Source organism: Tenacibaculum sp. TB-53 (genome assembly GCF_059716285.2).
Genome location: NZ_CM202790.1, coordinates 1,443,529 through 1,501,199, shown reverse-complemented (window position 1 = coordinate 1,501,199; position 57,671 = coordinate 1,443,529). Strand labels below are relative to the sequence as shown.

52 protein-coding genes (2 of these 52 only partly in view) are annotated in these 57,671 nt (G+C 31.7%); 22 read left to right on the top strand and 30 right to left on the bottom strand.

Going from position 1 to position 57,671, the window contains the following annotated elements; translation table 11 throughout:
* The 7 genes from AC3VJB_RS06790 to AC3VJB_RS06760 all read right to left on the bottom strand — a co-directional run.
* Positions 1 to 756 carry the 5' portion of a hypothetical protein gene (locus AC3VJB_RS06790; RefSeq protein WP_047789228.1) on the bottom strand. The gene continues 339 nt to the left of window position 1, outside the view, so only the first 756 of its 1,095 coding nucleotides appear in the window; its start codon is at positions 754 to 756; its stop codon lies beyond the left edge, outside the window.
* 32 nt (positions 757 to 788) lie between these two features.
* The gene (locus tag AC3VJB_RS06785; protein WP_047789227.1) at positions 789 to 1,004 is read right to left on the bottom strand and encodes a hypothetical protein; all 216 of its coding nucleotides are present in this window, start codon (positions 1,002 to 1,004) and stop codon (positions 789 to 791) included.
* Positions 1,005 to 1,218: 214 nt separating this feature from the next.
* Positions 1,219 to 3,396 carry a PepSY domain-containing protein gene (locus AC3VJB_RS06780; RefSeq protein WP_497666942.1) on the bottom strand — a complete coding sequence of 726 codons (2,178 nt, stop codon included), beginning with the start codon at positions 3,394 to 3,396 and terminating at the stop codon, positions 1,219 to 1,221.
* 27 nt (positions 3,397 to 3,423) lie between these two features.
* Positions 3,424 to 3,855, bottom strand: a complete 432-nt coding sequence (locus tag AC3VJB_RS06775) for a DUF2271 domain-containing protein (protein WP_371875267.1) — start codon at positions 3,853 to 3,855, stop codon at positions 3,424 to 3,426.
* Between the two features lie 109 nt (positions 3,856 to 3,964).
* Positions 3,965 to 5,458 (bottom strand): ankyrin repeat domain-containing protein, encoded by a 1,494-nt coding sequence (locus tag AC3VJB_RS06770; protein ID WP_159616152.1) that lies wholly within the window; start codon positions 5,456 to 5,458, stop codon positions 3,965 to 3,967.
* Positions 5,459 to 5,464: 6 nt separating this feature from the next.
* Entirely contained in the window at positions 5,465 to 7,888 is a 2,424-nt protein-coding gene (locus tag AC3VJB_RS06765) for a TonB-dependent siderophore receptor (protein ID WP_497666941.1), read from the bottom strand.
* Positions 7,889 to 7,968: 80 nt separating this feature from the next.
* Positions 7,969 to 8,871 (bottom strand): DUF6607 family protein, encoded by a 903-nt coding sequence (locus tag AC3VJB_RS06760; protein ID WP_047789223.1) that lies wholly within the window; start codon positions 8,869 to 8,871, stop codon positions 7,969 to 7,971.
* 94 nt (positions 8,872 to 8,965) lie between these two features.
* Between AC3VJB_RS06760 and AC3VJB_RS06755 the strand changes: the two genes are divergently transcribed.
* Complete coding sequence (locus AC3VJB_RS06755) at positions 8,966 to 11,107, top strand: TonB-dependent receptor plug domain-containing protein (protein ID WP_073181189.1); 2,142 nt, start codon at positions 8,966 to 8,968, stop codon at positions 11,105 to 11,107.
* Between the two features lie 11 nt (positions 11,108 to 11,118).
* The gene (locus tag AC3VJB_RS06750; protein ID WP_047789221.1) at positions 11,119 to 12,204 is read left to right on the top strand and encodes an HmuY family protein; all 1,086 of its coding nucleotides are present in this window, start codon (positions 11,119 to 11,121) and stop codon (positions 12,202 to 12,204) included.
* 86 nt (positions 12,205 to 12,290) lie between these two features.
* Here the strand turns inward: AC3VJB_RS06750 and uvrA are convergent, their stop codons facing one another.
* The 3 genes from uvrA to AC3VJB_RS06735 all read right to left on the bottom strand — a co-directional run bounded on the left by uvrA (position 12,291) and on the right by AC3VJB_RS06735 (position 18,316).
* Positions 12,291 to 15,083: an excinuclease ABC subunit UvrA gene (gene uvrA / locus AC3VJB_RS06745; RefSeq protein ID WP_437822704.1), complete on the bottom strand. Its 2,793-nt coding sequence runs from the start codon at positions 15,081 to 15,083 to the stop codon at positions 12,291 to 12,293.
* 192 nt (positions 15,084 to 15,275) lie between these two features.
* Positions 15,276 to 17,006 carry an FAD-binding oxidoreductase gene (locus AC3VJB_RS06740; protein WP_497666940.1) on the bottom strand — a complete coding sequence of 577 codons (1,731 nt, stop codon included), beginning with the start codon at positions 17,004 to 17,006 and terminating at the stop codon, positions 15,276 to 15,278.
* A gap of 230 nt (positions 17,007 to 17,236) precedes the next feature.
* The gene (locus tag AC3VJB_RS06735; RefSeq protein ID WP_083574743.1) at positions 17,237 to 18,316 is read right to left on the bottom strand and encodes a linear amide C-N hydrolase; all 1,080 of its coding nucleotides are present in this window, start codon (positions 18,314 to 18,316) and stop codon (positions 17,237 to 17,239) included.
* Between the two features lie 523 nt (positions 18,317 to 18,839).
* Here AC3VJB_RS06735 and AC3VJB_RS06730 point away from each other — a divergent pair.
* Positions 18,840 to 19,421 (top strand): RNA polymerase sigma factor, encoded by a 582-nt coding sequence (locus tag AC3VJB_RS06730; protein WP_173360714.1) that lies wholly within the window; start codon positions 18,840 to 18,842, stop codon positions 19,419 to 19,421.
* Between the two features lie 238 nt (positions 19,422 to 19,659).
* On the opposite strand, the gene AC3VJB_RS06725 is transcribed toward AC3VJB_RS06730, so the two are convergent.
* Positions 19,660 to 20,316, bottom strand: coding sequence for an endonuclease III domain-containing protein (locus AC3VJB_RS06725; RefSeq protein ID WP_047789217.1), 657 nt, complete (start codon positions 20,314 to 20,316; stop codon positions 19,660 to 19,662).
* A 110-nt stretch (positions 20,317 to 20,426) separates the two neighbouring features.
* Between AC3VJB_RS06725 and bcp the strand changes: the two genes are divergently transcribed.
* The gene (bcp, locus tag AC3VJB_RS06720; RefSeq protein ID WP_497652447.1) at positions 20,427 to 20,879 is read left to right on the top strand and encodes a thioredoxin-dependent thiol peroxidase; all 453 of its coding nucleotides are present in this window, start codon (positions 20,427 to 20,429) and stop codon (positions 20,877 to 20,879) included.
* Between the two features lie 37 nt (positions 20,880 to 20,916).
* Here bcp and AC3VJB_RS06715 read toward each other — a convergent pair whose 3' ends face one another.
* Genes AC3VJB_RS06715 through AC3VJB_RS06695 form a run of 5 tightly spaced genes read right to left on the bottom strand, consistent with a single transcriptional unit; the run spans position 20,917 to position 26,107 of the window.
* Positions 20,917 to 21,888 (bottom strand): sterol desaturase family protein, encoded by a 972-nt coding sequence (locus AC3VJB_RS06715; protein WP_047789215.1) that lies wholly within the window; start codon positions 21,886 to 21,888, stop codon positions 20,917 to 20,919.
* 55 nt (positions 21,889 to 21,943) lie between these two features.
* The gene (locus AC3VJB_RS06710; protein WP_253679906.1) at positions 21,944 to 22,582 is read right to left on the bottom strand and encodes an alpha/beta hydrolase; all 639 of its coding nucleotides are present in this window, start codon (positions 22,580 to 22,582) and stop codon (positions 21,944 to 21,946) included.
* A 3-nt stretch (positions 22,583 to 22,585) separates the two neighbouring features.
* Positions 22,586 to 22,912 (bottom strand): hypothetical protein, encoded by a 327-nt coding sequence (locus tag AC3VJB_RS06705; RefSeq protein ID WP_437822694.1) that lies wholly within the window; start codon positions 22,910 to 22,912, stop codon positions 22,586 to 22,588.
* A 4-nt stretch (positions 22,913 to 22,916) separates the two neighbouring features.
* Positions 22,917 to 24,176: a dihydroorotase gene (locus AC3VJB_RS06700; RefSeq protein ID WP_497666939.1), complete on the bottom strand. Its 1,260-nt coding sequence runs from the start codon at positions 24,174 to 24,176 to the stop codon at positions 22,917 to 22,919.
* Positions 24,173 to 26,107 (bottom strand): BatA domain-containing protein, encoded by a 1,935-nt coding sequence (locus AC3VJB_RS06695; RefSeq protein WP_497666938.1) that lies wholly within the window; start codon positions 26,105 to 26,107, stop codon positions 24,173 to 24,175. Before AC3VJB_RS06695 ends, AC3VJB_RS06700 begins: the two co-directional genes overlap by 4 nt.
* A 121-nt stretch (positions 26,108 to 26,228) precedes the next feature.
* Here AC3VJB_RS06695 and AC3VJB_RS06690 point away from each other — a divergent pair, with 121 nt between their 5' ends.
* The 3 genes from AC3VJB_RS06690 to rlmF are packed head-to-tail and all read left to right on the top strand — an operon-like array spanning position 26,229 to position 29,346.
* Positions 26,229 to 26,894 carry a methyltransferase domain-containing protein gene (locus AC3VJB_RS06690; protein ID WP_073181177.1) on the top strand — a complete coding sequence of 222 codons (666 nt, stop codon included), beginning with the start codon at positions 26,229 to 26,231 and terminating at the stop codon, positions 26,892 to 26,894.
* Positions 26,894 to 28,489, top strand: coding sequence for a bacillithiol biosynthesis cysteine-adding enzyme BshC (gene bshC / locus AC3VJB_RS06685; RefSeq protein WP_497666937.1), 1,596 nt, complete (start codon positions 26,894 to 26,896; stop codon positions 28,487 to 28,489). Before AC3VJB_RS06690 ends, bshC begins: the two co-directional genes overlap by 1 nt.
* Positions 28,489 to 29,346, top strand: coding sequence for a 23S rRNA (adenine(1618)-N(6))-methyltransferase RlmF (rlmF, locus tag AC3VJB_RS06680; RefSeq protein WP_497666936.1), 858 nt, complete (start codon positions 28,489 to 28,491; stop codon positions 29,344 to 29,346). Before bshC ends, rlmF begins: the two co-directional genes overlap by 1 nt.
* Before the next feature lie 92 nt (positions 29,347 to 29,438).
* Here rlmF and AC3VJB_RS06675 read toward each other — a convergent pair whose 3' ends face one another.
* The gene (locus tag AC3VJB_RS06675; protein ID WP_497666935.1) at positions 29,439 to 29,987 is read right to left on the bottom strand and encodes a nucleotidyltransferase family protein; all 549 of its coding nucleotides are present in this window, start codon (positions 29,985 to 29,987) and stop codon (positions 29,439 to 29,441) included.
* 5 nt (positions 29,988 to 29,992) lie between these two features.
* Entirely contained in the window at positions 29,993 to 30,436 is a 444-nt protein-coding gene (locus AC3VJB_RS06670; RefSeq protein ID WP_073181171.1) for a type I restriction enzyme HsdR N-terminal domain-containing protein, read from the bottom strand.
* Positions 30,437 to 30,801: 365 nt separating this feature from the next.
* Here AC3VJB_RS06670 and holA point away from each other — a divergent pair, with 365 nt between their 5' ends.
* On the top strand, positions 30,802 to 31,803 hold the full coding sequence (gene holA, locus AC3VJB_RS06665) for a DNA polymerase III subunit delta (protein ID WP_073181169.1): 1,002 nt from the start codon (positions 30,802 to 30,804) through the stop codon (positions 31,801 to 31,803).
* A 133-nt stretch (positions 31,804 to 31,936) separates the two neighbouring features.
* On the opposite strand, the gene AC3VJB_RS06660 is transcribed toward holA, so the two are convergent.
* The gene (locus tag AC3VJB_RS06660; protein WP_497666934.1) at positions 31,937 to 34,144 is read right to left on the bottom strand and encodes an endonuclease MutS2; all 2,208 of its coding nucleotides are present in this window, start codon (positions 34,142 to 34,144) and stop codon (positions 31,937 to 31,939) included.
* 37 nt (positions 34,145 to 34,181) lie between these two features.
* Here AC3VJB_RS06660 and AC3VJB_RS06655 point away from each other — a divergent pair, with 37 nt between their 5' ends.
* On the top strand, positions 34,182 to 34,847 hold the full coding sequence (locus AC3VJB_RS06655; RefSeq protein WP_073181166.1) for a uracil-DNA glycosylase: 666 nt from the start codon (positions 34,182 to 34,184) through the stop codon (positions 34,845 to 34,847).
* Here the strand turns inward: AC3VJB_RS06655 and AC3VJB_RS06650 are convergent.
* The 6 genes from AC3VJB_RS06650 to AC3VJB_RS06625 all read right to left on the bottom strand — a co-directional run bounded on the left by AC3VJB_RS06650 (position 34,834) and on the right by AC3VJB_RS06625 (position 41,787).
* A complete protein-coding gene (locus AC3VJB_RS06650) occupies positions 34,834 to 35,850 on the bottom strand; it encodes a glycosyltransferase family protein (protein ID WP_497666933.1) in 1,017 nt (338 codons plus the stop codon). The genes AC3VJB_RS06655 and AC3VJB_RS06650 overlap by 14 nt on opposite strands.
* A gap of 96 nt (positions 35,851 to 35,946) precedes the next feature.
* Complete coding sequence (locus AC3VJB_RS06645) at positions 35,947 to 36,819, bottom strand: UDP-2,3-diacylglucosamine diphosphatase (RefSeq protein WP_497666932.1); 873 nt, start codon at positions 36,817 to 36,819, stop codon at positions 35,947 to 35,949.
* Between the two features lie 168 nt (positions 36,820 to 36,987).
* Positions 36,988 to 40,338: a preprotein translocase subunit SecA gene (gene secA, locus AC3VJB_RS06640; RefSeq protein ID WP_497666931.1), complete on the bottom strand. Its 3,351-nt coding sequence runs from the start codon at positions 40,336 to 40,338 to the stop codon at positions 36,988 to 36,990.
* A 126-nt stretch (positions 40,339 to 40,464) separates the two neighbouring features.
* Positions 40,465 to 40,686 carry a DUF2795 domain-containing protein gene (locus AC3VJB_RS06635; RefSeq protein ID WP_047789198.1) on the bottom strand — a complete coding sequence of 74 codons (222 nt, stop codon included), beginning with the start codon at positions 40,684 to 40,686 and terminating at the stop codon, positions 40,465 to 40,467.
* Positions 40,687 to 40,786: 100 nt separating this feature from the next.
* Positions 40,787 to 41,359 (bottom strand): cob(I)yrinic acid a,c-diamide adenosyltransferase, encoded by a 573-nt coding sequence (locus tag AC3VJB_RS06630; RefSeq protein WP_437822674.1) that lies wholly within the window; start codon positions 41,357 to 41,359, stop codon positions 40,787 to 40,789.
* A gap of 23 nt (positions 41,360 to 41,382) precedes the next feature.
* Positions 41,383 to 41,787 carry an acyl-CoA thioesterase gene (locus AC3VJB_RS06625; RefSeq protein WP_239178885.1) on the bottom strand — a complete coding sequence of 135 codons (405 nt, stop codon included), beginning with the start codon at positions 41,785 to 41,787 and terminating at the stop codon, positions 41,383 to 41,385.
* Between the two features lie 176 nt (positions 41,788 to 41,963).
* On the opposite strand from AC3VJB_RS06625, the gene dnaA reads away from it, so the two are divergent.
* From dnaA to AC3VJB_RS06610, 3 genes are read left to right on the top strand one after another with little or no spacing between them, the layout of a single operon-like run.
* Positions 41,964 to 43,388: a chromosomal replication initiator protein DnaA gene (gene dnaA, locus AC3VJB_RS06620; RefSeq protein ID WP_047789195.1), complete on the top strand. Its 1,425-nt coding sequence runs from the start codon at positions 41,964 to 41,966 to the stop codon at positions 43,386 to 43,388.
* Between the two features lie 36 nt (positions 43,389 to 43,424).
* Positions 43,425 to 43,883, top strand: a complete 459-nt coding sequence (locus AC3VJB_RS06615; RefSeq protein ID WP_497666930.1) for a low molecular weight protein-tyrosine-phosphatase — start codon at positions 43,425 to 43,427, stop codon at positions 43,881 to 43,883.
* Positions 43,883 to 44,587, top strand: coding sequence for an SAM-dependent methyltransferase (locus AC3VJB_RS06610; protein ID WP_073181155.1), 705 nt, complete (start codon positions 43,883 to 43,885; stop codon positions 44,585 to 44,587). The genes AC3VJB_RS06615 and AC3VJB_RS06610 overlap by 1 nt, the downstream gene beginning before the upstream one ends.
* Before the next feature lie 48 nt (positions 44,588 to 44,635).
* Here the strand turns inward: AC3VJB_RS06610 and AC3VJB_RS06605 are convergent, their stop codons facing one another.
* The 4 genes from AC3VJB_RS06605 to dapF form a co-directional block, all read right to left on the bottom strand.
* Positions 44,636 to 45,256 carry a peptidoglycan-binding protein LysM gene (locus AC3VJB_RS06605; RefSeq protein WP_073182625.1) on the bottom strand — a complete coding sequence of 207 codons (621 nt, stop codon included), beginning with the start codon at positions 45,254 to 45,256 and terminating at the stop codon, positions 44,636 to 44,638.
* 168 nt (positions 45,257 to 45,424) lie between these two features.
* Complete coding sequence (mltG, locus tag AC3VJB_RS06600; RefSeq protein WP_047789193.1) at positions 45,425 to 46,453, bottom strand: endolytic transglycosylase MltG; 1,029 nt, start codon at positions 46,451 to 46,453, stop codon at positions 45,425 to 45,427.
* Positions 46,446 to 46,970 (bottom strand): GNAT family N-acetyltransferase, encoded by a 525-nt coding sequence (locus AC3VJB_RS06595; protein WP_047789192.1) that lies wholly within the window; start codon positions 46,968 to 46,970, stop codon positions 46,446 to 46,448. The genes mltG and AC3VJB_RS06595 overlap by 8 nt, the downstream gene beginning before the upstream one ends.
* A complete protein-coding gene (dapF, locus tag AC3VJB_RS06590) occupies positions 46,970 to 47,746 on the bottom strand; it encodes a diaminopimelate epimerase (protein ID WP_253679920.1) in 777 nt (258 codons plus the stop codon). The genes AC3VJB_RS06595 and dapF overlap by 1 nt, the downstream gene beginning before the upstream one ends.
* A gap of 136 nt (positions 47,747 to 47,882) precedes the next feature.
* Here dapF and AC3VJB_RS06585 point away from each other — a divergent pair, with 136 nt between their 5' ends.
* From AC3VJB_RS06585 to AC3VJB_RS06555, 7 genes are all read left to right on the top strand, one after another.
* On the top strand, positions 47,883 to 49,265 hold the full coding sequence (locus tag AC3VJB_RS06585) for a trypsin-like peptidase domain-containing protein (RefSeq protein ID WP_047789190.1): 1,383 nt from the start codon (positions 47,883 to 47,885) through the stop codon (positions 49,263 to 49,265).
* Positions 49,266 to 49,427: 162 nt separating this feature from the next.
* Positions 49,428 to 50,870 (top strand): glyceraldehyde-3-phosphate dehydrogenase, encoded by a 1,443-nt coding sequence (locus AC3VJB_RS06580; protein ID WP_497666929.1) that lies wholly within the window; start codon positions 49,428 to 49,430, stop codon positions 50,868 to 50,870.
* Between the two features lie 94 nt (positions 50,871 to 50,964).
* Entirely contained in the window at positions 50,965 to 51,327 is a 363-nt protein-coding gene (locus AC3VJB_RS06575; protein WP_047789188.1) for a hypothetical protein, read from the top strand.
* A 130-nt stretch (positions 51,328 to 51,457) separates the two neighbouring features.
* A complete protein-coding gene (locus tag AC3VJB_RS06570) occupies positions 51,458 to 52,018 on the top strand; it encodes a DinB family protein (RefSeq protein ID WP_497666928.1) in 561 nt (186 codons plus the stop codon).
* Positions 52,019 to 52,022: 4 nt separating this feature from the next.
* Positions 52,023 to 54,020: an NAD-dependent DNA ligase LigA gene (ligA, locus tag AC3VJB_RS06565; RefSeq protein ID WP_497666927.1), complete on the top strand. Its 1,998-nt coding sequence runs from the start codon at positions 52,023 to 52,025 to the stop codon at positions 54,018 to 54,020.
* 75 nt (positions 54,021 to 54,095) lie between these two features.
* Positions 54,096 to 54,752: a lysoplasmalogenase gene (locus AC3VJB_RS06560; protein ID WP_497666926.1), complete on the top strand. Its 657-nt coding sequence runs from the start codon at positions 54,096 to 54,098 to the stop codon at positions 54,750 to 54,752.
* 62 nt (positions 54,753 to 54,814) lie between these two features.
* A complete protein-coding gene (locus AC3VJB_RS06555; RefSeq protein ID WP_173360844.1) occupies positions 54,815 to 55,273 on the top strand; it encodes a GyrI-like domain-containing protein in 459 nt (152 codons plus the stop codon).
* 40 nt (positions 55,274 to 55,313) lie between these two features.
* Here the strand turns inward: AC3VJB_RS06555 and AC3VJB_RS06550 are convergent, their stop codons facing one another.
* Positions 55,314 to 55,703: a DoxX family membrane protein gene (locus tag AC3VJB_RS06550; RefSeq protein ID WP_047789184.1), complete on the bottom strand. Its 390-nt coding sequence runs from the start codon at positions 55,701 to 55,703 to the stop codon at positions 55,314 to 55,316.
* 76 nt (positions 55,704 to 55,779) lie between these two features.
* Between AC3VJB_RS06550 and AC3VJB_RS06545 the strand changes: the two genes are divergently transcribed.
* The 3 genes in view from AC3VJB_RS06545 to dapA are tightly spaced (at most 29 nt apart) and all read left to right on the top strand, a layout consistent with a single transcriptional unit that may run on beyond the window.
* Entirely contained in the window at positions 55,780 to 56,853 is a 1,074-nt protein-coding gene (locus tag AC3VJB_RS06545) for an esterase-like activity of phytase family protein (RefSeq protein WP_497666925.1), read from the top strand.
* 29 nt (positions 56,854 to 56,882) lie between these two features.
* Positions 56,883 to 57,395 carry a DUF6913 domain-containing protein gene (locus tag AC3VJB_RS06540; protein WP_125067947.1) on the top strand — a complete coding sequence of 171 codons (513 nt, stop codon included), beginning with the start codon at positions 56,883 to 56,885 and terminating at the stop codon, positions 57,393 to 57,395.
* Positions 57,395 to 57,671 carry the start of a 4-hydroxy-tetrahydrodipicolinate synthase gene (gene dapA, locus AC3VJB_RS06535; RefSeq protein WP_047789182.1) on the top strand. Its footprint extends 599 nt past the window's final position, so the window shows 277 of its 876 coding nt (coding positions 1–277); it begins with the start codon at positions 57,395 to 57,397; the stop codon falls past the right edge of the window. The genes AC3VJB_RS06540 and dapA overlap by 1 nt, the downstream gene beginning before the upstream one ends.

Below are 57,671 nucleotides of genomic sequence, written 5' to 3'. Positions count from 1 at the left end.
TTCATTGTTTAAAGCGTCGTACCAAGCAATTTCTTTTTCTTCTGGATATTTTTTAGCGATTTCTTTTGATAAATCTACTTTACCAGGAGAGTTTGCTGTTGGATAAAATACATAGTACGGTTGAGCTAAATAATGGTTAGAAAACTCTCCTCCAAAAACATTGTAGTACGGTGATGCAACTACTTGAGGAATTTTATTTTCAGTTATAAAAGCACTTTTTAAAGTGTTTATTAAATCAGTGTTTTCTGCCAATTGATTGGTATGAAAAATAATTCTAGTGTCATCAGTAATAGCTTCACTTTTTACAGAAGGTAATGCACCTTTAGTAATTGTTTTTTGTAACGTTTCAGCAGTTACTTTATCTCCATTAACTACAGTTTCTAAGTTCATTGCTCTAAAAGGGTTGTTGTTATTTACGATATGAACTTCTCCGTAAGGATTTTCAGTAGTATTGTTGTTCATCCAAGAAATAATTTCTTCTACTGAATATTTGCCATTAATTATTTCGTAGTTTTTTTCTTTGAAATATACTCTGGCACTATCGTAAAAATGGCTGTTTCCTTTATCATTCCCTGTAATAAATACTATGGGTTTTCTGTATTCCACAGCTAGTTTTTCAATAGTTTCCTCTGTGGTAGCAATGTTTCCCTGTTCTTGATTTTTGTTGTCACTTTTTGTGTTATCACAACTAGAAAATACTCCGATTAGTAGTAGTAATCCCATTACTGTACCTACTTTTAAAATGTTTTGTTTCATAGTTTTTTGTTTTAAGGTTAATATAGTTACTGTTATTGTTGTAAAATGATGGTTACATCCTTTCCTAAATTTATACTAGTTGATAGTTTGTTTAAGATGTTAGGAAGGTTTCGGTCGTTAATCCACTGACCGTTTTCTTGTTTTTCAACAGAAGCGATTAATCCGCTTGTATTTATTTGTAATTTTAAACTTGTGTATTTTTCTAAATACATTTTTAATACTGATGAATAATTGTTGTTTGACCACATAATTGTTGTTTTTATATGATCAAAATTACCACAGAAGTACAGGTAGATTTGGAGTAAATTAGAATTCGTAGTAGATAAATTAGAATTCGTTGATTTTTATAGGAAAGGCAATTAAATGTAGAAAACATATACCCAATTATCCAGTAGTAACCTGATAATTGGGTAATCTAAATATCTTGATTGTATTCTAACAGAAAAGCTGTTTTTTTATCTATTAATAACAATCTGTTTTAATTTGATTCTTCTTTTTAAAGTAGTCCAAAGATGTGTTTAGTTTAGTTGAAGTTATTTGTTCTAATACCTTTTCAACACCTTTTAGCATTTTGATAGAACCACAAATCATGATGGTTCCTCCGTTTTGTAAAACAGTAGAAATTGTAGTTTCTTTTTTTAGTAACAAATCTTGTACATACTCTTTCTCTTTTTCTTGAGAATAGGCAATATGAATGTTCTTTTGTTCTATGTTTTTTAGCAAAGGAGCATACATTTTTAATGATTCTTTTGTTCTTCCTCCCCAGAATAAATGCGCTTTAGTACCATTTTTATGTTGTAACATTCCTAAAAAAGGAGCGATACCTGTTCCGTTAGCAATTAAGACTACTTCTTTCTTTTTCCTAGGAAAATAGAAGTCTTTATTCTGTTTGATGCTTGCTTTAAGTGGTTCATTTTGTTTTAACTGATAAAGTAGATTAGAACACACTCCGAGGTCATGTTTTTTAATACTTAGTATGATGTCATTATCTATTTTTCCAACAGAATATAAACGTTCAATATTGTCTTCTTCAGGAGTTATAGATAGTAAATCACCAGAGTTAAAACGAATTTTTTTAGTTGGCTGTAAGCGGACTAAAAAGGAATCATCATTATTTAAATCAGTTTTAGAAACTGTGGTAAAAGTTTGTTGTTTTTTAGTTTTTTTAACCTCTTGTATCAATTCAAAATTAATTTCAGTTTTTTTACTCCATGAATGTCCCCAAGTTTTAAAATCTTGAAAAGACTGGTTGTTAATTTTATAAACAGGTAACAGAGGTGTAAACTCTGGGAGTTGCTGTAGTTTGTTATCTATATCAATTGCAAATTGGCAAAAATGAGGATATGCTCTAGAGCCAAAACCAACTATTGAATAGTTAATCTTATTTTGAATCACTGTTTGTTGAACTAACTGTAAGAATTTAGAAGCGTTAGAAGGAGCTTCACCTTCTCCGTAAGTTGAAGTTAATATAATTAGATGTTTCGCATTTTTGTACGAAGTGTAATTGTTTAAGATATCGATAAAAACTGGGATGCTTTTTTTGATTAAAGCATTGTGTAAAGAGGAAGCAAAAAGGTAGGTGTTGTTTGTTTCTGAGCCTACTAAAATGATAATTTCTGCATTGTCTTTATTAGTTTTATTTTTAGGAAGTGAGTTTTTTTGCGCTCTTTTGACGGTCATTGCAAAGCCTGAATAGATAAAAAACAGGATAGATATTGAAGAAAGTAACAATATAATTGACCATACAATAGTTCCGTTTCCTGTATGTAATAACAAACTCCAATTTAAAAGTATGCTGGTTAACGAAAGATTTTCTTTACTAATGATGGTTCCTGTATATTGATGAATGATTAGTTCACTATCGGTTAGTTTCACAAAAAAGTAATCCTCCTCATCTTCAGAAAAAGGGAACTCAACACTTTTTACTTCATTCAAAGTAGTGTTTTTAAATACTGGAAATTCAAGAAGTGTTATTTTTTCTTTTGAAGAAGCTAAAGAAAAATCATAAGAGTGATTAATTTTTTCCACAGGTAAAACAGAAAACCTATCTAACGATAAATATACACCTGTTAATGTGATGATAATGATAGGGATAAGCGTGTAACGACCAATAATAATGTGGTAATACTGTTCAAAATTCTCCTTTACAATTTTAGAAAAAAGCTTTTTAAAGCCTCCTTGTCGTTTAGTAATTAGAATGAGTCCTGTGATAGCAATTAAGCAAAGTAAAAAAGAAATAAAGCCAACAATAAATCTTCCTGTAGACTTCAAAAATAAAGATCTGTGTAAGCTCGTGGCAAACTGAAAAATTGGTTTCTTTTTTTCGATATCACCTAATTTTTCACCTGTAGTTGGGTTTACATAAAATGTGTCACTTTTTCCTTCTTTGGTAACTACCGAAGCTGATACAAAATCATTCTCATCAATAGTGATAGAAATTACTTCGTCATATTGTTTTTGCAGTACAGAAATTGTTTGAGCAAGTGTAATTTCTTTTGCGTTAGAAATACTATAGTCTGAAAGCTGTTTTGAAATAGGTTCAAAAGCTAAAATAATACCTGTAAATGAAGCAACAAGTAAAAAAAGAAAAGAAGATATAGCCAATGTTAAGTGGCTATATCTCCATATAGAAGTGGTCATTTTTGTTAGCTATTTCTATTGATAAAGTTATTGAGGCATTAAACGGATGTAACGAATAAATCCATTTCCTTCAAATTTACCTTTAAGGTTGTTGGTAGTTAATTCAAACTCTACATCGTCTTTGTAGTACTCTTGATCTTCTACAGCCGATTCAAATCTGATTTTATATCCTTTATCAATTTTATCGTTGTCAATTTTTAATACGGTAATCGCTCTGTTACCTCCACTAATTGTTGCTCCTGTGATAGCGTCAATGTCAGTACGAACCTTACCTTGGAATTTCCACCACTCGGTAATGTCAGAGTACCACTCTTCATCATCACCTTGAACGTATAATGTTTGTTCGTATTTTCCATTAGGGTTTAATAATGAAATAGCAATATATGCACCTTCACCAGTATAATTTTTCATCTGAATCATACATTTATATGTGGCACTATCATTTATGTTAAAAGCCATTATTGTGAATACAGTAATAAAAAGAGCTATGATTTTTTTCATTTTTTATTGATTTATTTTAATACCAAATCGTGTGTAATTGTATTTACACACGACTTGGTACATAAGTTTATTTTAAAAAGTTAATATCTATATTTTTCCTGTTTAAAATTTCATTTTCCTTAGCTAAATCGTGTACCGTTTCATCAAAATCAGTAGTAATTGATTTTTTAGCTCCAATACTTAATAAATATTTAATTACATCAGTATTATTAGCTTGCATAACAGCTAAATGTAGTGGAGTTAAACCTTCATTGTTTTTTGCATTCACATCAATTTTTAAAGTGTTGATTTTTTTAAGTAAATCGATGTTGTTTTTTTCTACAGCAATATGAAACAATGTATTTTTATTGGCTTGAAGTTGTGTTAAGTTTAATCCGTTATTGGCTAAAAGACTCATTTTTTCATTAAAATCGTTCACTTTTTTAGGATGATAACTTTTAACTAAATAATAAGCTAAAGAGTTTCCTTTATCATCTTTTACTTGAATATCAGCCTCGTTTTTTACTAAATAATCTACCACAGCTTCTGAGTTGTATTCAACAGCATACGTAAGTGCTGAATGTCCTTTTTTATTAGTGTGATTAATATTCTTTGTTTTTTCTGATAATAACTGAACAATTTCTAAAGAGTTTCTACTAGCTGCGATAATTAAAGGAGTGTTACCGTTATCGTCAATTTGATTAGCATTTACACCTTTATCAAGGAAGTAGTTAAAGGTATTTAAATCTTTGTTACCACGAGCTAAATTATGAAGCGGTGTTTTTCCATCATTATTAGTTATGTTTGGTTTGATACCTAAACTTTCTAAATATTTAAAAAACTCCAAAGAATTATAACCGCTACGAGAACCTTGAGTAGCTAATAACATAGCATTACCTCCTTTTTTATTTAGGTTTTTATAAGGTAATCCTTTTTTTATTAAAAGAGTTAAAATTTCTTTATTACCTTTTTTAGCAGCGTAGTTAAAAGCACCATTACCATCTTTGTCAACATTATGTACGCTCAACCCTTTTGAAGTAAGGTAGTCCACAAACGATAAATCTTTTAAGCTTGGTAGTACTAATAATAAAGCATTAGCCCCGTGCTCGTCAACATCTGTTTTTATATCAATTCCGTTTTGAATACAAAGTTCATAAATTTCTTTATTTGTTTGCCCTGCATTCGCTGCAAAAGTTAACGGAGATAATTGATGAGAGTCTTTTAAATCCATACGAGCATTATTGGCTATCAAATGCTTCATAATTTCAACATTGTTTTTATAGGCAGCCCAAAAAACATAAGTTCTTTTATCGTGTGTTATCTTGTTAACATCATTTCCTTTTTTAGTAAGTAAATGTTTGATTACTTTATTTGGAGCACTGGCTAAGATAGCGTAGGTAACAGCATCAAACCCATTTGGGTTTAATGCTGTTGCGCTATTTCCTTCTTTTATTTTTTCTTCAACGAGTTGAATATTAGGTTTTTCTTGCCAAAAAGATCTTTCAAAAAATATATTTTTTGTTTGCGCTTGAATTGTACTCATAAAAAGTACAAAGGCAAATATTATATGTTGTTTTTTCATAATAAATTAAAATTTATAACGTAATGTTGAACCAAAACTAGCAGGCTCTATTCTGTTAATATAACTTGTACGGTAGGCGTTGTAGCCTATTTCGTCAAAGATATTATTTCCAAATACATCAATACTTAATTTCTCATTAAATTTATAAGAAGCCTGTACATTAACTGTAGTGTACGATTTTAAATCGAATGGTTTTGTATCAGGAGTAACCCCTGTATGCGTATAGTTTCTAGACCACACATTGTGCGGACGTTCTCCTAAGTAATAAGCCCCGGCACCGATAGATAAACCATTTAAAGATTTTTTAAATGCATAACGTGCCCAAAAATTTGCCGTATGTTTTGGAGTGTTAATAGGTCTTGAGTTATAGTAATATGATGCATGATCCTTGTATTTAGCATCTAAATAAGAATATCCTCCTATAACTTCTAAATTAGGAAGGATACGACCTATTAATTCTACTTCTACACCATTTCTCACATCATCACCTCCTTGTGTATAATAACCTAAACTATTACCAGCATTGTCATAAACAGGTAAGTTTAAATTTTTACTTGAGGTATAAAATGTAGTAACATTAAAACGTAAAGCATTATTAAACCAAGTAGATTTTATCCCTGTTTCTATTTGATCCCAACGTTCTGTACCTAATTCGTTACCGTCAACATCCGTATAAAAAGAAGTTCTAGGATCTGAGCTGCTAGCATATGAACCAAAAATGATAATATTTTCATTAGGCTTTAAATTAAACCCTAATAACGGATTAAAGGCATCATCACTTTTAGATTCATCTAAAGGTCTACCTATAAAGCTACCTCTAGTTCTTTTCATAGAAGTATAACGTAACCCTAAGAAAACATCAGCCCAATTAGTAAGGCTTATTTTATCTTGTATCGTAATTCCATATGACTCTGTTCTAGATCCTGAATCTCTTGCAGGGTTTCGTGTAATGTTAACTCCGTTAGGAAGTGTATTATCTATAGGTTGTAACACATCTATAATATCTGCGTATTTATTGTCAGAAGCATATTGTGTAGCATAGGCTATATTATCAAATTCAGAAGTTCTAAAGTCTGCACCAATTTGGAAAGTATGTTTTAAGAAGCCTGTTTCTATATCTTTTCCTACCAAATCTAATTGTAATACACTATTATTATCTTTTCTTCCAGAAGCATAATACTCTCTATAACGTTGGTTGTCTGGTAAAACAGGTAAACCATTTCTAGGGTCTCCTTGAAAAGCGTAAGAGGTTTCAGTATCTATATCTAAATCAGAAACAAAATATCCTGCTTTTATGCTTATTTTGTCAGTTAGTTTTCTATTTGCTCTTATGGCATAGGTTAGGTTTTTGGTAGTAACATTATCAGAATCATATCCCATAAAGTTATTGTTAGGTAATTTATAAATGTTGTTTACATCATAGGTTCCTAAGTTAAGAGTTCCTTGATCTGGAGTTCTACTATCATGCATGTAATCCATTTCTAATGTAATAGTAGTTTTCTCATCTGGTCTCCAAGCGTATGATGGGTTCACATAAAAACGTTCAGAACCAACATGGTCTCTAAAACTGTCTGCTTTGTCATAAGAACCAGCAATTCTAAAGGCATGTTTTTTATTGGCATCAATAGGTCCATAAACGTCAAAAGTAGGACGTAATTTCCCGAAACTACCTGCTCTAAAAGTAACTTCTCCACCTGTGTAAAATTTAGGAGTTTTAGTCACTACATTAATAACACCACCAGCAGAACCTAAATCACCACCTAAACCTTGGCTAATAGCAGATATTCCTTTCAATACTTGAATGTTGTCAACACCAGCCATATCGGTAATAATTCCAGTTCCTCTAAAATCTGAGTTTATACGAACTCCATTTTTTAATAAAGGAATTCCTCTAAAACCTCTTAAAGACATACTTTCTTTGGTGTTTCCGTAGGTGGCAAAGGTATATACACCGGCTACGTTTTTGGTAACATCGCTTAGAGTTAAAGCGTTTTGTTGATCGATAAGTTTATGTGATAAGACTGAAATACTTTGTAATTGCTCATTAGGAGCTAAAGGTAGTCTAGTAAGTGTTTCTAGTTTTTCAGCTCTTTTATCTCTTGCTCCAAAAAGTTCAACTTCATCAAGTTGAGTGTCTGATTTTAAAATAAAAACTAAATTTTTAATGTCTCCTTTTACCACTATTTTTTGTGATGATTGATTGAATCCTACAGCGCTTACAATAAGCTTATGATTAGAGTTTGGAACATTTGTTATAGTAAAACGACCATTTTCATTGGTTTCAGCTCCTAATTTAGTTCCTTTGATAAATACATTCGCATAAGGAATAGTTTCATTGTTTTCTGATTTTACAACTCCTTGTAGGGTTGCTTGACTATACATTGTTTGAATACAACTACATAAAAGTAGTACGGTTGCAATAATTCTCATTTTTTTTCCTCTTTGAGAGATTTGTTTTAAAATATTTAATTTTTCGTTTAGGTATAACTATAAAATGCTTTGAAACGTTTTTATTTTTTTACAAAAGATTCTATTGTTTCATTTATTTGTTGTTCTTCAGATACTTTTTCGGAGAATAAATGCTTGTATAAAGGTTTATTGTTTACTTTAGTTTCTAAAGAGAGGTTAGTGTTTCTTCCATAAACTTCATCCCATTTAGATCTAACTTTTTGCCATTTCGCACTGTTTTTTTTCCACCAGTCTTGAGCAGCTTTACATTTATTATCATCTACTTTTACGTAGGTGTTGTACCCTTTTTCATGAGCTATAACAATATCTTTTTTACCTTCTTCTCTTATGATTTTTTTGTTATCTTGATCGTGTAACCAACCGTAGCTTGTAATTTCGTGACGATTTCCTCTTTCGGTTACATTATAATCGCTTCTTTTGGTATATTCTCTTCTTGGTAAGGGTGCATCTGTAGTATTTTCCCAGTAACTTTTTCCGTCTACATGTACCCAAGTACCAGAGCCTTCGTATCGTGGACTATCGTCTACTTGATATACTTTTTGTGTCCACTGTTTTTTTACTTCTGATTTTGGTTTGTTTTTATAAAGCCAATTGTTATTTCCATTGAACATGTAAAAATCAGTGTTTTCGTACAACCAATCTTGTCTCCAATGTTTTACAATATGAGGATTTGCAGGATTTCCTACCTGTAGTAAGTGTTGAATTGAAATTTTATCATTTTCGTCAACAATTAAACCTGCCCACTCTAAAGCTTTATCTGTTTTTGTTTTGGAAGGTTTGTATAGAGAGTCTTTACTAAAGTTAAATGTTTCAGCAAAGTTGAAAGTAACTTCATAACAACCACACATTTTTTTTATAGCTGCTCTATCTTTTTTCTTCTTGTTTTGAGCGTTAATTGTAAGTGCAGATAGTATTAATAAACCACCTAAAAATATTTTTTTCATCGTGAGTTTTGTTTGAATTTATTTTTTGACAAAAATACAACTTTTATTTAGATTGGTTAAAAATAAAGAATATATTTGCAGAAAATTATTAAGAATGTTTCTAAATAACAAAGTGGTTTTTTTATTGATGCTTTTAGCATGTCAAGTCTTTTCTCAAGAAAAAGAAGAGGTAAGACGTGATAGTACTCATTATAATAAATTGGAAGAGGTTGTTGTAACAGGGCAGTATAATCCTAAATCGATAAAAAAATCGGTATATAATGTAACTATCATAGATAAAAAACAAATAGAAAGTCAAGCAGCTAATAATTTAGCGGATGTATTAAACTTTAAACTAAACTTAACAGTTATACCAAATTCTCAGTCAGGTAAATCAACTATTTCAATGTTTGGTTTAGATTCTCAATACTTTAATATTTTGATAGATAACGTTCCGTTAGTTAGTGATAACGGAATTGGAAATAACATTGATTTAACTCAAATAAATTTAGATGATGTTGAGCGTATAGAATTGGTTGAAGGAGCGATGGGAGTTGAGTACGGAGCTAATTCGGTATCGGGAGTAATTAATATTATAACAAAAAAATCATCTCAAAATAAATGGAACATTCAAGCAGCAATACAAGAAGAAACTGTAAGTAATGAGTATGCTTTATTTAATGAGGGTAAACATATACAGAGTGTTAATGTGGCTCATAATTTTTCTGAAAACTGGTTTGGTAGAGTGAGTTTTAATAGAACAGATTTTACAGGTTTTTTAGATGATAGAAAAGGAAGAGATTATTATAAGAATGATTTACTAAGGGGGTATAGTTGGTTGCCGAAAGAGCAGATAAATGCCACTGGTTTTTTGAATTATAAAAAAGATCAACTTAATTTGAGTTATAAATTTAATTATTACAATGATAATGTAAACTTTTACAATCCAAAAGTTGATGACAATATTGATGTAGACTCACAAACTAGCAATCCGTTTGCGTTAGATCGTGTTTTCAAAACAGAGAGATTTGTAAATAATATTAATTTGAATGGGGTTTTAGCATCGGGGAGCCCTTATTCCTTCTCAGCTTCTTATCAAACACAAAAACGACGTTTAAATAAGTTTACTTATTTTATTTTATCTGGAAATAAAACAAATGAGGAAGATAAAGTATATCAATCAAGCAATGTTTTCTTTTCAAAAGGTACTATTTCAAACTTTATAAAAAGTAATCGTCATAATTTTCAGTTAGGTTATGAAGCTCGTTATATAGAAGGATTCGATACGCAGGCCTCTGGTGAGGTTACTCAACAAGATAAAACACGTACTCAGGGTAACTATGCTTTATTTGGTTCTTCTGAAGTAAAATTTTCAGATGCCTTAATGGTTCGTCCTGGCTTAAGGTATGAATACAATTCTTTATTTCATTCTAAATTACAAAGCTCTTTAAGTGCTCGTTATTTATTTAAAAATGGATTTGAACTTAGAGGTAATATAGGTACTTCGTATAGAACTCCAAGTTTTCAAGAACTATATTATTATTTTGTTGACTCTAATCATGACGTAAGAGGAAATGAAAATTTAAATCCAGAAAGTGGATATTCTGCTTCCATTAATTTAAAGAAAAGAAGTTGGTTTGACGATTCTAATATAGCATTGTTAAATAGTTTAAAAATAGACTATTTAAATCTGGAAGATAAAATAGATTTAGCAATTGTTAATTCGTCACCTCTACAATATCAATACATAAACGTTGATGCTTATAAACTATGGGGGGTCTCTTCAAGAAATACAATAAAAGCAAATAACTGGTCTTTTAATTTAGGAGCTAATTTACAAGGAATAGCTCAGGTAGCTAACAATGAAATAAATGCACAAAATGACTTTTTGTATTCCTTTCAATTAACTACGAGTGCTAGCTATAAAATAAAAAAATGGGATACAATAATAACTTTATTATTAAAGCATAACGGAGAACAACAAAATTATATAGCTTCAGGTACAGATGAAAATAAAAACTCAACTTTCACAAAAACAACTACGCAAGCTTATAATTGGTTGGATGCTTCTGTGCAAAAATCATTTTTAAACAAAAAACTACAAGCTACAATAGGAGCCAGAAATTTATTTGATGTTACCAGTGTTAATGTAAGTAACGCAGCTACAACAGGCGCACATTCAACAAACAATAATTCTCTATTGTTAGGCTATGGTCGTTCATACTATTTAAAACTATTATATAATATTAAATTTTAAAATTAATAACAATGAAAAACAAATTTTTCACACTCATATTATTAACAACTATGTACTCTTTCATTAGTTGTGGAAGTGATAATGATTTACCATCTGAACCAATAAAAGTGGTAATAGAAGGAGCAGAAGTAAGTCCAGGAGTAGGTGGGCCTAATCAACCAAATCAAGTATATATTGACTTAAGTACGAATACAACAACAGAGATAAAGAGAGACTCTTGGGATTTAGGATTTTATTCTGGAAGTGAGTTTAGAGTTGTTATTAATGGTTCAATATCTATGGCGGCTGCTAAATTATCTACAACAGATATAGATGCTGTTAGCTCTTCAACCCAAGAAGTAAAAGATTTACAGCCTTTAGTAAGAACGAATACATATACTGATGAAAGTGCTCCTTTTGTTGATCATCCTAGTGGAGATATAACAAAAACGGCAATTGCTGAAATTGAAGTAACAGAGGCTAATAATAAAGTATATTTAGTAAACCTTGGTTATGAAGTAGCAACAGATAAACCAGCTACAGGTAGCTACTCTGCAAATGGAGATGAAAGAGGTTGGAAAAAAATTAGAGTTTTAAAAGAAGGAGATGCTTATGTTTTACAGTATGCAGATTTAGATGCTACTACGCATAAAGAAATTGTAATAACAAAAACAGAAGGGTATCACTTTACATTCTTTAGCTTTAATACAGAAGCTAAAGTTAATGTTGAGCCAATGAAAGAAAACTGGGACTTAAACTTTACAATTTTTACAAACTTATTACCTGGATATGGTCCGTATGTATTTCCAGATTTTGTAGTAAATAATATAAAATCAAATGTTAAAGGATATATGATAGATACAGAAGAAGAAAGTTATACATATAATGATTTTACCTTAACAGATGTAAAAGTAGAAAATTTTGGTAATACTCAAACAGCTATCGGTAGTAGTTGGAGAGCAGGAGGAGGTCCTAGTTCTTTACCTTCTCGTAAAGATAATGTTTTTTATGTAATAGAAGATACTGATGGAAATTTATATAAGTTAAAGTTTTTAGCATTAACAAATGATGCAGGAGAAAGAGGTTATCCTGAGTTTGTATATAGCTTATTAAAGTAAAGATTTATTTATTAAATTTTGTTAATTTTTGTTGTGAAAAGCTATCTAACCGAAAGGTTGGGTGGCTTTTCTAGTTAAAAAAAGGTTTAGTTAATGAGTTTTTCAGCCAAATACTTAGAGGTGTATGATTCTTTATTTTTAGCTAATTCTTCAGGGGTGCCTGCAAAGATTAAGTTTCCACCTTTTTTTCCACCCTCTAAACCAAGATCAATAATATAATCAGCGCATTTAATCAATTCAATATTGTGTTCAATAACAATAATTGAGTGTCCTCGCTCAATTAGCGCATTAAAAGAAGCTAATAATTTTTTAATATCATGAAAGTGTAATCCAGTAGTTGGTTCATCAAAAATAAACAAAGCTTTGTCTTTGGTATTTCCTTTTACTAAAAACGAAGCTAGTTTTATACGCTGTGCTTCACCACCAGAAAGGGTAGAAGATGACTGGCCTAATTGTACATACCCTAATCCAACATCTTGTAAAGGTTTTAATTTTTTAGCTATTTTGGTTTGTTTGTGTTCTGTAAAAAAAGCAACGGCATCATCAATAGTCATGTTTAAAATATCATCAATCGATTTTCCTTCAAAAGTTACTTCTAGTACTTCTTTTTTAAAGCGTTTACCACCACAGGTTTCACACTCTAAATGTACATCAGCCATAAATTGCATTTCTATAGTAACTTCTCCTTCACCTTTACAAACTTCACAACGACCACCATCTACATTAAAAGAAAAATGTTTAGGTTGGTAATTTCTTATTTTAGATAGTTTTTGAGACGAAAGTAGCTTGCGAATATCATCATAGGCTTTTATATACGTTACAGGGTTAGAGCGTGAAGAACGGCCAATAGGATTTTGATCGATAAACTCTACATGTTTTAACAAATCAAAACTCCCAGTGACATCCGTGTGTTGTCCTAATTTTTCACCATATCCAACCAGTTTCTTCTGCATAGCAGGATATAGGATTTTTTTAACTAAGGTACTTTTACCACTACCAGAAACTCCAGTAATAACGGTTAAGTTGTTAAGCGGAAAAGAAACATCAATGTTCTTTAAGTTATTTTCACGAGCCCCAATAATATCAATAGAATTTTTTGATGTTCTTCTACTTGTAGGAATCTCAATTTTTAACTCTTCTGATAAATATTTAGCTGTAAGCGATTCGGATTGTAGAATATCTTTAAAAGTTCCTTCGGCAACAACATTTCCACCATAAGTCCCTGCTTCTGGGCCAATATCAATAATATAATCGGCCTCTTTCATAATGTCTTCATCATGCTCAACTACAATTACGGTGTTACCTAAATCACGTAGGTTTTTTAACACGCCAATGAGCCTTTCCGTGTCCTTTGGGTGTAATCCAATACTTGGTTCATCTAAAATATACATAGAGCCTACTAATGAACTTCCTAGCGAAGTAGCTAAATTAATTCGTTGACTTTCTCCACCAGATAACGTATTAGATGTTCTGTTTAATGTTAGATAGCTTAAACCAACATTTGTTAAAAACTGGAGACGGTTGTTAATTTCGGTAAGTAAACGTTTACCAATTTTTTCTTCGTATTTGTTTAATTCAATATTATTGAAGAATACCGCTAATTCATCTAGAGGTAGGGTTACTAATTCATCAATAGTTTTACCGTATACCTGAACGTAGTTGGCTTCTTTGCGTAAACGTTTTCCGTTACATTCAGTACATTTTGTTTTTCCGCGGTAACGAGAAAGCATTACACGGTTTTGAATTTTGTAACTTTTCTCTTCTAATTTTTTGAATAAATGATTAATCCCTTTAAATTTTTTTGTTCCATTCCAAACCAAGTCTTTTTGTTCATCAGTAAGTTCAAACCATGGTTTATGAATAGAAATCCCGAATGCTGAAGCATTTAGAATTAAATCATTTTTATATTTTTTGTAACTATCTGTTTTAAAAGGGAAAATAGCATCTTCGTAGATAGATAATCCTGTGTTAGGAATTACTAAATCTTCATCAATACCAATTACATCTCCGTAACCTTCACAGGTTGGACAAGCTCCGTATGGGTTATTAAAACTAAATAAATGAGTGTTAGGCTCTAAGAATGAAATTCCGTCTAATTCAAATTTATTACTGAATTCAACAGTACTATTATCTGATAGGTTTTCGATATAGCAAATACCTTTTCCCTCAAAAAAAGCCGTTTGTACAGCATCTCCCAAACGGTTGTAAAAGTCTTCTTCGTCTTTTACAACAATTCTATCAACAACTAATTGTAATTCATTTCCCTTAAAATCTTTTACAGGAAACTCATCAATTCTGTATACGGTATCTTGATATTTTAAACGAGCATATCCTTGCTGTGTTAGTACTTGTAAAACAGTTTTTATATCTCTGTCTTTATTAATATGTATAGGAGCAAGTAATAATAACTTTGAACGTTCCTCAAAATTTTTTACATGATTGATAACATCAGAAACTGTATGTTTTTTTACTTCATTACCCGAAATAGGAGAGAAGGTTTTACCAATACGAGCAAATAATAATTTAATATAATCGTATATCTCTGTAGATGTACCAACTGTTGAACGTGGATTAGTAGCGTTAACTTTTTGCTCAATAGCAATGGCAGGAGCAATTCCTTTAATGTAATCAACTTTTGGTTTGTGTAGTTTTCCTAAAAACTGACGAGCATACGAACTTAAACTTTCTACATAACGGCGTTGTCCTTCAGCATACAAAGTATCAAAAGCTAGAGAAGATTTACCTGAACCAGAAAGTCCAGTAATAACTACTAATTTATTACGAGGAATAACTACATCAATGTTTTTCAAATTGTGCAGTTTAGCTCCTTTTATTATAATATTTTCTTTTGGATTAACAGTTGAAATATCAGTCTTCATATACTCGAAAAAATAAACTATAAAAGTACGGTTTTCTATTAACTCTACATTATAACCTCAATGTAAATATCAAGGACTTTTCTTTTACAAAACTTAGATTAAATATATAATGTTTAGAAAATAAGGTATCTATTTGTTGTTTTTTCGAAAATAGTAAAAAAATCCCCTTCATTAAGAAGGGGAGAAGTAGATTTATATTATTGTTTTTCTTGTTCTGAAATGATTATAAGGATCTTTCGAGTATTGTTCTTTAATCCTAATAAGTTCATTGTAGTTTTGGGCAAAATATGTTTTAGTAGGAATAGAACTATCCTTAAAGCTTATAAATGCGCCAGAGGTATTTGGGATATCAAAATCTCTACATACTTCAATCCAATCTAGCGCTCTATTGGTGTAATCATATAAAGTATTGTCTTGGAAGTTTTTTATTTTTTCTTCAATATACTTTTTAATTGCTGGATCCATATTTGCATCTAAAGCTTCCCACCAACATTGGTATTGTATGGTATATTGTTTGTCATTGTAAGGAAAAGCACTATTGGTCTCAGGGTGTTTTTTGTAAAATTCACCTGTAATAGCTCCTAAGGTAATATAAGATGTAATAGTATTTTTTCTGTTATGCTCATTTAATAGAGGAGAGCACAAGCTTTCAATTAGTTTTTGATGCCCTTCTTCTCCTAAACCTTTTTTATCAACAAGTCTTGAAGTTATTTTATGTGGTGCAGGTAGATCTAGATCTGGTTGTAGCGGTGTCCCCATTAATAACTCAGGAGGGAGCATGGATAATTTAATTTCATTAAAAGACTCCCTGTCCCATGAACTCATTAGGTGTTCACCGTAGTTGCTTTTATGTTCAAAATCTGCACCTGTGGCAGGTTCAATAGTTAACATATTATCTGTAACAGCAAGTACACCTTTAAAGTTATCTTTTATAAACTCCCTTAAGCTTATTTCATCTCCTTCCCAATACCCATTAAATTGGCAATTAAGATAGATAGTTTTATAAGGAATAGGTGTGTTTTCATCCCACGACCTTGCACTCACTTTTAAGTTGGTTCCAATAAGTTGAGGTGAGTTGTTAGGTTGAATAATTTCCTCCCATTTTTTTAGCACTTCAATAGTAGGAATATTTTCTTCAACTTTATCTGGATTTAAATCGGAATACGGATTCCAAACGACGTTGAAGCGATGTAATATTTTAGGTAGTTCAAAAGTTTTAATTCTAAGTTCGGTTACAATTCCGTAACTCATGCCTCCACCACCTCTTAATGCCCAAAGTAAATCAGGAATCTCACCATTTTTTTCATTGAGTTCTGCAAACTCTCCGTTTCCTAACAAAATGGTAGCGCCGACTAAACGTTCACAGCACATGCCATATTTACGAGTCCATGGTCCCCAGCCACCACCCATGGTGAAGCCAGCAATACCCACAGTAGCACAAGTACCGTGGGGAATCATAACGTCTTGGTCAGCGAGTCTTGAAGTTAGGTCTTTAAAACGAATACCTGGACGAATATGTGCGATTTTTTCTCCGTCAATATTTTTAATATAAACTTTTTCATTATCATGTTCGGGATAGTTCATTTTAGAAACATCTATTAACACAATATTAGTTCCAGTACATTCGCCTTCGTGATCATGACCTCCAGCTCTGACTTTGAAAGGGAGCTTGTTGTTATTTACAGCTTTGAATGTATTTTGTACGTCTTCAGGGCTTTCGCAATAAACAATTATAAAGGGATTGAATTGCAATCTTCTATTGAAAATATGGCTATTTTTATAATGTTCGTAAACATTATCTAGACTCCCCCAATTTGTAGATATTGTTACATTTGAAGGTAACGACTTTTGGATTTCTTTTAAAAAGTTGTCAATGTTTTCTCTAAGTAGTGTATTAATTTCTTCTTGAATGTCAGTTTTCATAGATATTGTAGTTTAAGGATTAAAACTCAAAAATAATTAGCACCTATGTGTATTTAAGAAAGAGTTCTTTTAAATATTTAATTTAAGTAATTGAAAAAGGGTATAAGCAGAAAGTGAGTTTGTTTGAATAAGGAAGAGCTTCTACCAAAAATAAATTCAATTAAATGTTTTTACTGTTACAAAAACAGTTGTAAAAATTACAACTGTTTAATATAAAGCTTTAAAAGAGTTTATTTATCCGCTAGTACAGCTGTCATAGCAAATGGATCAACAGTTTTTGTGAAATTTTCGTTTTGATATCCGTATAGTTCATGGTTTATAAATTCATGTTCATCGTTTTCAGAAACCACAATAAGTTTAGAAACAGCACTAGGGAAATCATTCATCTTATTCAAATCCATATAAATTTCTCCCATGGTTCTAGCATTACAAAAATAGTAGGTAAGGTTGTTGTGAGAAGCAACGCTTGTCCATAAAGTTTGTGCGATGTTTGGATATTTTTCTAAAGTTGATTTGAAATTAACAGGTACAGAAGCATTCATAACAACTGATTTTGATTGAGTTAAAGAATCAGAATTACTAGTAGTGTCATATAAATGATTTAGATAATAAGAAGCTCTGGCAAATCTATCAGAAGGAAAGGGACCGCCTGGTAAAGTATTACTAGGAAAGTTATTTTTATCATTCCACTGCCAACGCCAAAACTGATTTAGTTCAATTTGTTTGGCATAAGAAGGTTCGTTAGTCATTACTCTAAATTCAGGATCTTCATAAATGATGTAATTTCCATTATGAACTTCAATAATGGCAGATTTACCATGAAGGTCAGAAACAGCAAGATGTAAAGAAGCTTTTTTATTAGAACCAGGAACTTTTCCTCCAATTAACTGAATTTGAGTTTCAGCTTCTTTACTAAATTTTACAACCACTTCAGAAACTGAGCAACAAGTATCCAATACAAATTGTACCCACCTTAAAACATCTAAATTTTTACAAGAGCTACCATCTTCTCTATTGTAAGAAGCACCACTGTCGTATAATAGATTAGCGACGAGTCCTTGAGAGTTGATACCATCAGATGCGCCAAAAGGAGCTTTGGTACCCACCATAGTTACAATACTGCTATATTGTGCTTCCCATATTAACGAATGTTCATTTTCAATTTCTGTTCCGCATTTAAGCATTGGGTTTTGAGGAGTAACTCTAAAAGCAAAAATAGTGGTAGGCATTTGGGTAGCCCAATCCATATTTCTTGCTGTAGTTAGATAATTGTTTTCTGCACTAAAATTGTTAAATATTCTTGTACACATAGTTTTAAATTTTTCGGGGGTTAATATTGATTTTATAATTACAAAACTATAGGGAGAAAAGCTATGTATTTAAATGAAGGGCTTGACCATACTAATATTTGGTTATAAACGTAAGGTATTTGAGTATGTATAATTTGTTTTTTAAATGGGGACTCTATAGATTTTAAGACGGTATAAAATGACTTTTAATTCTATTCTTTTAAAGGATATAACAGATGAGGATGGAAAATATAATGAATGTTTCCTTTTGGGTTAACAGTTGAAATATCAGTCTTTATATACTTAATATAATCGAAAAAGATAAGTAATAAGAAATACCAATTTCAAGTGGTTTTATTGAAAAAACGATAGTGTTTTTCTCTTTTTTTATAGTTTTTTTTGTATTTATTAATAAAAAATTTAATATTTGTAACTCATTATTAATCAATAAATAATAGCTTATAGTAAAATAATTACTTTTATAACTTAATATCCCCTAACAAAAAGAGTACTAGTTAGTTGCTCTTTAAAAAAAGTAATTATTATGCAGCACATTGTAGATGATAGTGTATTAGTAAAGAACTATATAAATGGTAATGAATACGCCATAGAATTATTGATTAAACGCCACCAGCAACGTCTTTATAGCTTTATTTATAGTAAAGTACAAAATAGAGATACTACAGAAGATATTTTTCAAGACACCTTTATAAAGGTTATAAGAACGCTAAAAAAAGGAAATTATAACGAAGAAGGTAAATTTTTACCATGGGTAATGCGTATTGCTCATAATTTAATTATTGATTTTTTTAGAAAAAACAATCGCATGCCTACGTTTAATAATACAGAAGAGTTTGATATTTTTTCGGTATTAAGTGATGGAACTTTGAATGCAGAAGGAAAAATAATAAAAGAACAAATATTAAATGATGTTAAAGAATTAGTTGAAGAGTTGCCCGAAGAACAAAAAGAGGTTTTAAAAATGCGTATTTATAACGATATGAGTTTCAATGAAATATCAGAGAATACTGGCGTTAGTATAAATACAGCACTTGGTAGGATGCGTTATGCTTTAATTAATTTGAGAAAAATAATTGAAAAAAATAAAATTATCTTAGTTAGTTAAACAATATTTAAAAAAAAGCATCGTTAAATCATTGATAATAAGTATTAATAAGGGAATATATGATGCAAGTTTACTCTAAGAAGTCTCCTGACTTTAAAATGGAACCTAAACAAGAAACAGTTCAATATTTGATTAATTTTTCCAAATCGCTAACAGTAGTTAAAACAAAATCAAACTATCTCATTGAATTGAATTTGAATTAAGAGTGGGAAAAGCTTCAACAAGGTTGGGGCTTTTTTTATGCTTTCTTTTTATTATAATCGTCTATTACCGATTTTCTTCCAACTGTCTTAGTGATAATATCATTTTCTAGCTTCCAACCTCGAGCAGGAGAATATTCACGTCCATAATAAATAATTTGTAAGTGTAATTTATTCCATAATTCTTTAGGGAATAAACGTTTTGCATCTTTTTCAGTTTGTGCAACACTTTTTCCGTTAGATAAATTCCAACGATACATTAATCTATGAATATGGGTATCTACAGGAAAAGCAGGAATATCAAAAGCTTGCGACATTACCACACTAGCAGTTTTATGCCCTACTGCTGGTAATTCCTCCAAGGCATCCATATCAACAGGAACTTCACCATTATGTTTTTCAATTAAAATTTTTGATAAACCGTGGATTCCTTTTGATTTCATAGGAGACAAGCCAACTGGTTTGATAATTTCTCTAATTTCATCAACAGTAAGCTTTACCATGTCGTACGGATTATCAGCTCTTTCAAATAATAAAGGAGTAATGGTGTTTACACGTGCATCGGTGCTTTGAGCAGACATCAATACAGCAATCAACAAGGTGTATGGGTCTTTATGGTCTAAAGGGATGGGAGTTTCAGGATATAATTCTTCTAAAGTATCTATAACAAACTGGACTTTTTCTGCTTTCGTCATTGCTTTTATAAAATTTGAAAATATCAAAGGTACAAAGAAGCTTCGTATGTTTTATGGATAATCAAAATCAACTTTGTAACTTTGACGTAATAACTTTGAAGCAAAACAATATGACAACATTAAAAATAGGAGATAAGGCACCAAATTTTGAATCGGTAGACGAAAAAGGAAATGCTGTAAAACTTTCTGATTATGCGGGAAAAAAATTAGTATTGTTCTTTTACCCGAAAGCAAGTACACCTGGTTGTACAGCAGAAGCTTGTGACTTACGTGATAATTACAAAACGTTTTTAGCAAAAGGCTATGATGTTTTAGGGGTGAGTGCAGACTCAGCAAGACGTCAGCAAAACTTTATCAATAAAAATGAATTACCTTTTCCTTTATTAGCAGACGAAAGTAAAGATGTAATCAACGCTTTTGGTGTTTGGGGACCTAAAAAGTTTATGGGAAGAGAATATGATGGAATTCACCGTACTACTTTTGTAATTGATGAGAAAGGAGTAATTGAAGATGTAATTACGAAAGTAAAAACAAAGGAACACGCAAATCAGATATTAAAATAATAGTATATCTATTTAATAAAAGAAAAAAGTCGAGTATTTACTCGACTTTTATTTTTTGTGGACTTACCCTAAATTCTTCTGTAGGTTTTATTACTTCTGTAGCGGAGGCAAGTTCTTTTTGTAATTCTCTACTTGTTTTAGTGCTACCATCATGACTCCATCCTGGAGGCATAAACACGTATTTTAGTCGTGTTGTAAAAGGTAAATTCTTTTTTCGTTTAAAGAAGTCGTTAAAAATTTCTTTCCATTCATGGAAGATAATGTTAATAGGTCCCTTGTCTTCTAATGGTTTGGTCAAACCATAACGTAATTTTTCATATTCAGTTTCATCCTCTTCAGCTTGAAAAGTTCCAAAAATACGATCCCAAATAATTAACACCATACCCATATTTTTGTCTAAATACTTCGTGTTGGAAGCATGATGCACTCTATGGTGCGATGGAGTAACGAAAATATAACCCCACCAACCTAATTTACTTTTAATAAAATTGGTGTGGCATAAGGTTCCGTAGTTTTGATTCATGGCGTATGCAAACATAATGTGTAGTGGCATAACACCTAGAAAAGCTAACGGTAAAAAGAACATATACCTAAACAAAGGCTGTAAAACTGGAGATCTAAAACCAGTTGAAATGTTGTAAAATTCAGAGTTGTGATGTGTTACGTGTACAGCCCAGAAAAATCGTGAATGATGATCTACATAATGGTGTATGTAGTACAAAAAGTCTTGACCAATAAAAGCTAATAACCAATATGCCCATGACATGTTACCTTCCCAGTCGATAATTCTGTATTGGTAACAAAACCCCATAATGGCAAAAGAAACAACCTTCATTAGTAAATCTAAGCTAAAGTTAACTAAAGCAAAGTAAACATTAGTAGCTGTGTCTTTAAAATCATAGTTTTTAGCTTTAGCTCTATAACTAAAGTACATTTCAATTAAAATTACTGAAATAAAGAAAGGAGCACTCCAGTAGTATAATATATCTTGATTGAATATGTTGCTCATGCTATTTTTTTAGATTGCAAAAATATTTAATTTTAATCAATTTAACTGTTAAAATTTATAGTCTTTCCACGATCCAGTTTTTAAAACTATAGAAGTTTTGAGGAGCTACTCCGTGACCTACGGGGTATTCTGAATATTCATTTTTTAACTTTAAGTCTTTCAGTATAATAGGAGCTTTACGTGCCCAATCTATAGGAAGAACTTGATCTACAGTTCCGTGAGAAATATAATAATCTGTTGTAATAGAGTTGTCTATTTCAGTAGGTAATAACTCTTCGTTAATATAGCCGCTTAAAGCAACTACATGTTGTACTTTGTTAGGGTATTTAAAACTTAGCGCATAACTTAAAATAGCTCCTTGGCTAAATCCTAATAAAAATGTTTTATCAGGGTTGGTATTGTATTTCTGTTTGATTTCGTCTATAAAAGAAGCAATCTTATCAACTGATTCAGCTGCTTGTTTTAAATCAGAAAATTTACCGTTAACTGAATCAAAATTTATAGCGTACCATGCATAACCACCATAACTTATATCGTGAGGAGCTCTAGCACTTACAATTAATAAATCGTCTGGTAATTCTTCTGCAAATGAAAATAAATCTTGTTCGTTGCTACCATATCCGTGTAATAAAATTAATAAAGGAGGGTTAGCGTTAGAGGTTTTAGGCTCTCTTACAATATGTTGTAAACTCATGTATTAAATTCCTTTAAATAGGTTTTGAAATTGCTCTCCAACAACTGGTACAAGCTTTTTTTCTCCTTTTAAAACTGCTAAAAGGCTAATTAACCAAAGTACAAATAATAGTACTCCTACAGCCCAACCTATTGTATTTCCTAAATATTTATAAACAATCCACATATTCACCATATACAATATATTTAGCCCTAGCATTTGCCTAATGTAAAAACGAGCAAAAGCATTTTTTTTGTTCATGTTTAAAACGAAAGCTATGATAAGTCCTATAATTGTGAAGTGGCTAATAATTGCTTCAGTTTTTCCTTCGTTTACTGTTAGATTTTCCATGATTCTATGAGTTTAAAATTAGTTGACTATTATTGTAAATACCATAAACTTTTCCTTCTAGTTTTTTCCCTAGAAAGATACTGTTTTTTGAGGTAGAAACAATATTTTGCTCTGAGAAAGTATATGCTCCATCAGGGTTAAAAACAGACAAACTAGCTTTTTCATCTTCTTTTATGGAAGCTAATTCAACATTAAAACGTTTTCTAGGATTGTTAGATAAACAGTTGATGATAGTTTCTAAATCTAATACAGTATTTAGCGCTCCAAAAGCACTTTCTAAACCAATAGTACCGTCTTTTGCAGTAGAAAACTCTACTTTTTTATGTTCAATGTCTATAGGATTATGGTCTGATGTAATTATATCAATAACTCCTTCTTTTAAACCTTGTATTAGAGCTTTTTTATCTTCTTCTGTACGTAGGGGAGGATTTACTTTTTTATTAGCTTCAAAGCCATGTAGTTCGTCATCTGTCAAAACTAAATTATGTACAGCAACACTACACGTTACATCTAAGCCTTTTTCTTTTGCTTCTTTTATAAGTTGAACAGACTTAGCAGTTGAGATAGTAGGAATGTGTAATTTACCTCCTGTATATTCTAACAAAAATAAATCGCGAGAAATTTGAATTTCTTCTGCAAGTGCAGGAATTCCTTTCAATCCTAAAAGCGTACTATTTTTACCTTCGTTAGCAACACCTTCACCAGCAATTAAATTGTTTTTAGGAAAGCTTAGTACCAATCCGTCAAAATTTTGAGCATATAACAATGCTATCTTTAACAAATTATCATTGCTAACGGGTTTGTTATAATCACCAAAAGCAATAGCACCTGATTGTTGCATGTCGTACATTTCAGACATTTCAACACCTTTACTTTGCTGTGTTAAGGCTCCAATAGGATGAATGCTAGTTGCAGCTCCGTTTACTTTATTAATTAAAAACTCTATGGCTGATTTATTATCAACTATAGGGTGAGTGTTTGGATTGATAGCTACATGTGTAAAACCACTTTTAGCCGCTACTTGTACACCATGTTGCAAGGTTTCTCGCTCTTCATAACCCGGTTCTCCAAAAGAAACACTCGTATCAAACCAACCTGGAGATACATGAAGGTTATCAAGCTCTACAACTTGATAATTTTCTTCACTAGCAATGTTGTTGTCAATTTTGGTAATAATACCGTCGGTAATTAAAATATCTTTAGTTTGTTGGTGGTAAGGACTAGAAGCATCTATTATTGTTGCCGATTTAAGCAGCGTTGTCATGGTTTAAAGAATTTTAAAATCAAAATTTCTAAAAGCAAAGATACAATAGCTAAGCCCAAAAACCATTTCCAAAGCCATTGAATTTTGTTTTCATCATTAATATTTTCCAAGGTGTTTTTAACTGAAGTGGATATAGTCATATCATTAGCTTCAGAAAATATTAAAAAATCTAAGGCACTTTCACTTTTGTTATAATTAAAAGCAACATTTCTAAGCACATTATTTCCTTGTTGTATTTGATAAAAGCCGGCAACTAAAGGTTGATCTTTAGTTGTAATACGTGTTTTATTTTGAAAAGTTTGTTGCAAAGGAATAAAAGAACCTTTGCTACAAACAATACTTAAAACTTCATCTTTACCTAGCTGTTTATCAATATCAATAGTATTTTGTTTGTCTATGGTATAATACAATTCAGAAAGTTGTAAACTTTGTTTTCCGATGTTATAAAAAACAGGTACAATTAAAGGAGAGTTGGTAAAATTACTATTGTCTTTTAGTAGAGGAGCTGCTAGCCAATACATAGAAGCATTTGGTAGATTAATCTGTTTAATAAAGCCTTGTTTGTTTTCAAAAGAAATAATGTTACTAGCATTCTTAAATTCAGAATTAAAAGAAGTTTTCACAAACGGATATTGGAAGTTAGCTACCTTCTTTTCGAAAACATTTTTTAAAAGAGGATGATTATAATTAATCGAAGTAACCTTTAAACTATCATTCTTTTTAGAAAGTAATCTTCCTGTATTTAGCTTACTGAAAAAGTTGTTATAAGAAGAAAGTACTGACTCTTTATTGGGAATTATAACAAGATTTCCACCTTTTTTAGTATAATTTTCTAAACTATTCAGAAGTGTTTCAGGAATACTTTCCAACTCATTTAATACAATAAGATGTTGCTTATCTATCAAATTATAGTTGGCATTTTGTAGCGTAGAAGAAGTAAAGTTAAATTCTTCTTTGGTATAAATCCGTTGTAAGAAGTTATTTGATTCTCCAATTGCTAATACATTAATTTTTTCGTTAGCATTAATGGTAAAATAAAACGAATTATCAAACCCATAAGTGTCGTTAAAATTAATAGCAATTCTACCTAAAAACATTGGAGTTTTTACAACAGAAAAAGTAACTTCCGTAGTCTTGTTTTCCTCAATACTAAAGGTTTGTTTATTCAATAACTTGTCATTATTGTAAATGGCAATAGGAATGTCATTTTTAGCATTTCCTTGATTTCTAACAACAATATGTACGTTGAAATTAGAACCTCCATTATCATCTACAAAAACACTATCAATAGAAATGTTGCTTTTTTGTTCAGGTACTAACTTTACAAAAGAAGTATTTTCAGGAGCGTTGTCAATTTCCTCTTTTTTAATGTTTTGAAAATCAGAAATCACAATGTTTTTGGAAGAAGAAGTTATAGACTTATGCTCACTAGTCATTTTTAAAAAAACATCAGCAAGGTCTCTACTTTTAGCAGTATTAGTTGTTTTTAACAGCTCTTCTTTTAGTTCAGAAGCTGTTTTATTAGCATAAAAATGATCGTTTGTAAGTAAAGAATACTTAGTTTTTTCTGTTGAGTTTTCAATAATTTCTTGAGTAGCAATTTGCAGTAAATTACCTTTTTCTCCAACAGCGCTAGTACTTAAAGAATTATCAAGATACATAAAGAAATGTTGTTCTTCATTTGCTTTGTGGTTACTAAAATATGGCTGAGCAAAAGCAAAAATAAGGGCAGTGAGTAGCAGTAAACGAGTAGCTAAAATCAGCCATTTTTTTATACGAGAACTTTTACGTGTTTGTAACACTAACTTTTGTAAAAAAGCTACATTGGTAAACGGAACTTTTACAAATCGCTGTAGTTGGAACAAGTGTACCAAAATAGGAATGAGTAAAAAAGCTAAGAAATATAAAATCTCAGGATGTTTAAACTGCATAATTGTAATTTACTAACTGTAAAAATACCTAAATAGATGGTTTAAAAAAGAATGTAGTTAAAAATCTGTTAGAAGTGTGGTAAGTTTTCGACAAAGGATTAAATTTTCCTATTTTTGAACTATGACTACAAAAGAGAGTGAGTGTAACATTCCGGGAGAAATTAACTATAAAGAACACTGGAATGCAGCCTATGTAAAAAATCCAACTGAAAAACTAGGGTGGTTCGAAGAAAGTTCGAAAGAAACTATTAAATTATTAAAGGAATCTAACGTACCAAAAGACGCTAAAATCTTAAACGTTGGTGTTGGTTCGTCTATGTTAATTGATGAGCTAGTAGCCGATGGGTATTTAGGCTTAATAGCAAATGATTTATCTGAAAATGCACTAACCGATGTAAAAAATCGATTAGGAGAAAATGCATCAAAAGTTAACTTTATAGCCGATAATTTAGTGGCTCCAATCAAGTTACATGAGCTTGAAGAAGTTGATGTTTGGAACGATAGAGCGGTACTACATTTCTTTTTAAAAGAGGAAGAACAAAACGCTTATTTTAATCTACTAAAGAAGCTTGTAAAAGTAAACGGATTCGTAATTATTGCTGTTTTTGCTTTAGACGGAGCAGAAAAATGTTGTGGACTGCAATTACAACGTTACAATACGGAAATGCTACAAGAAAAATTAGGAAACGATTTTGTTTTAGTCAATAGTTTTAATCACACATTTGTAAATCCGTACGGAGGAGAACGTCCGTATGTTTACACATTATTTCAAAGAGCCAATAAGTAATGAACATAACCAATATCCCTTATAAAAACACAGGATTCTTTTCTAAAACAATGGAGGACTATTTAAAGGCTGATGAAAAGATTCAACCTTTTTATAACCGCTATCCGAGTTTACGAAACTTTGAAAAGCAACTAGAAGAAAAGAAAGAAAACCCTATTTCAAATACTCAAAGGAAAAGGTTAGTTGAAGTATTAAGAAAACAATACAAAGACATTGATTTATCTTTTGAAACACAAAAAAATATAGAAAGTTTACTAAAAGAGAATACGTTTACCATAACAACAGGGCATCAGCTGAATTTGTTTACGGGACCGTTATATTTTCTGTATAAAATTATATCAACCATAAACATGTGCGAGCATTTGTCAATGCAATTTCCTAATGAGAATTTTGTGCCTGTATATTGGATGGCAACAGAAGATCACGATTTTGAAGAAATTAACTTCTTTAACTTTAAAGGGAAAAAAGTACAGTGGAACTCTGACCAAAAAGGACCTGTAGGACGTTTTACAACCGAGGGGTTACAAGATGTATTTGAAGTATTTGCTGAACATTTAGGAGGTTCAAAAAATGCTATTCAAATAAAAGAACTTTTTGAAAAAGGATATTTACAGCACAAAACATTAGCAGGTGCAACCAGATATGTAGCCGATAAACTTTTTGGAAAATATGGTTTGGTAATTTTAGATGCTGACGAAAGAGAATTAAAAAGAGCGTTAATACCTTATGTAGAGTACGATTTGTTACACGAAACTTCTTATAATGAAGTATCGAAAACAATTACAGAACTAGAACAATCATATAAAATACAAGTAAATCCACGTGAGATAAACTTATTTTATATTACTGATAGGATTCGTGAACGTATTGTTCTTGAAAACGGAATTTACAAAGTAAATAATACAGATATTTCTTGGACAAAGGATGAAATCTTAGATCATTTACATAGTCAGCCAGAATGTTTTTCGCCAAACGTAATTATGCGCCCACTATATCAAGAGGTAATTTTACCCAACTTATGCTATATTGGTGGAGGTGGAGAGTTAGCTTACTGGTTAGAGCTAAAGGCATATTTTGATAAAGTAAATGTTCCGTTTCCTATTTTGTTATTAAGAAACTCAGTTCAAATACTTTCAGAAAAACAATTAGGTAAGTTAGAAAAACTAAACGTTTCAGAAGAAGAATTATTTTTAAAACAAGACGACTTACTAGCAAGAAAAGTTTTGGCTAACGGCGATACTAAGGTAGATTTTACCAAGCAAAAACAGTTTTTACAACAACAATTTGATGATTTACGTAAGCTAGCTAAAAAGACCGATGTTTCTTTTGTAGGAGCTGTTAATGCACAAGAAAGAAAGCAGGTGAAAGGATTAGAAAACCTTGAAAAAAGATGGTTGCGAGCAGAAAAACGACGTCAAAAAGAAATGGTTGAAAGAATTGTAGCTTTGCAAAACGAATTATTACCTAATCAAAGTTTAGAAGAGCGACAACGTAATTTTTCAGAGTTCTATTTAGAGTATGGAGCAGACTTCATTACAATTCTAAAAGAAAACTTACATCCGTTACAACTAGAGTTTACTGTTATTACACTTTAATGAGCACAAAAAAAGGATTACACCCTAAAAACATACACAACCAAGGATACGATTTCAAATTACTAGTAGAAAAGTATCCGAAACTTTCTGAATTTATCATTGAAAAGTTTGAGAAAGAGACTATTGATTTTTCTGATCCAATAGCTGTAAAAGAGTTTAATAAGGCATTATTAGCAGCTCATTATAATATTAAACATTGGGATTTTTCTGATGAGAATTTATGTCCGCCAATACCAGGAAGAGTAGACTATATTCATCATTTAGCTGATTTAGTTGCAGGTGAAGAAAACGTAACGGTGTTAGATATTGGTACAGGGGCAAGTTGTATTTATCCTTTGTTGGGAACTGTAGTATACGATTGGAATTTTGTAGCTACTGATATCGATTTAGATTCACTAGATTATGCTCAAGATATTATAGATGATAATGGTTTTACGGATAAGGTTGAGTTAAGACAACAGTTTAAAGAAGAACATATCTTAGAAGGAATTATAGAAGAGGGTGATGCATTTACGGTAACGATGTGTAATCCACCATTTTATAAATCGGCTGAAGAGGCGAGAGGAGCTAACCGAAGAAAATCGAGAAACTTAGGGAACAATGCGGTACGTAACTTTGCAGGAAACTCTAATGAATTATGGTATATAGGTGGAGAGAAAGCTTTTTTACATACCTATTTATATGAGAGTTCTAAATTTCCAAAAGTAAGTAAATGGTTTACAAGTTTAGTGTCTAAAAAAGAAAACGTAGAAAGTTTACAAAACTCAGGTAAAAAATTAGGAGTTAAAGAATTCAAAGTAATTCCTATGCATCAAGGAAACAAGGTAACACGTATTGTGTGTTGGAGGTTTATATAGTGAGTAATTGTTTAATAAAATAGGAAACCGTTATTAGAAGTGATGAAAAAAGGAGGAATTAACGAAGTTGAGTCTCACGAGGAGAGTTCTTCTTACTTTTCAATAATCAACTTATCCCAAGTATCTTTCCATCCTTTGTTTGTAACCCTATTACGATACGTTATCAAATCAAAATTAGGAGTAGGTCGTACAACAAGGTTGAATACATCATTTAAACCATACGGAGCAATATATTCAATTTGATTATCAGAGTTTAACTGAATAGCAATCGAAGTAGCTGTTTCAGGCCAGTAAGAAATGGCTTCGTAACAATTTTTATAAGGTGAATGACCGTTTCGAACATGCATTCTAGCTTGATTTTTTACCGACCAATTTATAGTGGGACTAATAGCCTTAAGCTGTTCTTCAAAAGCTAATTCACGAGCTTTGGAAGTATCGCTTTCATCAAAGTAAATAACATCAACATCGTTTAAAGAAGTTCTTTTATTATTGTGTTTATAGTCCCAAATTTTGTTTCTAACAAAACCGGCACCAATCCAACAGTCGGGAAGATGTAGGTTACGAACGATTTCAAGAATACGTAGCATCCAAGCGTCATTTTCAATAATGCTTATGAATTGAGGGGTAAAATCTGTTTTCATAAAACTTATTGGTATTGAGGAATATCTCTTAAAAACACATAAGTTTCGTTCTCTTTATCGAGCATGCAAAAAAAGTGTTGCAGTCCGTTGGTTACGATGAGGTAATCGGCATCGAGTTTTAAGTTATAACGTGCAATTTGATCAAATGTATCTTGGGTAATTTTTATATGTGGTGCTTTACATTCCACAATAATATTCGGATGACCGTCAGAAGCAAAAACCACAATATCGGTACGTTTTTTAAGGTTGTTGATAACCAATTGTTTTTCAATAGCAATCAATGAAACAGGATAGTTTCTCTCTTGAATCAACCATTGCACAAAATGCTGACGTACCCATTCCTCAGGAGTTAATACCATGTATTTTTTTCTCAAATTATCAAAAATAAGCGTCTTATTTTCGTTACTTTTGAGCTTGAATGTATAGCTAGGAAGGTTGAGCTTTTGCATAACCCAAAAGTAAGAAAATTATAAGTTATTTCTTCGTTGTTTACTGTGACGAAACATTATTGTCATCTCGAACTGAAGCAACGCGGAATGTGAGAGATCTTAAACACGTGAGTTACTCCGTTGAATCAGATTTCTCAGTCGTAACCTCTTTCGGAATGACATTATAGTAATCGTCATTGCGAGTGAAAGCGAAGTAATCTGTTAGTCGAAAAAAAGATAGCCACGTCGTTATCTCTTCTCGCTATGACGTTTCAGTTACCGTCATTGCAAACGATAGTGAAGCAATCTTTTTCTCGAAGAAAAGAAGCCACTCCTCGCTATAACATTTTAAATAACAACACCAAAAGAAGGCAGAAGAAAGGCACATGAACGAAATTAAATCTATCATATCAGATATAAAAGGAGGTAACATCAAACCCATTTATTTTTTAATGGGCGAAGAACCGTATTACATCGATAAAATTTCAGATTACATTGAAGATAATGTGTTAGATGAATCTGAAAAAGGATTCAATCAAGTAGTTATGTACGGTCGTGATGTGTCAATAGAGGAAATTGTGTCGTCGGCAAAGCGATTTCCGATGATGGCAGAAAAGCAAGTGATTATTATTAAAGAAGCGCAGGATTTAAGCCGTACGATTGATAAAATAGAGTCGTATGCTGCCAATCCGCAACCGAGTACCGTATTGGTGTTTAACTACAAATACAAAAAGCTCGATAAACGTAAAAAGGCGTATAAAGCCATAGCAAAAAGCGGACTCATTTATGAGAGTAAAAAACTGTATGAAAATCAAGTAGCCGATTGGATTCGTCAAGTGTTGGGCGGAAAAAAGTTTAATATTGAACCAAAAGCTTCGCAAATGTTGGTGGAGTTTTTAGGAACAGACCTAAGCAAGATTAGCAACGAATTAGATAAACTAACCTCAGTATTGCCTGCGGAAACCATTATTACCGATAAGCATATTGAAGAAAATATTGGGATTTCTAAGGACTTTAACAATTTTGAGTTGCGTAAAGCAGTAGGGCAGCGAGATGTGGTGAAAGCAAACAGAATCATCAATTATTTTGCGCAGAACCCAAAAAACAATCCGTTGGTAATGACTATTTCCTTACTAAATAGCTTCTTTACACAGTTATTAATGTACCACGGATTAAAAGACAAATCGAAGGCTTCGGTTGCTAAAAACTTGGGAGTAAATCCTTATTTTGTGGATGACTATGTAAACGCTGCTCGTAACTACCCGATGCGAAAAGTATCACAAATTATTGCCTTATTACGTGATGCCGATGTAAAAAGTAAAGGAGTAGGAGCCAACCAAACCCATGCTGATATTTTAAAAGAATTACTGTTTAAGATTTTGCATTAACCATTAACGTTTTTTCTTATTACTATAATAGTTTGTTTATTTAGAAGAAAACCTTGCGTGAGTAGAGTATAGTTATAAACCCTTATTGTATATAAAGTGGTCAAGTTAGACTTTTATATAAGATTAAGACTAACTACTTTTTAGCACGTTCCACTAATTCTAATTGTTCTATTTTAGCTTCTGTAGTAAATAACCCGTAATTAATAAAAGCTTTTTTCTTTTCTATTTTGTCAATAGTTCCTACAGCATTCCCGTCAATTAAACGAACTCTGTCATTTACTTTAAAAACATAGGCAGCTCTTTCTTTTGCAATTTTTTCGGCTTCTTTTTTCTTTTCTTCTCGAACTTTTACAACTTTTTGAAGTACTTCTTTTTCTACTTTTTTAATAGCTTCTTGTTGTTTTTGTGTAGCAACTTTTTCTTCTTTCTTTTCTGTTTTGGTTTTCTTCTTAGGTGGATTTTTCTTTATGTACTTGGTCTTTTCTGCCATTGCCCATTTAAAAAAACTAGCAGAAAGTTCTTTTTTATTATTTGTTTGGAAGTATTTATTAAGCATTTCATTAATATTCCTTCCTAAAGATAACATACGTTGGTTGTTGTCATATAATTCTTGAAAACCTTCTAGTTTTTCACGTATTTTAAGTTCTTTCTCTTGTAGGTTTTCAATATGCTCTTGTCCTTTAGATTTTTGTTTGTTTAAACTTTCAGAAGTTTTTTGTAAACGATTTCGTTCCTTTTGAAGTTTTGAGATTGTTTTATCTAAACGAACTTTTTCGGTTTCTACACGTTTTTTAGCACGGTTGATTAAGCTGTACGGAATTCCGTTTTTCTGTGCTACTTCAAACGTAAAAGAACTCCCTGCTTGTCCTATATACAATTTGTATAAAGGCTCTAAAGTACGCTCATCAAACTGCATATTGGCATTGGTAACATTATCTAATTCATCTGCTAATACTTTTAGGTTAGCATAATGTGTGGTAATAATTCCGAAGGCTTTCTTTTCATAAAACTCTTCTAAGAAAATTTCAGCCAAAGCACCTCCTAATTCAGGATCAGAACCTGTACCAAACTCATCAATTAAAAACAAAGTATTGTCATTACACTTTCTTAAAAAGTAGCGCATGTTTTTTAATCGATAACTATAAGTACTCAATTGATTTTCGATAGATTGATTATCACCAATATCAGTCAAGATAGTATTGAAAAGTGTGGTTTCACTACGTTCATGAACAGGAATTAACAATCCGCTTTGTAACATTACTTGTAACAAGCCAATTGTTTTTAACGTAATACTTTTACCACCAGCATTCGGACCTGAAATAACAATAATTTGTTGTTCTTCACCTAACTGAATAGTTTGCGGAATCGTTTCAATATTCTTAGCCTTGTTTTTTTGCCATAAAATAGGGTGAAACGCATTTTTTAAAAATACTTTTTTCTCTTTGGTGATTTTTGGTAGTAATCCGTTAATGCTTTTAGCGTATTTTGCTTTGGCACCCACCATATCTAAATGTGTTAAAAAAGTAACGTATTCAGTTAGTAACGGAGTAAAAGGTCTTATTTCAGTAGCTAAAGCTCGTAATATACGTACAACTTCTTGTTTTTCTTCATATAACAAGTTTTGCAACTCTCTACTATAAGCCAATGTAGCTTGCGGGGCGATATATACAATATTTCCTGATTTTGATGATCCTAATAAACTTCCTTTAACCTTACGTCTGTGCATCGCTAAAACTGCTAAGACACGCTGATTATCAATTACCGTTTCTTTAATATCATCTAAATATCCACTCGACATGTTTTTACTTAACGCACGAGAAAAACTTTCAGAAATTTTACCTCGTACAGAGCCAATTTCTTTTCGTATCTGTTTTAAGGGTGCGGATGCATTGTCAGCAACCTCACCGTATGGAGTAATTATTTTCTTTATACTATCTACAATTATTGTTGTAAACTCAACTTCATCACTTAAGGAAAATAATGTAAGGTAGTAGGTTTGAAACTTTTTTAAAAATTTCTTTTGCTCATTCACAGTTTCTGAAACAGCTGAAACTTTTAAGAAAGCGTCTGTTTCTAAAAAGCTGTTTTCTATAGCAAGTCGCTTAATTTCTTCAGAAATATCTTCAAAATAATGATTCGGAATTCGGTTTTCATTTTCAAAAGAAGACAGATATTCATTCACCATATTCAACTCAAAAAATAACTTTTTTTTGTTTGAAATAGGTTGAATTAGCATTGTTCTCTCTTTTCCTAAATTAGAGATGCAATGTGTTGCAACTTGTTCTAAAACTGTTGTAAATTCTAAATCGTGAAGTGTTTTTTCTGTAATGTTTTTAGTCAAAATAGTATATTTGAAACCACGACAAAAATAACAAACAATGCAAGTAAAAATTAATGATAGCTGGAAAAATATTTTACAATCTGAATTTGAAAAACCGTATTTTGAAAATCTTACCAGTTTTGTTAAAAATGAATACTCAAAACATAGATGTTATCCAAAAGGGTCAGATATTTTCGCAGCGTTTGATTTTTGTTCGTTAGATGATTTAAAAGTAGTGATTTTGGGGCAAGATCCATACCACGGGGTAGGGCAGGCTAACGGATTGTGTTTTTCGGTACATGACGGTGTTACACATCCTCCATCGTTGATTAATATTTTTAAAGAAATAGAAAAAGATGTAAACATTCCATACCCTAAAAGTGGCGATTTGTCTCGTTGGGCAAAACAGGGAGTGTTGTTGTTAAATGCTACTTTAACGGTTAGATCGGGAGAAGCGGGAAGCCATCAAAAACAAGGTTGGGAACAATTTACTGATGCTGTAATTGAGAAAATATCTGAAGAAAAAAAAGATGTCGTGTTTTTACTTTGGGGTGGTTTTGCTAAGAAAAAAGCAAAGCTTATTGATAAAAAGAAGCATCATATTTTAACCTCAGGTCATCCATCACCGTTAAGTGCCAACCGTGGGTATTGGTTTGGCAACAAACATTTTTCTAAAACCAACGATTTTTTACAAAGCATTGGTTCACCAACTATTCAATGGTAATTTCTGGTAAAATGGTTTTGTTGTAATAGGGTAAAATAATTGCATCTAACATATCTTCGGTAACATCAGGGTAGTGGACTTCAACAATTTTGTTAGTGTTAATCCATTTTTCAATTTTAGGTAATTGCTTTTTACTTAACTTCTTTACAACTGTAACCCCCATTTCTTTTAACGTAACAGCGTTGCATTGTTGTTCGTATTGATTTTTCATTGGAATAACCAATAGCTTTTTACGTAAATATAGAGCTTCTGTTGGTGTAGCAAAACCTGCGCCACATACTACTCCTTTTGCAGAAGCCATACTTCGGATAAATGCATCGTCATTAATTGGTAGGATGGTAATATTATGGAAAAATTGATGCTCTTTTGTTTTCTTAGAAAAGACTTGCCATTTTATGTCTTTTATTTTTGAAAGTACTTTTGCTATTTTTTCATCGCTGTAAGAAGGTAAATACACTGTGTAATGCCCTTTGTTTGTAATGTTTCGATAACGAATTTCTTTGCGGATTATAGGTAAGAAAGTAGAAGAAGAGTGTGTTTTAAAATGAAATCCGAATTTATTTTTGGCAGGAGCGTAGTATTTAATAATTAAACGCTCTAATCTAAACTTCTTAAAAGCTGAGTTTTTCTCGTTTAATAAAGCGTTTTGGTTGCTTAATGAAATAATAGGTACATTTCTAAAAAGACATGCCCAAGCTGAGATAGGCTCAAAATCGTTAATGACCAAATCGTATTCTTTTACAGGTAGCGTTTTAATTTCTTTGTAAACTTTATTAAGGTTTAAGTCTTTTAAGGTGTTAATTAGATCTATTCCACCCTTTTTACCAAAAACGAACCCCAAACCGTGTAATTTATATTTTATATCGAAAGGAAGTCCTATTTCGTATTGTGATCCACTAACCAATACATCAACATCACCACGTCTCTGTAAATGTGGGATTATTTCTAAGGCTCTACTTGCATGTCCGTTTCCTGTTCCTTGAAAAGCGTATAATATTTTCATCTTTTTTAATTTTTTTATTATTGGTTGTTTTTAGAAAATCACCTATTAGTAGGTACTGACCATTTCCTAACTTAAGGCCCATTATGGGCTTCATGGTTATTGGGTTTTAATGTTGAACTCTTTGAGGAGCTCTGTAAAAAGTTCGCTATTATTGTGTTCAGAACTAATGAGCTCTAAATCTTTTACAGGGTAGTCTAAATGAATATTTTTAGCAATCTCATCCTTTTCATATTCATATAAAGACCATGTTTTATTTTTATATTCTAAAGCTGTTAAATTTTCAATCCAATCACCAGAATTTAAGTAAGTAGTGCTTCCTTTTTCAGCTTCGATAGTTCTTATTTCTGGTTGATGAATATGTCCGCAGACTACATAATCATACCCTTCATCAATAGCAATATCAGCAGCAGTAGTTTCAAAATTATTAATAAACTTAATAGCACTTTTTACACTGTTTTTAATTTTTTTGGAGAAGGAGAGTCTACCATAGCCCATTTTATGACTTACCCAGTTTACAATCGTATTAATAAGGATCAAAAAATCATAACCCATTCCGCCTAGTTTAGCAAGCCATTTTGAATGTTGCATAGTAACATCAAAAACATCTCCGTGAAAGAACCATCCTTTTTTACCGTCAATATCTAGTACTACTTTATTCACGATTTCGAAGCTTCCTAAGCGAAAGCCTTTAAACCTTCGTAGCATTTCATCGTGATTTCCTGTGATGTAGTAAACTTTTGTTCCAGAAGTGATAAAATTCATCAGTTGCTTGATGACTTTCATATGGGGTTTAGGAAAGTAACGTTTGTTAAATTGCCAAATATCAATAATATCACCATTCAAAATTAATATTTTAGGGTTGATGGTTTTTAGGTAATTATGAAGCTCAGTAGCTCTACAACCAAAAGTTCCTAAATGCACATCTGATATTACAGCAATATCTAATTTACGTTTTTTGTGTTTTTTCATTCTAAGTATACTTCGATGTTTATCAAAGTTACTTTTCGAATGTTTTTATAAAGTGAAGTAATTATAAAATATTGGTAATAAAATCTTTACTAAAAAGTGTGGTAAAGGTTATGTAAAAGTAAAAAGCTCGGTAAAAACCGAGCTTTTTTTATATAGTTTGTTTCAAGATTACTTGTTGTACAATACCCATTCTCCTTTTTCTAATAAAGGAATGGCTTGTTTGTACTTAACTTCCTTCTCTTCGCCAGACATTACATTTTTGATAGTAACCTTTTCGTTACGACCAATTTTTGGTTGTTCACGCACAATAGTCTCTACAGCTTGTTGTTCTTGTGTTTGTTGATTACGTGCATTGCTAATAGCTTGCTGTGTTGAGTTTTGAACTTCGTCTTTACGTAAATCTAATTGTTCACGTTGTTGTTCACGAGCTTCAGATACTTGTGAAGCTTCTTGACTAGGTAATTTTCCTTTGAATAAGAAAGATAAAACTTCTTTATTTACTTTGTCAATCGTCTCTTGGAATAACTCAAAAGCTTCAAACTTATAAACTAATAAAGGGTCCTTTTGCTCGTACGTAGCATTTTGAACGGTTTGTTTCAGCTCATCCATTTTACGTAAGTGATCCTTCCAGTTTTCATCAATAATCGCTAAAGTGATGTTTTTCTCAAAATCGTTAACTAATGATTTTCCTTCACTTTCGTAAGCTTCTTTTAAATTGGTAACTACCTGTAATGTTTTAGAACCATCTGTAAAAGGAACAACAATACGCTCGTAACGGTCACCTTCGTTTTCAAAAACATTTTTAATTACTGGGAATGCATTTTCAGCATTTCTTTCCGCATCGTTTTTGTAGTGTTCTGTTACTATTTTGTATAGCTTGTCAATTAAATCTTGCTCTGATGTTTTATTGAATTCTTCTTCAGAAAAAGGAGAAGTCATTGCAGAGAAACGAATTAATTCGAATTCAAAGTTTTGGAAGTCTTTAGCACCCTTATTTTGTCTTACAATTGAATCACAGGTATCGTAAATCATGTTTGCAATATCAATCTGTAAACGCTTTCCGTCTAAAGCATGACGACGACGTTTGTATACAAACTCACGCTGTGCGTTCATAATATCATCATACTCTAATAAACGCTTACGAATACCAAAGTTGTTTTCTTCTACTTTTTTCTGAGCTCTTTCAATAGATTTAGAAATCATAGAATGCTGAATTACTTCACCTTCTTTTAATCCCATTCTATCCATCATTTTCGCAATTCTTTCAGAACCAAATAAACGCATTAAGTTATCGTCTAAAGCTACATAGAATTGAGAAGAACCTACATCTCCTTGACGTCCTGCACGACCTCGTAACTGACGGTCTACACGACGAGAATCATGACGTTCTGTACCAATAATAGCTAAACCACCTGCTGCTTTAACTTCGTCAGATAATTTAATATCGGTACCACGACCAGCCATGTTTGTAGCAATGGTTACCACTCCTGGTTTACCAGCTTCGGCAACTACATCAGCTTCTCTTTTGTGTAATTTTGCATTTAAGATATTGTGAGGAATTTTACGAATTTGTAACATTCTTCCTAATAATTCAGAGATTTCAACCGAAGTAGTACCTACTAATACAGGTCTTCCTTCTCCAACTAATTTTACAATGTCTTCAATAACTGCGTTGTATTTTTCACGCGTAGTTTTATAAACTAAATCTTGTTTATCGTCTCTTTGAATTGGTTTGTTTGTAGGAATTTCAACAACATCTAGTTTATAAATTTCCCAGAATTCACCTGCTTCTGTAATCGCCGTACCTGTCATACCAGATAACTTACGGTACATTCTAAAGTAGTTTTGTAAAGTAACGGTAGCAAACGTTTGAGTAGCGTCTTCAATTTTTACATTCTCTTTAGCTTCAATGGCTTGGTGTAACCCATCAGAGTAACGACGACCGTCCATAATACGACCTGTTTGCTCATCTACAATCATTACCTTATTGTCCATAACCACATACTCCACGTCTTTTTCAAAAACCGTGTAGGCTTTTAAAAGTTGGTTCATGGTATGAATGCGCTCACTCTTCACACTAAATTCGCGATATAATTCTTCTTTTTGATCAGCTTTCTCTTCTGGAGTAGCATCGCTTTTATCTATTTGACCAACTTTTACACTAATATCTGGTAAAACGAAGAACGTTTCATTTTTTGTGATATCAGAAAGGTGTGCAATACCTTTATCAGTTAAATCAATTTGATTGTTCTTTTCTTCAATAGTAAACCATAATTCTGCATCAACTTCAGGCATTAGCTTGTTGTTGTCTTGCATGTAAAAGTTTTCAGTTTTTTGAAGAATTTGTTTAACTCCTTCTTGAGATAAAAACTTAATTAAGGCTTTGTTTTTAGGAAGACCTCTGTAAACTCTTAATAATAAGAAACCACCTTCTTTAGTGTCTCCTTCTTTAATTAAACGTTTAGCTTCAGCTAAAACACCTACTAAGTATTTATTTTGAATAGAAACTAAATCGGCAACTAGAGGCTTTAATTCATTAAATTCATGATTGTCTCCTTGTGGTACAGGACCAGAAATAATTAATGGAGTACGAGCATCATCAATTAAAACAGAATCCACCTCATCAATAATAGCATAGTTTGGTGCACGTTGTACTAAGTCTTTTTTAGAGTTAGCCATGTTATCACGCAAGTAGTCGAAACCAAACTCATTGTTAGTTCCGTAAGTAATATCAGCGTTATAAGCTTCTCTACGTGCTTCTGAGTTTGGTTGATGGAAATCTATACAGTCAGTACTCAATCCGTGGAACTCAAAAATAGGAGCCATCCACGCACGGTCACGTTTTGCTAAGTAGTCGTTTACAGTAACAACATGAACTCCGTTACCAGTTAAAGCATTTAAGTATACTGGAAGCGTAGAAACTAAGGTTTTACCTTCCCCTGTCATCATTTCGGCAATTTTACCTTGGTGTAATACAGATCCACCAATTAATTGTACATCGTAGTGAATCATGTCCCAAATTACTTCTTTACCAGCAGCGTCCCATGAGTTAGCCCAAAAAGCTTTGTCATCTTCTAAAGTAATGTGTTCTCTAGTAGCTGATAATTCTCTATCAAAAGGAGTGGCAGTTACTTCTAATTCAGTATTGTTAGCAAAACGTTTTGCTGTTTCTTTCACAACAGCAAAGGCCTCTGGCATAATATCTAATAAAACAGCTTCAGATGCTTCGTAAGCTTCGTCTTTTAATTTATCAATTTCAGTATAGATTTCTTCTTGACGATTGATGTCTGCTTTTTTAGCTTCTTCCTCAAGCTCAGCTATTTTATCGTTAAAAAATTTGGTAGCATCTTTAATTTTCGATTTAAATTCGATTGTTTTTGCCCGTAATTCATCATTTGATAAACTGTTTAATGAATTTTCAAAAGATCGTACTTTTTCAACGATCGGTTGTAGTGATTTTAGGTCCTTTTGTTGTTTGTCTCCAACAAATAGTTTTATAATCGAATTTAAAACGCTCATTTGTAAAATATTGTTTTATAGCTAATTAAGTTGTTTTTAATTAGCGTTTTTTGTGTTTTTATTGAGTGCTTAAAAGTAAGCAAAAAAAAAGCCTCTGTAAAAGAGACTTTTTATTATTTATTTTTTCTAGTATTCATCTTCATTCCAAAGATAATCTTCTTCTGTAGGGTAATCTGGCCAGATTTCAATAATAGAATCGTACGCCTCACCTTCATCTTCGATATCTTGTAAGTTTTCTACCACTTCTAACGGTGCTCCAGTACGAATAGCGTAATCAATTAATTCGTCTTTAGTTGCAGGCCAGGGTGCATCTGCTAAATAAGATGCTAGTTCAAGTGTCCAATACATTTCTTTATCTGTTTAATAAGATTTTCCGCAAAAATAATTTTTTTTTGTAAAAAGTCAAGTTTTTTTTAAAAAATGTGAAATTAATAATTAAAGAACTTAGTTATAGCTTTTCAGGAATCCATTTAATTTCCTCAGCTTGTAAGTCTTGGGTCAACTTCCGTGCCAATACAAAAAGGTAGTCAGAAAGTCGGTTTAAATACTTTAAAACAGTATCGCTAATTGCCTCTTCTTCGTTTAAAGCCACAGCCAATCGTTCCGATCTACGGCATACGCAGCGTGCTATGTGACAAAATGACACGGTTTGATGACCGCCTGGTAATACAAAGTGTGTCATTTGAGGTAGGTCTTTATTCATAAGGTCAATATCGTCTTCTAAGAACTGAATTGACTCTTCGTTAATCTTGGGAATATTTAAGCGTTCTTTACCACTTTTTAAAGTTTCCTTTTCTGGAGGAGTAGCTAACATGGCACCTAATGTGAATAAATCGCTTTGAATTTTTGTTAATTTCTTTTTTAGAGTTTCGTCAATATTTTGATCTCTAATTAACCCAATGTAAGAGTTAAGTTCATCAACGGTTCCATAGCTTTCTATTCGTAAGTGGTGTTTAGGTACTCGAGTACCACCAAATAGGGCAGTGGTACCTTTATCACCTGTTTTAGTATATATTTTCATATGTTTTTTATTGGTTTGATTAGTTATTTTAAGATAGCCAATTTATCTAAAATATAATCAGGACAACGTATAGGTTTTTTTGTTTTATTGTTAATAAATGCTAACACAGTATTTCCAGTTGAAATTAGGTCGTTATTTTGATTGGTAATTTCATAGTCGAATTCAATTTTTACTGAAGGTGTTTTTTTTAAAATGGTTGTAATGGTTAATTCATCGTCGTATAATGCTGATTTTTTAAAGTTACAAGATAAAGATATAACAGGTAACATGATTCCTGTTTTTTCCATATATTTGTAGGTAACGCCCAGAGAACGTAACCATTCGGTGCGACCAATCTCAAAAAACTGTGCGTAGTTCCCATGGTAAACTACTCCCATTTGATCAGTTTCAGCATACCGAACACGTATAGATGTATAATGTTTTTGCAAAAGATTATTTTATTTTTAATTGCACTAACGTTACGTAAAAAAAAAATAAAAGTCAATAGTGATTTGATTTTTTTATACTGAAATTTATTCACACTTTTGTTCGCCCAGACATTGGTGTTTGGTGTCCCCTAAATCTGAATAAAAATTAACAACTAAAAAATTGATTTTTACCGCATATGACTAAAACAGCCGATTCAGTTTGGATGGAATGCTTGTCTTTTATAAAAGACAACATTAAGCCGCAGGCATATAAAACTTGGTTTGAGCCTATAAAGCCAATTAAATTGGCAGGGGAAGCATTGACGGTTCAGGTTCCTAGTAAGTTTTTTTATGAGTGGCTAGAAGAGCATTACATCAAACTGTTAAGAGTAGCTTTGGTTCGTCAGTTAGGTAATGATGCTAAGCTAATTTATGATGTACGTATGGAAAATACGTATAGTAGTAATAGTCCGCAAACAGTAAAAATACCTAGTTCAAATCGTAATCCGTTAAAACCACAAAAAGTAACCGTTCCGTTAGAATCAAAACGAGAACTAAAAAATCCATTTGTAATTCCTGGCTTGCAAAAAGTAAAGATAGAATCTCAACTAAACCCAAATTATAACTTTGTAAATTTTGTTGAAGGAGATTCAAATAGATTAGCACGTTCTGCAGGTATGGCTGTGGCCAATAAACCAGGAGGAACTTCATTTAACCCATTACTAATATATGGTGGAGTTGGATTAGGAAAAACACACTTAGCTCACGCTATTGGTGTTGAGATTAAAGATAAATATCCAGATAAAACGGTATTGTATATTTCTTCTGAAAAATTTACACAACAGTTTATTGATTCTGTAAAATCAAATACCAGAAATGATTTTATTCATTTCTATCAAATGATTGATGTGTTAATTATTGATGATGTGCAGTTTTTATCAGGAAAAGCTGGTACGCAAGATGTGTTCTTCCATATTTTCAATCATCTACATCAAAATGGAAAACAGGTTATTTTAACTTCGGATAAAGCACCTGTTGATATGCAAGATATCGAACAACGGTTATTATCTCGTTTTAAATGGGGGTTATCAGCTGAGTTACAAGCACCTGATTACGAAACAAGAATTTCAATCTTACAAAACAAATTGTATAGAGATGGTGTTGAAATGCCTGAAGAAATTGTTGAGTATATAGCAAAGAATATAAAGTCGAATGTTCGTGAGTTAGAAGGAGTGATAATTTCAATGATAGCTCAAGCTTCTTTTAATAGAAAAGAGTTTACAATTGAATTAGCAAAGCAGATTGTAGATAAATTTGTTAAGAACACGAAAAAAGAACTGTCTATTGATTACATTCAAAAAGTAGTATCGAAATACTTTGATATGGATGTGGCAACCTTACAGTCAAAAACACGTAAGCGTCATATTGTACAGGCTCGTCAGTTAGCGATGTACTTTGCTAAACGTATGACAAAATCATCGTTAGCAAGTATTGGAAGTCAAATAGGTAAAAGAGATCACGCTACTGTATTGCATGCGTGCAAAACTGTAGATAATTTGACAGAAACTGATAAGCAGTTTAAAAAGTATGTAGAAGACTTAACAAAAAAGTTAACTTTATAAACAACGAACCTCACCTAGTGAGGTTTTTTTATGAGTATGAAAAAAATATTAATGGTTTGTTTAGGTAATATTTGCCGATCTCCTCTTGCTGAGGGGATTTTAAAATCTAAATTATCATCTGAAAGTTTTGTAGTTGATTCAGCTGGTACTGCGGGTTATCATGTAGGTGAATTACCTGACGAGCGCTCTATTGAAGTGGCTAGAAAATATGGTATAGATATTACCAATCAACGTTCAAGAAAATTTACAAAAGCTGATTTTGATAAGTTTGACATAATTTTTGCAATGGATCAAAATAATTATGCAGATATTGTAGCTTTGTCTGAAAATGAAGAGCAACATGAAAAAGTAAAGCTGATTTTGAACGAATTGTATCCTGATGAAAACAGGAGTGTTCCAGATCCTTACTATGGAGGAGGTCAAGGTTTTGAAAACGTGTATAAAATGTTAGACGAAGCGTGTGAAATTATAGCTTCAAAATTAGAACAGAAATAATGAAAGGTAAATTATACTTGATTCCTACAACGTTAGGTGATACTGAACCATTAGAGGTGATGCCATTGTCAGTAAAAAAAGTGGTAGAACAATTAGATTACTTTATTGTTGAAAACGAAAAGTCTGCTCGAAGGTTCATTAAAAGAATTACACCAACAAAATCACAACCTTCATTGGAGTTGATGTTGTTAGATAAGTATTCTGATGATTTAGAAACTAAGAATTATTTAGATGTTTGTGAAAAAGGAATATCAGTAGGTTTGCTTTCTGAAGCAGGTGTGCCAGCAGTAGCAGATCCAGGCGCAAGTATTGTTAAGTTGGCGCATCAAAAAGGGATTCAAGTAGTTCCATTGGTAGGACCTTCTTCTATTTTGTTGGCAATTATGGCGTCTGGTATGAATGGGCAGAGTTTTGCGTTTAACGGATATTTACCTATTGATAAGTCAGACAGAAAAAAAGCAATTAAAGATTTAGAGAAGCTTTCAAAAGAAAAAAATCAGTCACAGCTTTTTATCGAAACTCCTTACAGGAATGAAAAAATGTTAGATGATTTACGCGCTACTTTATCACCAGATACAAGAGTTTGTGTGGCGTGTGATATAACACTTCCAACAGAATATATTAAAACACTAACGGTAAAAGAATGGAAGCATGTAAAGACTGATTTACATAAGCGACCAGCAATTTTTATCATTCATAAATAAAAAAAGCATCGATTTAATCGATGCTTTTTTAATATCTTTAGTTATTGGTTAAACCGTTGGTTTTTTGTTGGCTTTGATGTTGGAAACATCATAACCAGCAAACTTTTTAAGGTATGATTGTATAGAGGTTCCATAGGCATCGTTAAAACGGATAGATCCATTTGAACGTAAGAACTTTTTTACATTACCGGCACCACTTAAGTGTGCTGCTGCTAAAATACCAGATTCGGTTATTTTAACTCCATTAATGGTCTTTCCAACACTTCTCTTAATATCTTTTCTTAAAATCCATTTGTTTAATTTACAATAAGCAACAAATGTGCGTTCTTGTAATTCTGGGTTTCTAAGAAAATGAGTGGTGTTGTAAATTCTAAATCTCTTTAGGGTTTCTTTACCAAATTGGTATTTCCCTAAATATCCAAGTGTATTAACTACTCTGTACCTACCTTGTGATTCTTTAAAAGCTAAGGCTTCTTTAAATCCTACAAAATCATTTAATAAAAAAGGAATGTTTACCTTTTCTACCTTGTGAATTGGTATTGGCGTTGTTGTAGTAGTTTTTTCTTTTTTAGTTGTAGTCTCTGTAAAACTGGTTAATAATACAAATCCTAAAAATACTAATACTAAATGTCTGATAATTAAATACTTTCTGTTTAGCGCAGCAAAGATACGGTAAATTTTTATAACAGGCTATAAATCAATAATTTACAGTTTTTTAACTGTTGATGATAAAGCTGTTTTCCTGTGTTTTTTTTAGGTAAAAACCAAAAAAAACTATTTTATATTAACTTTTTAATAATGTTTTATTGAAATTGATGAGAATAAAATTTTGTTAATTTATCTCTTTATTCCTTGTTGATTTATCCATTGTTGATATTTCACTGCATTTCGATTGTGTTGTGCTAAAGAGTTAGCAAATTCATGAAAGCCAATTTTATCAACACTAGCACACATGTAGTAATAATTGTGTTTTTGATGGTTTAAAACAGCATCAATAGATGAAATATCTGGCATTGCAATCAAAGTAGGAGGAAGTCCTGTGTTTTTATAAGTATTGTAAGGAGAGTCTATCACTAAATCTTTGTTTAAAACCCTTTTTACAACAAAATCTTGTCCTTTAACTTCTTTAATTGCATATATAACTGTTGGGTCGGCTTGTAAAGGCCAATTATCTCTTAATCTATTTAGATACAAACCAGCCACGACAGGGCGTTCTATTTTTTTAGCTGTTTCTTTCTGAACGATAGAAGCTAATGTAATTACCTCTTCTTTTGAAAGGTTTAGTTTTTTAGCTTTTTCTAACCTAGCAGAAGTCCAAAAACGATTGTATTCGCGTAGCATTTTATCGCGAAATTTTTCAGCAGAAGTATTCCAATAAAACTCATAACTATTCGGAATGTACATTCCTAATGCAGATTTTTCAGTAAATTTATTGGTAGCTAAAAAAGAAGGATCTTGCATAGCTTGTAATAAAGAAATAGAGTCTGCTTCAATTTGTTCAGCTATTCTTCCTGCTAATTTTTCTAAAGTATCTTGATTGTTGAATGATAGGATAATAGGTGTTTGATTTCCACTACGTAAAAGATTTACAACATCATTCATGTTCATCCCTTTTTTTAGTAAATATTTTCCACCTTTGGGTTGTGTGAATTTTTTCTTTTCAGCAACCCAAACAAAATTTTCAGGATGTTTAACAAACTCAGAAAGTTGTTTCTTCACATCTATAAAAGAGGCGTTAGAGCCTATGTATATAGCTCCATCTTTAGTAATAGCTTTACCAAAGATTTTTTGATAGTAGTTAAATCCAATAATTCCGCCAATTAAAAAAATAGCAGCAATACCTCCTAAAATAATTTTCTTATTCATTTATTAGTTGAAATAATAGTTCGTCTTTATATGTTTCATTATGAAATATCCAATCTTTTTTAATACCAGTTTGCTTAAAGTTTTGTTTTTCAAAAAGATGTAAGCTACTAGTATTGTCACTAGTGATATTTGCATATAGTTGATGTAAATGCAAATGTATAAAACAGTACTTTATTAGTAACTGTAAAGCTTCAGAGGCAAATCCCTTCTGCTGAAAGTCAGGATGAATTAAAATTCCGATACCAGCTCTTTTATGTTGCGGGTTAAAATCGAACAAATCTATCATCCCAATAGATTTACCAGTCACTTTATCATCAATAACTAATCGTAATTGTTTAGCTTCATAAATATCTAAGTGAGCGTTTTCTAAATATTGCTTCAGTAAAAATTTAGAAAAAGGAGTCTGTGTATGACTCACTTCCCAAAAAGATTCATTATTTTCAATTTGAAATAAAAACTCTAAATCTTCAGGTTCTAAGGCTCTTAACTTGATATGTGTTCCAGTTAACGTATGCACTAAATATTTATTTTACCCTCAAATACAAATGTAGCGGGACCTTTTAAAAATACATTCGAATAAACTCCGTCTTGTTCTTCAAAAGAAACTTCTAATTCCCCGCCTTCAACAGGCAAGATTATAGATGAACTGTTGGTTTTTTTAGTAGCATGCATGGCTATAGCAACGGCAGTAACACCCGTTCCGCAGGCTAAAGTCTCATTTTCTACGCCACGCTCGTAGGTACGTACTTTAAAAGTGTTATTTGTTATTTGTTCTACAAAATTAACGTTGCTACCTTCGGCACCATAAATTTCATTCCTGATTTTTTTTCCATTTGAAAACACATCATAATTAGTAAGGTCGTTTACTAACTGAACATGGTGTGGCGATCCTGTATTGGTAAAAACGTATTTATCAAAAACAGTTACCTTGTCAACATCAATCATTTGTAAAGAAACAAGATTGTTAAGAATAGAGGCATGATGCAGTCCGTCAATAGCAATAAAAGTAGTTTCGGTTTCAAAAAGTCCAAGTTTATGAGCAAAAGCCACAATACAGCGTCCACCATTACCACACATAGTACTTTCATTACCATCAGAGTTATAATATACCATTTTAAAATCGGTAGTATCATCTTCTTCAAGTAATATAAGACCATCAGCTCCGATACCAAAGTGTCTATCACATAATTTTGCAATTATGTCAGTTTTATTCTTTGGAAAGGTTTTTGAGCGATTATCAATTATGATAAAATCGTTACCAGTTCCTTGGTATTTGTAAAATTCTAAATCCATAATAAAGGACAAAGATACATATTTTATGAAGGAAAGAGGACTGTTAAATAGCGGTTAAAATCAGTTAAATAGAAGTTAAACACATTTACTTGAAATGTTAAAATTGTATATTTGAAGTATAAAATTTTGTAAGCATATGAAGAAAATTATTGGAACTTTAGGAATTGCGATTTTAGGAGGCGCAATAGCACTTGCAGGATACAAAACACTAATAGAAGAACCGCAAGTAATAGTAGAGAAAGAGGTAGAGCCAACAATGCAAACTGTAAAGGCAAGTTATACACCAACAATAATAAACTCAACATCAACACCAACAGATTTTACAGAAGCAGCTGATAAAACAGTACATGCGGTGGTTCATGTTAAAAATACATCTATAAGAACACAACAAGATCCTTATAGTTTTTTCTTTGGAGGAAATGGTACAAGGAAATACCAACAAGTTGGTACAGGTAGCGGTGTAATTATTTCTCCTGATGGATATATTGTAACTAATAATCATGTGATTGAAGGAGCAAGTGATATTGAGATTACGTTAAACAATCAGAAAAAAATAAAAGCGGAATTAATAGGGGCTGATAAAGCGAATGATATAGCATTGTTAAAAGTAGAAGCTGACTTTGAATTACCAAATTTACCTTTTGGAAATTCTGATAATATTAAAGTAGGAGAATGGGTATTAGCAGTAGGAAATCCCTATAATTTAACATCTACTGTTACTGCAGGTATTGTAAGTGCAAAAGGGCGTGATTTAAATGGTAACACAAACATAGATTCATTTATTCAAACAGACGCTGCTGTAAATCCAGGAAACAGTGGAGGAGCGTTAGTGAATACAAGAGGTGAATTAATAGGAATCAATACAGCTATTTCTTCAAGAACAGGCTCTTTTATAGGGTATTCATTTGCTGTACCTTCAAACATTGCTAAAAAAATAGTAGATGATTTACTAGAGTTTGGAATGGTACAACAAGCTGTTTTAGGAATTAATGTAGATATTGAAGCAGTAAATATTGAAGGAGTAAAAATAGGAGAAGTTTTAGAAGAAGGAGGGGCTAAAAAAGCTGGCTTGGAAGAAGGAGATATTATAACAAAAGTAAACGATATAAAGATTTCTAAGTTTTCTGATTTAAAAGGACAGTTAACGGCAAAAAGACCTGGAGAATATGTGAATTTAACAATTGATAGAGATGGAGAAGAGTTGACTAAAGTAGTTAAATTAACCAAGCTTATAAAGTTACCAGTAAGTAGAGTTTTAGAAACAGAGTTTGAAGATCTTACAAAAGAAGATAGGGAAAAGTTTAAATTAGATGGAGGAGCTAAAATTAAAAGAACTCAAAATATAGCTTTTAAACAATTTGAAGTGGGAAAAGGGTATATTTTAACCAAAATTAATGGGAAAAAAGTAAGTAATGCAAAAGAAGCTGTTGGTATGTTAGATCGTTCGTATGGTAGTGGTAAAAGGCTTTTATTAGAGATGATTAGTCCATCAGGTCAAATAGAGCGATTTAGATATTAGGTTAATGAAAAAAATATTTAGAAGAATAAACTATATACTAAAATAAAAAAGTCCTGTTAAAACGATTTTTAACAGGGCTTTTTTCTTTTGTAAAACCAACAAGAAATAAAGAAGAAATACCTATTTTTGCAAAAATTTTTTAATTTTAGTTAACACACAACTATGTCAACAATAACAAATTACGAAAAAGAAGTAGTAAATCAAGCACAAGTTCGAAGAGCTACGGTTGAGTTTATAAACATCGTTAACGATTTATGGTACGATAAATCTATCGAGTTAGTATTATTTAGAAATCCATTGGTAGATAAAAGAGCTAGTGAGGTTTTAAATTTAATCGATTATGCTAAAGAATTTGTAGCGAAGCCAATAACAATAGAAGATGCTTTAGAAATAGCTAAATCAATTCAATCAATTGATTTACCACCATCAAAATTAGATATTGGTAAATTAGCATACGAATATCATTTACAAGATGAAGCATCGGTAGATAAAATAGCTTTTGTAAAAGAGCAATTAAAAGATGCTACAGAGGCAGAAAATATTCAACCAAAAGACGTAGTATTATACGGTTTTGGACGTATTGGTCGTTTATTAGCTCGTGAGTTGAGCAGTAAAATGGGTAAAGGTTCTCAATTACGATTAAGAGCTGTAGTAACTCGTGGTAAAATAGATCAAACAGTATTAGAAAAAAGAGCTTCTTTGTTAAGTGTAGATTCTGTACATGGAGATTTCTTAGGAACAGTTCAGGTAGATGCTGATAACAATGCTTTAATCATTAACGGTACAACTGTTTACATGATTTCTGCTGCACAACCAGAAGATATTGATTATATGCAATATGGAATTAACGATGCGTTAATTATTGATAACACAGGAGCTTTTAGAGATGAAGAAGCATTAAGTCGTCACTTAAAAGCAAAAGGAGCTAGTAAAGTGTTATTAACAGCTCCAGGTGCAGGTGTACCTAACATTGTTCACGGTGTAAACCATGAAGAAAATAACCCTGATAATATCGATATTTTCTCAGCAGCTTCATGTACTACCAATGCTATTACACCAGTATTAAAAGTGTTAGAAGATAACTTCGGAATAAAAAAAGGACACTTAGAAACAATTCATGCATATACAAACGATCAAAACTTGGTTGATAACATGCATAAGAAATACCGTAGAGGTAGAGCTGCTGCGTTAAACATGGTAATTACAGAAACAGGGGCAGGAAAAGCAGTAGCAAAAGCATTACCAGCATTAGCGGGTAAGTTAACCTCAAGTGCTATTCGTGTACCAGTGCCTAACGGATCGTTAGCAATCTTAAACTTACAATTAAATACTCCAGCAACAGTAGAGTCAGTAAACGCTATCATGAAGCAGTACGCCTTAGAAGGAGATTTGGTAGAGCAAATTCAATACTCATTAAGTAATGAATTAGTGTCTTCTGATATTGTAGGAACAACAGCACCATCTATTTTCGACAGTAAGGCAACAATAGCTGACGGAGATACTATCGTAATTTATGTATGGTACGATAATGAATATGGTTATTCACATCAAGTAATGCGTTTAGCAAAGCATATAGCTAAAGTACGTCGTTATACCTATTATTAATATACTTTTAAAAGTATATAAAAAGCTGAAGTATTGATTTACTTCAGCTTTTTTATTATATTTGAATAAAGAATAACCCCTAAATATCCCCTTAATGAAAAAAGTAGTAATATTACTATTTCTAGTGCTTGGTGTTAGCTCACTAAGCCATTCACAAGAACTGAGAACATTAGTGTCTGGTAAGTGGTTCGTAGATTCAATGAAAATTGGAAATGAAAAATTCGAGTTTTTGAATGGTAGTAATTGGTTAGAATTAAACTCTGATGGAAGGTATCATGTAATGATGAGTAATAAAGAAGAGAATGGTACATGGAAATTGATAACCGATAAAAATGAGTTAGAGTTTGATGATAAAAGCTTTGATAAAAATTTAAAAATTGAAAAAATTAGTGAAACAATGTTATTAGTTTCAGCAAAAAATGAAGAAACCATCTATACTATGTGGTTAAAAAAATAAACTATACACATAGTTTATTTTTTAACGACCGAGGTAAGGGATTACCTCGGTTTTTTGTTTTTTACTCGTATACTACTTTAGTGTATACCACTCGTATCTTTTTATTAAATTAGCATCAAAATAAAAAAAAATGAAAGTAGTACTTACACCAATGTTGTTATTATTTGCAGCAATAACAACCGCACAATCCAAATTACCATATTACGAAATTCCAAAAGAAGAAAAAGAGTTTACTGCGGGTTCTGTGATTAGTAGAATGATAGATGGATTAGGATTTCGTTATTATTGGGCGACAGAAGGTTTAACTGAGAAAGATTTAGAGTATAAACCAAGCACTGAAGCAAAAACGACAGGAGAAACAATAGATCATGTGTTAAGTTTATCGCAGGTAATTTTAAATGCTGCTTTAAGTAAACCTAATGAAAAAAAACAGGTTAAAATGACCTTTGGTGAAAAAAGAAAAATAACCTTAGAAAACTTAAAACGAGCTAGTGATATTTTAAGAAGTAGTGATGATGTGTCACAATTCAAAATAATCTTTGGAGAAAAAGAATTTTCATTATGGAATGCAATTAATGGTCCAATAGCAGATGCTATTTGGCATGCAGGTCAGTTAGCTTCATTCAGAAGAGCATCAGGAAACCCAATCAATTCAAAAATAAATCATTTTACAGGTACCGTTAGAAAATAATTTAATGACAGTTCAGGAGAAGATACAACAATTAAGAGAAGAGTTACACAAACATAATCATAGTTATTATGTGTTGGATGCACCAACCATATCAGATTATGAATTTGATATTAAGTTAAAAGAGCTTCAGCAGTTAGAAGACGAAAATCCAGAATATTTTGATTCAAATTCCCCAACGCAACGAGTAGGAGGAGAAGTAACTAAAAACTTTGAAACGGTTACTCACAAACATAGAATGTATTCGTTAGACAATTCGTATTCTAAAGAAGATTTGTTAGATTGGGAAAAACGTGTCCAGAAAATTTTAGGAACCGATGAAGTTGAATATACCTGTGAATTAAAATACGATGGAGCTTCAATAAATCTTACTTATGAGAATGGTGAGTTTGTACAAGCAGTTACTCGTGGAGACGGTTTTCAAGGAGATAATGTAACCACTAATATTCGTACCATAAAATCCATTCCATTATTGCCAAATAGTGATTTTGTGAGAGATTTTGAAATGCGAGGAGAAATCATTTTACCGTTAGACGGATTTAATAAAATGAATGAAGAACGTATTGCGAATGATGAAGAACCTTATAGAAATCCGCGTAATACCGCTAGTGGAAGCTTGAAGTTACAAGATAGTGCAGAAGTAGCAAAAAGACCGCTAGATTGTTTGTTGTATCAATTAGTGACAAGAGAACGTAAATATGCTTCGCATTTTGAAAGCTTAGAAGCTGCAAGAAAAGTTGGATTTAAAATTCCAGACACTATTGTTTTAGCTAAGTCGATTGAGGAGGTGTTAGATTTTGTAAACGAGTGGGATGTTAAACGTCACACGTTACCTTATGAAACGGATGGAGTAGTGGTAAAAGTAAATTCGTTTCAGCAACAAGACGAACTAGGTTATACTTCAAAAGCACCTCGTTGGGCAATTGCTTATAAATTTAAAGCAGAGCAAGTTTCAACAGTATTAAATGAAATTACCTATCAAGTAGGTAGAACAGGAGCAATAACACCTGTAGCAAACTTAGAGCCTGTACAATTAGCTGGAACGATTGTAAAAAGAGCTTCATTACATAACGCAGACCAAATAGTGAAGCTAGATGTAAGAGTAGGAGACACTGTTTTTGTAGAAAAAGGAGGAGAAATTATCCCGAAAATTATTGCTGTTGATTTAACAAAGCGACCAGAAGACTCTGTTACTACACAATATGCAACCCATTGCCCCGAATGTAATACTGAATTAGTCAGAACTGAAGGAGATGCAAAACATTATTGTCCGAACGAATTTGGATGTGCACCGCAAATTACAGGTAGAATCAAGCATTTTATCAGTAGAAAAGCCATGGATATTGATGGCTTAGGAGGAGAAACGGTTGATTTATTACGCAAAGAAGGACTGATAAAGAACTACGCAGATTTATATGATTTAACGGTAGAACAAATTATTCCGTTAGAGCGAATGGCTGAAAAATCAGCACAAAATATGATTGAAGGAATTGAAAAATCAAAAGAAATTCCGTTTGAAAAAGTATTGTTTGCATTAGGAATCCGTTTTGTAGGTGAAACTGTGGCTAAAAAGCTAGCAAAACATTTTAAGTCAATCGATAATTTAATGAATGCCGATTTGGAAACCTTAATTGCTGTTGATGAAATTGGTGATAGAATAGCACAAAGTATTATTGATTTTTCGAACAATTTAGGGAACATAGACTTAATAAACCGATTAAAATCACACGGAGTTCAACTAGAAGTTTCAGCAGAAAGTTTAGAAGGACAAACAGATAAGTTAGCTGGGAAAGTATTTGTCGTTTCAGGAGTTTTTCATCAAATGAGTAGAACTGAACTTAAAAAAGCAATTGAAGATAACGGTGGTAAGGTGTCGAGTTCCATTTCTAAAAAAACTACCTATATTGTAGCAGGTGATAATATGGGACCGAGTAAGCTTACCAAAGCTGAAAGTTTAGGGATTCCCATCATTTCAGAACAAGATTTTATTGATATGATTGCTTAGTTTTTAGACAGTAGACAGTAGACAGTAGACAGTGAAAATTAAAAAACTAATTTATCTAACACCTAACACTAAAAAATGACCAAACAAACTAAAATAACCCTAGCTTCCATCGTTTTTTTATTGGTTGCTATTACCGATGTGTATGCAGTAATTACACAAAATAAAACAATAGAAATGATTTTTAAACCGTTATTAATGACATCACTAGCGGTAGTGTATTTGGTATCGGTAAGTAAGCATCGTTTCTGGTTGTTATCGGCTTTGTTTTTTTCGTTTTGGGGTGATGTTTTCTTGCTTGATAAAACAAACTTTTTTGTATTTGGTTTGGCCTCGTTTTTAGTAGCACATGTTGTTTATATTAAAATAACGACAAGCTTTTTGTATAAGGATTCAGTAGTTAAAATACTAACATCAGCAGTTCCCTTTGTATTGTTATTTGTTGGGTTATTAAGCTTAATTTATAATAATTTAGGAGACATGTTGCTACCTGTATTAGTGTACGGAATAGCTATTTCAACTTTTGGAACAGCAGCATTACTAAATTATCGTCAGCAAAAAAACACAGCGAATTCATGGTTGTTGTTAGGAGCTGTTTTGTTTATTGCTTCTGATAGCCTTATAGCATTGAATAACTTTTATACACCTAAAAGGTTGTTTGATATTGCTATAATTGTCCTGTATGTCGTTTCTCAATACTTAATTGTTAAAGCAATTATAGCTAAAGAAAATTAAAAACTACTGACATAGGGTTGACATAGCGGCACTTTATTTTTGTTGAAAATAAAAAACAAAAAATGAGTACAGGACAAAAAGAATCGTTTTACGTGATAGGAATTTCAGTAAGAACTACTAATGAGAATCAACAAGCAGCAAAAGATATACCTGCTTTATGGCAACGATTTATGTCGGAGAATATAGTTGAACAAATCCCAAATAAACTTTCAAATGAAGTATATGTTGTGTATACGGATTATGAATCAGATTATACTAAGCCATACACAACAATCATCGGTTGTAAGGTAAGTGAAATAGGTAATATCCCAGAAGGGTTTGTGTGTAAAAAAATAGCAGCACCAAATTATAAAACATATGCAGCAAAGGGAAGCTTAACAGAGAATATTGTCTATAACAAATGGTTAGAAATTTGGAATGAAGATATAAAAAGAGCTTATACTTCCGATTATGAGTTGTATGGAGCAAAAGCATCAGACCCAACAAATGCAGAAGTAGAAATATTTATAGGAGTAAATTAATCAAAAAGGGCAGTTTTAGAACTGCTCTTTTTAATTTAAATTAATGTTTATTTCTAACAAAAGGTATATTATTTCTATTAAAAATTAATAGAATAACTCCAGAGATAAAAGTTACGATAGCACTAATAAACAAAATGCCACCATCGCCATCGTGTTCAATACCTAAAATAGTTAAGTGGCTCATAATTGCTCCACCCATTAAACCAATGGTTAATAAGGCTCCTAACCAAGTTTTTTTAGGAATAAATAAAAGTACGGAAGCAATTAATTCAAAAACACCTGTACCTATTCGCATATAAGTCTCATTATCTCCAGCTATTTTAACAAACAAATCAATGCTTTCTTGAGCTCCAGTAAATTTAAAAAATAATGTTTGAAGCATTATAATAGCAGCTATCAGTTTTAAAATTAAAAGAATATATTTTTTCATACATAATAAAAATCTATTTACTTAGACGTTATAATTCTTGATGCTTACATAAACTAAAAACAATACTTTTGTAAGTATGAAAAAAATAGTATTAGTCCTATCCGTTTTTGGTTTACTTGCTTGTAAAAAGCAAAAAACAACACTTAAGTTTTTAGACGAGTATTTGATAAAAGATTCTTTAGTTATCAATAACACTGTTATCGGTGGAATTTCTGGAATTGATTATTACAATAACAACTACTATATGGTAGTGGATGATGCTACAAATCCAAGAATTTTAGTAGGAGATATTATTGTTAAAAATGATTCAATACAATCGGTAAATTTTGAAGATGTTATTATAGTTGATACTATAAGTAAGTTTACTAAAAACCATGTATTGGATTTAGAATCTGTATTCGTAGATAACGGAACCATAAATTTAGTAAGTGAAGGGTCTATTCAATATAAAAAAGACCCAAGTATATTTGAAATAGACACAAAAGGAAACTTTAAACAAGGGGTAGAAATACCTAATTATTTCAAAGCAACATCCAAAGCGAAACCAAAGCATAACGGTGTTTTTGAAAGTTCTTCAAAAAGTTTTGACGGAAAAGGTTTCTGGGTAGCAATGGAAGCTCCTTTAGAAGCAGATGGAGAAGAGCCTACATTTCACGAAACACAATCTCCTATCAGAATTACCTATTTTGATAACGAATCAAAAAAAGCGACCAAACAATTCGCATATCAATTAGAGAAAATTGATAAACCAGCTAAAGGGAAAATAAACTTAAACGGAACTACAGCTATTTTAGAATACCGAAAGAATCAGTTTTTTATAATTGAAAGAGCATATCAAAGTGGTTATGGTAGCCATGGAAATGTAGTTAGAATTTTTAAAGCAACTATAGATAAAAATTCAACAAATACATTAGAAAATCAATCTTTAAAAAACGAAAAATATACACCATTAAAAAAAGAGCTGTTATTTGATTTTAGTACTGTTAAAAATCAATTAACCGATGGGATAATAGATAACATTGAAGCGATTACTTTTGGTCCAATATTGCAAAACGGAAATAAATCGTTAATCTTGGCTGCTGATGATAATTTTCAGTTGTATGGAAGGCAATTAAATCAATTTTTATTATTAGAAATTGATGAGAAATAATATAAATTAGCTACTCGTAATTTTTACAGATGATAAGTACCCTAAAGAAGAAATCTATTCAGAAAGTATACGACAAACTAGTTGTAAAAAAAGAGAATATCCCTCATAAAGAAACCAAAGTTAAAAGTGTAGCAATATTGCTAGATAATGAAGCTTTAGTAAATGTAGTAATAGCCAACTTAACAAACATTTTTCCTTTTCAAAAAACAGACATAAGAGTACTAGTTTGTAAAGAGTACTCAAAAAAGGAGGAACCCTCTCCAGAGTTTTTTACCGAAAAAGATTTTGGTTTCAAAGCGAGTTTAAAATCCGACAATTTAAAAGATTTCGTTAAAAACAAATACGACCTACTTATAAACTATACAAAAACGTCAAACTTATTAACGAATATGGTAACTTTGTTGTCACAAGCAGATTTTAAAGCAGGTTTTGCAGAAATTGACGATAGATTGTACGATATAGTAGTATCTGATGCTAGTTTTAACGAAGCTGTTTTAAACCAAGAATTAAAAAAATACCTAACGATTTTAAATAAAATATAATGCAAAAGTTTGTAGGAACTGGAGTAGCTTTAGTAACTCCTTTCAATGAAGATTTAAGTGTAGACTTTGAAGCACTTAAAAAGTTAGTAAATTACAATATTGAAAACGGTACAAACTATTTAGTAATAAATGGAACTACTGGAGAAAGTGCAACAATTACTAAAGAAGAAAAATTAGAAATAATAAAAGTAATTGCTGAAGAAAATAAAGGGCGTTTACCTTTAGTTTTAGGAGTTGGAGGAAACAACACACAAACTGTTGTTGAAGAACTACAAT

Excerpts from the sequence above, each read along its gene's own strand:
- AC3VJB_RS06785 (WP_047789227.1), bottom strand. The coding sequence starts at position 1,004 with ATGTGGTCAAACAACAATTATTCATCAGTATTAAAAATGTATTTAGAA.
- AC3VJB_RS06780 (WP_497666942.1), bottom strand. The coding sequence starts at position 3,396 with ATGACCACTTCTATATGGAGATATAGCCACTTAACATTGGCTATATCT.
- AC3VJB_RS06775 (WP_371875267.1), bottom strand. The coding sequence starts at position 3,855 with ATGGCTTTTAACATAAATGATAGTGCCACATATAAATGTATGATTCAG.
- AC3VJB_RS06770 (WP_159616152.1), bottom strand. The coding sequence starts at position 5,458 with ATGAAAAAACAACATATAATATTTGCCTTTGTACTTTTTATGAGTACA.
- AC3VJB_RS06765 (WP_497666941.1), bottom strand. The coding sequence starts at position 7,888 with ATGAGAATTATTGCAACCGTACTACTTTTATGTAGTTGTATTCAAACA.
- AC3VJB_RS06760 (WP_047789223.1), bottom strand. The coding sequence starts at position 8,871 with ATGAAAAAAATATTTTTAGGTGGTTTATTAATACTATCTGCACTTACA.
- AC3VJB_RS06755 (WP_073181189.1), top strand. The coding sequence starts at position 8,966 with ATGTTTCTAAATAACAAAGTGGTTTTTTTATTGATGCTTTTAGCATGT.
- AC3VJB_RS06750 (WP_047789221.1), top strand. The coding sequence starts at position 11,119 with ATGAAAAACAAATTTTTCACACTCATATTATTAACAACTATGTACTCT.
- uvrA (WP_437822704.1), bottom strand. The coding sequence starts at position 15,083 with ATGAAGACTGATATTTCAACTGTTAATCCAAAAGAAAATATTATAATA.
- AC3VJB_RS06740 (WP_497666940.1), bottom strand. The coding sequence starts at position 17,006 with ATGAAAACTGACATTCAAGAAGAAATTAATACACTACTTAGAGAAAAC.
- AC3VJB_RS06735 (WP_083574743.1), bottom strand. The coding sequence starts at position 18,316 with ATGTGTACAAGAATATTTAACAATTTTAGTGCAGAAAACAATTATCTA.
- AC3VJB_RS06730 (WP_173360714.1), top strand. The coding sequence starts at position 18,840 with ATGCAGCACATTGTAGATGATAGTGTATTAGTAAAGAACTATATAAAT.
- AC3VJB_RS06725 (WP_047789217.1), bottom strand. The coding sequence starts at position 20,316 with ATGACGAAAGCAGAAAAAGTCCAGTTTGTTATAGATACTTTAGAAGAA.
- bcp (WP_497652447.1), top strand. The coding sequence starts at position 20,427 with ATGACAACATTAAAAATAGGAGATAAGGCACCAAATTTTGAATCGGTA.
- AC3VJB_RS06715 (WP_047789215.1), bottom strand. The coding sequence starts at position 21,888 with ATGAGCAACATATTCAATCAAGATATATTATACTACTGGAGTGCTCCT.
- AC3VJB_RS06710 (WP_253679906.1), bottom strand. The coding sequence starts at position 22,582 with ATGAGTTTACAACATATTGTAAGAGAGCCTAAAACCTCTAACGCTAAC.
- AC3VJB_RS06705 (WP_437822694.1), bottom strand. The coding sequence starts at position 22,912 with ATGGAAAATCTAACAGTAAACGAAGGAAAAACTGAAGCAATTATTAGC.
- AC3VJB_RS06700 (WP_497666939.1), bottom strand. The coding sequence starts at position 24,176 with ATGACAACGCTGCTTAAATCGGCAACAATAATAGATGCTTCTAGTCCT.
- AC3VJB_RS06695 (WP_497666938.1), bottom strand. The coding sequence starts at position 26,107 with ATGCAGTTTAAACATCCTGAGATTTTATATTTCTTAGCTTTTTTACTC.
- AC3VJB_RS06690 (WP_073181177.1), top strand. The coding sequence starts at position 26,229 with ATGACTACAAAAGAGAGTGAGTGTAACATTCCGGGAGAAATTAACTAT.
- bshC (WP_497666937.1), top strand. The coding sequence starts at position 26,894 with ATGAACATAACCAATATCCCTTATAAAAACACAGGATTCTTTTCTAAA.
- rlmF (WP_497666936.1), top strand. The coding sequence starts at position 28,489 with ATGAGCACAAAAAAAGGATTACACCCTAAAAACATACACAACCAAGGA.
- AC3VJB_RS06675 (WP_497666935.1), bottom strand. The coding sequence starts at position 29,987 with ATGAAAACAGATTTTACCCCTCAATTCATAAGCATTATTGAAAATGAC.
- AC3VJB_RS06670 (WP_073181171.1), bottom strand. The coding sequence starts at position 30,436 with ATGCAAAAGCTCAACCTTCCTAGCTATACATTCAAGCTCAAAAGTAAC.
- holA (WP_073181169.1), top strand. The coding sequence starts at position 30,802 with ATGAACGAAATTAAATCTATCATATCAGATATAAAAGGAGGTAACATC.
- AC3VJB_RS06655 (WP_073181166.1), top strand. The coding sequence starts at position 34,182 with ATGCAAGTAAAAATTAATGATAGCTGGAAAAATATTTTACAATCTGAA.
- AC3VJB_RS06650 (WP_497666933.1), bottom strand. The coding sequence starts at position 35,850 with ATGAAAATATTATACGCTTTTCAAGGAACAGGAAACGGACATGCAAGT.
- AC3VJB_RS06645 (WP_497666932.1), bottom strand. The coding sequence starts at position 36,819 with ATGAAAAAACACAAAAAACGTAAATTAGATATTGCTGTAATATCAGAT.
- secA (WP_497666931.1), bottom strand. The coding sequence starts at position 40,338 with ATGAGCGTTTTAAATTCGATTATAAAACTATTTGTTGGAGACAAACAA.
- AC3VJB_RS06635 (WP_047789198.1), bottom strand. The coding sequence starts at position 40,686 with ATGTATTGGACACTTGAACTAGCATCTTATTTAGCAGATGCACCCTGG.
- AC3VJB_RS06630 (WP_437822674.1), bottom strand. The coding sequence starts at position 41,359 with ATGAAAATATATACTAAAACAGGTGATAAAGGTACCACTGCCCTATTT.
- dnaA (WP_047789195.1), top strand. The coding sequence starts at position 41,964 with ATGACTAAAACAGCCGATTCAGTTTGGATGGAATGCTTGTCTTTTATA.
- AC3VJB_RS06615 (WP_497666930.1), top strand. The coding sequence starts at position 43,425 with ATGAAAAAAATATTAATGGTTTGTTTAGGTAATATTTGCCGATCTCCT.
- AC3VJB_RS06610 (WP_073181155.1), top strand. The coding sequence starts at position 43,883 with ATGAAAGGTAAATTATACTTGATTCCTACAACGTTAGGTGATACTGAA.
- mltG (WP_047789193.1), bottom strand. The coding sequence starts at position 46,453 with ATGAATAAGAAAATTATTTTAGGAGGTATTGCTGCTATTTTTTTAATT.
- dapF (WP_253679920.1), bottom strand. The coding sequence starts at position 47,746 with ATGGATTTAGAATTTTACAAATACCAAGGAACTGGTAACGATTTTATC.
- AC3VJB_RS06585 (WP_047789190.1), top strand. The coding sequence starts at position 47,883 with ATGAAGAAAATTATTGGAACTTTAGGAATTGCGATTTTAGGAGGCGCA.
- AC3VJB_RS06580 (WP_497666929.1), top strand. The coding sequence starts at position 49,428 with ATGTCAACAATAACAAATTACGAAAAAGAAGTAGTAAATCAAGCACAA.
- AC3VJB_RS06575 (WP_047789188.1), top strand. The coding sequence starts at position 50,965 with ATGAAAAAAGTAGTAATATTACTATTTCTAGTGCTTGGTGTTAGCTCA.
- AC3VJB_RS06570 (WP_497666928.1), top strand. The coding sequence starts at position 51,458 with ATGAAAGTAGTACTTACACCAATGTTGTTATTATTTGCAGCAATAACA.
- ligA (WP_497666927.1), top strand. The coding sequence starts at position 52,023 with ATGACAGTTCAGGAGAAGATACAACAATTAAGAGAAGAGTTACACAAA.
- AC3VJB_RS06560 (WP_497666926.1), top strand. The coding sequence starts at position 54,096 with ATGACCAAACAAACTAAAATAACCCTAGCTTCCATCGTTTTTTTATTG.
- AC3VJB_RS06555 (WP_173360844.1), top strand. The coding sequence starts at position 54,815 with ATGAGTACAGGACAAAAAGAATCGTTTTACGTGATAGGAATTTCAGTA.
- AC3VJB_RS06550 (WP_047789184.1), bottom strand. The coding sequence starts at position 55,703 with ATGAAAAAATATATTCTTTTAATTTTAAAACTGATAGCTGCTATTATA.
- AC3VJB_RS06545 (WP_497666925.1), top strand. The coding sequence starts at position 55,780 with ATGAAAAAAATAGTATTAGTCCTATCCGTTTTTGGTTTACTTGCTTGT.
- AC3VJB_RS06540 (WP_125067947.1), top strand. The coding sequence starts at position 56,883 with ATGATAAGTACCCTAAAGAAGAAATCTATTCAGAAAGTATACGACAAA.